Source organism: Streptomyces sp. NPDC048192 (genome assembly GCF_043202415.1).
Taxonomy (GTDB): Bacteria; Actinomycetota; Actinomycetes; order Streptomycetales; family Streptomycetaceae; genus Streptomyces.
In genome coordinates this window covers 1-55,536 of the sequence record NZ_JBIDAL010000031.1, presented here as the reverse complement: position 1 = coordinate 55,536, position 55,536 = coordinate 1, and the positions used below count along the sequence as shown (strand labels likewise).

General features: G+C 72.1%; 61 protein-coding genes. 41 read left to right on the top strand and 20 right to left on the bottom strand.

Annotation, left to right across the window (positions count from 1 at the left end):
- Positions 1–455 precede the first annotated feature (455 nt).
- The 6 genes from ACGFZN_RS39145 to ACGFZN_RS39120 form a co-directional block, all read right to left on the bottom strand.
- Positions 456–740: a hypothetical protein gene (locus ACGFZN_RS39145; protein WP_393863262.1), complete on the bottom strand. Its 285-nt coding sequence runs from the start codon at positions 738–740 to the stop codon at positions 456–458.
- Positions 740–2,356 carry an exonuclease domain-containing protein gene (locus ACGFZN_RS39140; protein WP_393863261.1) on the bottom strand — a complete coding sequence of 539 codons (1,617 nt, stop codon included), beginning with the start codon at positions 2,354–2,356 and terminating at the stop codon, positions 740–742. The genes ACGFZN_RS39145 and ACGFZN_RS39140 overlap by 1 nt, the downstream gene beginning before the upstream one ends.
- A 174-nt stretch (positions 2,357–2,530) precedes the next feature.
- Positions 2,531–3,163 (bottom strand): hypothetical protein, encoded by a 633-nt coding sequence (locus tag ACGFZN_RS39135; protein ID WP_393863260.1) that lies wholly within the window; start codon positions 3,161–3,163, stop codon positions 2,531–2,533.
- Between the two features lie 121 nt (positions 3,164–3,284).
- Entirely contained in the window at positions 3,285–4,202 is a 918-nt protein-coding gene (locus ACGFZN_RS39130; protein WP_393863259.1) for a hypothetical protein, read from the bottom strand.
- Between the two features lie 115 nt (positions 4,203–4,317).
- Positions 4,318–5,409, bottom strand: a complete 1,092-nt coding sequence (locus ACGFZN_RS39125) for a tyrosine-type recombinase/integrase (protein ID WP_393863258.1) — start codon at positions 5,407–5,409, stop codon at positions 4,318–4,320.
- Complete coding sequence (locus ACGFZN_RS39120) at positions 5,406–5,735, bottom strand: hypothetical protein (protein ID WP_393863257.1); 330 nt, start codon at positions 5,733–5,735, stop codon at positions 5,406–5,408. Before ACGFZN_RS39120 ends, ACGFZN_RS39125 begins: the two co-directional genes overlap by 4 nt.
- A 158-nt stretch (positions 5,736–5,893) precedes the next feature.
- Between ACGFZN_RS39120 and ACGFZN_RS39115 the strand changes: the two genes are divergently transcribed.
- From ACGFZN_RS39115 to ACGFZN_RS39105, 3 genes are read left to right on the top strand one after another with little or no spacing between them, the layout of a single operon-like run.
- Positions 5,894–7,219: a hypothetical protein gene (locus tag ACGFZN_RS39115; protein ID WP_393863256.1), complete on the top strand. Its 1,326-nt coding sequence runs from the start codon at positions 5,894–5,896 to the stop codon at positions 7,217–7,219.
- Complete coding sequence (locus ACGFZN_RS39110) at positions 7,216–7,812, top strand: hypothetical protein (RefSeq protein ID WP_393863255.1); 597 nt, start codon at positions 7,216–7,218, stop codon at positions 7,810–7,812. The genes ACGFZN_RS39115 and ACGFZN_RS39110 overlap by 4 nt, the downstream gene beginning before the upstream one ends.
- 5 nt (positions 7,813–7,817) lie before the next feature.
- Positions 7,818–8,180, top strand: a complete 363-nt coding sequence (locus ACGFZN_RS39105; RefSeq protein ID WP_393863254.1) for a hypothetical protein — start codon at positions 7,818–7,820, stop codon at positions 8,178–8,180.
- 114 nt (positions 8,181–8,294) lie between these two features.
- On the opposite strand, the gene ACGFZN_RS39100 is transcribed toward ACGFZN_RS39105, so the two are convergent.
- Complete coding sequence (locus tag ACGFZN_RS39100; protein WP_393863253.1) at positions 8,295–8,960, bottom strand: restriction endonuclease; 666 nt, start codon at positions 8,958–8,960, stop codon at positions 8,295–8,297.
- Between the two features lie 324 nt (positions 8,961–9,284).
- Between ACGFZN_RS39100 and ACGFZN_RS39095 the strand changes: the two genes are divergently transcribed.
- The gene (locus ACGFZN_RS39095) at positions 9,285–9,653 is read left to right on the top strand and encodes a hypothetical protein (protein WP_393863252.1); all 369 of its coding nucleotides are present in this window, start codon (positions 9,285–9,287) and stop codon (positions 9,651–9,653) included.
- 82 nt (positions 9,654–9,735) lie between these two features.
- Positions 9,736–10,041 carry a hypothetical protein gene (locus ACGFZN_RS39090; RefSeq protein ID WP_393863251.1) on the top strand — a complete coding sequence of 102 codons (306 nt, stop codon included), beginning with the start codon at positions 9,736–9,738 and terminating at the stop codon, positions 10,039–10,041.
- A 69-nt stretch (positions 10,042–10,110) separates the two neighbouring features.
- Here the strand turns inward: ACGFZN_RS39090 and ACGFZN_RS39085 are convergent, their stop codons facing one another.
- Positions 10,111–10,392: a hypothetical protein gene (locus ACGFZN_RS39085; RefSeq protein WP_393863250.1), complete on the bottom strand. Its 282-nt coding sequence runs from the start codon at positions 10,390–10,392 to the stop codon at positions 10,111–10,113.
- A 636-nt stretch (positions 10,393–11,028) separates the two neighbouring features.
- Between ACGFZN_RS39085 and ACGFZN_RS39080 the strand changes: the two genes are divergently transcribed.
- The 3 genes from ACGFZN_RS39080 to ACGFZN_RS39070 all read left to right on the top strand — a co-directional run bounded on the left by ACGFZN_RS39080 (position 11,029) and on the right by ACGFZN_RS39070 (position 13,965).
- Positions 11,029–11,682, top strand: a complete 654-nt coding sequence (locus ACGFZN_RS39080) for a hypothetical protein (RefSeq protein ID WP_393863249.1) — start codon at positions 11,029–11,031, stop codon at positions 11,680–11,682.
- A 488-nt stretch (positions 11,683–12,170) separates the two neighbouring features.
- Complete coding sequence (locus ACGFZN_RS39075; protein WP_393863248.1) at positions 12,171–12,746, top strand: hypothetical protein; 576 nt, start codon at positions 12,171–12,173, stop codon at positions 12,744–12,746.
- A 259-nt stretch (positions 12,747–13,005) separates the two neighbouring features.
- A complete protein-coding gene (locus ACGFZN_RS39070) occupies positions 13,006–13,965 on the top strand; it encodes a plasmid pRiA4b ORF-3 family protein (protein ID WP_393863247.1) in 960 nt (319 codons plus the stop codon).
- A 210-nt stretch (positions 13,966–14,175) separates the two neighbouring features.
- Here ACGFZN_RS39070 and ACGFZN_RS39065 read toward each other — a convergent pair whose 3' ends face one another.
- The 5 genes from ACGFZN_RS39065 to ACGFZN_RS39045 all read right to left on the bottom strand — a co-directional run bounded on the left by ACGFZN_RS39065 (position 14,176) and on the right by ACGFZN_RS39045 (position 18,213).
- A complete protein-coding gene (locus tag ACGFZN_RS39065) occupies positions 14,176–15,309 on the bottom strand; it encodes a hypothetical protein (protein WP_393863246.1) in 1,134 nt (377 codons plus the stop codon).
- A 29-nt stretch (positions 15,310–15,338) separates the two neighbouring features.
- The gene (locus tag ACGFZN_RS39060) at positions 15,339–16,235 is read right to left on the bottom strand and encodes an NAD(P)-binding domain-containing protein (protein ID WP_393863245.1); all 897 of its coding nucleotides are present in this window, start codon (positions 16,233–16,235) and stop codon (positions 15,339–15,341) included.
- Positions 16,232–17,452, bottom strand: coding sequence for a phosphotransferase (locus tag ACGFZN_RS39055; RefSeq protein WP_393863244.1), 1,221 nt, complete (start codon positions 17,450–17,452; stop codon positions 16,232–16,234). Before ACGFZN_RS39055 ends, ACGFZN_RS39060 begins: the two co-directional genes overlap by 4 nt.
- Before the next feature lie 396 nt (positions 17,453–17,848).
- Positions 17,849–18,007, bottom strand: coding sequence for a hypothetical protein (locus ACGFZN_RS39050; RefSeq protein WP_393863243.1), 159 nt, complete (start codon positions 18,005–18,007; stop codon positions 17,849–17,851).
- On the bottom strand, positions 18,004–18,213 hold the full coding sequence (locus ACGFZN_RS39045) for a hypothetical protein (protein ID WP_393863242.1): 210 nt from the start codon (positions 18,211–18,213) through the stop codon (positions 18,004–18,006). The genes ACGFZN_RS39050 and ACGFZN_RS39045 overlap by 4 nt, the downstream gene beginning before the upstream one ends.
- Before the next feature lie 233 nt (positions 18,214–18,446).
- Between ACGFZN_RS39045 and ACGFZN_RS39040 the strand changes: the two genes are divergently transcribed.
- The 12 genes from ACGFZN_RS39040 (at position 18,447) to ACGFZN_RS38985 (ending at position 29,777) form a co-directional block, all read left to right on the top strand.
- On the top strand, positions 18,447–19,700 hold the full coding sequence (locus ACGFZN_RS39040) for a helix-turn-helix domain-containing protein (protein ID WP_393863241.1): 1,254 nt from the start codon (positions 18,447–18,449) through the stop codon (positions 19,698–19,700).
- Positions 19,701–19,716: 16 nt separating this feature from the next.
- Positions 19,717–20,190, top strand: coding sequence for a hypothetical protein (locus tag ACGFZN_RS39035; RefSeq protein WP_393863240.1), 474 nt, complete (start codon positions 19,717–19,719; stop codon positions 20,188–20,190).
- A gap of 482 nt (positions 20,191–20,672) precedes the next feature.
- Positions 20,673–20,963 carry a hypothetical protein gene (locus tag ACGFZN_RS39030; protein ID WP_393863239.1) on the top strand — a complete coding sequence of 97 codons (291 nt, stop codon included), beginning with the start codon at positions 20,673–20,675 and terminating at the stop codon, positions 20,961–20,963.
- Between the two features lie 516 nt (positions 20,964–21,479).
- On the top strand, positions 21,480–23,552 hold the full coding sequence (locus ACGFZN_RS39025; RefSeq protein ID WP_393863238.1) for a hypothetical protein: 2,073 nt from the start codon (positions 21,480–21,482) through the stop codon (positions 23,550–23,552).
- 156 nt (positions 23,553–23,708) lie between these two features.
- The gene (locus ACGFZN_RS39020) at positions 23,709–24,905 is read left to right on the top strand and encodes a hypothetical protein (protein WP_393863237.1); all 1,197 of its coding nucleotides are present in this window, start codon (positions 23,709–23,711) and stop codon (positions 24,903–24,905) included.
- Positions 24,906–24,979: 74 nt separating this feature from the next.
- Positions 24,980–25,339, top strand: a complete 360-nt coding sequence (locus tag ACGFZN_RS39015; RefSeq protein WP_393863236.1) for a hypothetical protein — start codon at positions 24,980–24,982, stop codon at positions 25,337–25,339.
- Positions 25,332–26,069: a hypothetical protein gene (locus tag ACGFZN_RS39010; protein ID WP_393863235.1), complete on the top strand. Its 738-nt coding sequence runs from the start codon at positions 25,332–25,334 to the stop codon at positions 26,067–26,069. The genes ACGFZN_RS39015 and ACGFZN_RS39010 overlap by 8 nt, the downstream gene beginning before the upstream one ends.
- A gap of 516 nt (positions 26,070–26,585) precedes the next feature.
- Entirely contained in the window at positions 26,586–27,320 is a 735-nt protein-coding gene (locus ACGFZN_RS39005; RefSeq protein WP_393863234.1) for a hypothetical protein, read from the top strand.
- Between the two features lie 2 nt (positions 27,321–27,322).
- Complete coding sequence (locus ACGFZN_RS39000) at positions 27,323–27,706, top strand: hypothetical protein (protein ID WP_393863233.1); 384 nt, start codon at positions 27,323–27,325, stop codon at positions 27,704–27,706.
- Positions 27,703–28,149, top strand: coding sequence for a hypothetical protein (locus ACGFZN_RS38995; protein WP_393863232.1), 447 nt, complete (start codon positions 27,703–27,705; stop codon positions 28,147–28,149). Before ACGFZN_RS39000 ends, ACGFZN_RS38995 begins: the two co-directional genes overlap by 4 nt.
- A gap of 46 nt (positions 28,150–28,195) precedes the next feature.
- Complete coding sequence (locus tag ACGFZN_RS38990; protein ID WP_393863231.1) at positions 28,196–28,924, top strand: hypothetical protein; 729 nt, start codon at positions 28,196–28,198, stop codon at positions 28,922–28,924.
- A 109-nt stretch (positions 28,925–29,033) separates the two neighbouring features.
- On the top strand, positions 29,034–29,777 hold the full coding sequence (locus ACGFZN_RS38985) for a nuclease-related domain-containing protein (RefSeq protein ID WP_393863230.1): 744 nt from the start codon (positions 29,034–29,036) through the stop codon (positions 29,775–29,777).
- A 64-nt stretch (positions 29,778–29,841) separates the two neighbouring features.
- On the opposite strand, the gene ACGFZN_RS38980 is transcribed toward ACGFZN_RS38985, so the two are convergent.
- Positions 29,842–30,576 (bottom strand): hypothetical protein, encoded by a 735-nt coding sequence (locus ACGFZN_RS38980; protein ID WP_393863229.1) that lies wholly within the window; start codon positions 30,574–30,576, stop codon positions 29,842–29,844.
- Between the two features lie 229 nt (positions 30,577–30,805).
- Here ACGFZN_RS38980 and ACGFZN_RS38975 point away from each other — a divergent pair, with 229 nt between their 5' ends.
- The 6 genes from ACGFZN_RS38975 to ACGFZN_RS38950 all read left to right on the top strand — a co-directional run bounded on the left by ACGFZN_RS38975 (position 30,806) and on the right by ACGFZN_RS38950 (position 39,915).
- Positions 30,806–31,405 (top strand): hypothetical protein, encoded by a 600-nt coding sequence (locus ACGFZN_RS38975; protein ID WP_393863228.1) that lies wholly within the window; start codon positions 30,806–30,808, stop codon positions 31,403–31,405.
- Between the two features lie 4 nt (positions 31,406–31,409).
- Positions 31,410–32,123, top strand: coding sequence for a hypothetical protein (locus ACGFZN_RS38970; protein ID WP_393863227.1), 714 nt, complete (start codon positions 31,410–31,412; stop codon positions 32,121–32,123).
- On the top strand, positions 32,120–32,698 hold the full coding sequence (locus ACGFZN_RS38965; RefSeq protein WP_393863226.1) for a hypothetical protein: 579 nt from the start codon (positions 32,120–32,122) through the stop codon (positions 32,696–32,698). The genes ACGFZN_RS38970 and ACGFZN_RS38965 overlap by 4 nt, the downstream gene beginning before the upstream one ends.
- A 128-nt stretch (positions 32,699–32,826) precedes the next feature.
- Entirely contained in the window at positions 32,827–33,345 is a 519-nt protein-coding gene (locus ACGFZN_RS38960; protein ID WP_393863225.1) for an HNH endonuclease, read from the top strand.
- Between the two features lie 996 nt (positions 33,346–34,341).
- On the top strand, positions 34,342–39,396 hold the full coding sequence (mobF, locus tag ACGFZN_RS38955) for a MobF family relaxase (protein ID WP_393863224.1): 5,055 nt from the start codon (positions 34,342–34,344) through the stop codon (positions 39,394–39,396).
- Positions 39,397–39,471: 75 nt separating this feature from the next.
- A complete protein-coding gene (locus ACGFZN_RS38950) occupies positions 39,472–39,915 on the top strand; it encodes a hypothetical protein (RefSeq protein ID WP_393863223.1) in 444 nt (147 codons plus the stop codon).
- A 63-nt stretch (positions 39,916–39,978) separates the two neighbouring features.
- On the opposite strand, the gene ACGFZN_RS38945 is transcribed toward ACGFZN_RS38950, so the two are convergent.
- The 6 genes from ACGFZN_RS38945 to ACGFZN_RS38920 form a co-directional block, all read right to left on the bottom strand.
- Complete coding sequence (locus ACGFZN_RS38945) at positions 39,979–41,022, bottom strand: hypothetical protein (RefSeq protein ID WP_393863222.1); 1,044 nt, start codon at positions 41,020–41,022, stop codon at positions 39,979–39,981.
- A 4-nt stretch (positions 41,023–41,026) separates the two neighbouring features.
- On the bottom strand, positions 41,027–41,962 hold the full coding sequence (locus ACGFZN_RS38940; RefSeq protein ID WP_393863221.1) for a ParA family protein: 936 nt from the start codon (positions 41,960–41,962) through the stop codon (positions 41,027–41,029).
- Positions 41,963–42,051: 89 nt separating this feature from the next.
- The gene (locus ACGFZN_RS38935; protein ID WP_393863220.1) at positions 42,052–42,774 is read right to left on the bottom strand and encodes a hypothetical protein; all 723 of its coding nucleotides are present in this window, start codon (positions 42,772–42,774) and stop codon (positions 42,052–42,054) included.
- Positions 42,775–45,126 carry a TraM recognition domain-containing protein gene (locus tag ACGFZN_RS38930; RefSeq protein WP_393863219.1) on the bottom strand — a complete coding sequence of 784 codons (2,352 nt, stop codon included), beginning with the start codon at positions 45,124–45,126 and terminating at the stop codon, positions 42,775–42,777. It abuts the gene before it with no gap.
- A gap of 324 nt (positions 45,127–45,450) precedes the next feature.
- Complete coding sequence (locus tag ACGFZN_RS38925; RefSeq protein WP_393863218.1) at positions 45,451–46,977, bottom strand: DUF2637 domain-containing protein; 1,527 nt, start codon at positions 46,975–46,977, stop codon at positions 45,451–45,453.
- Complete coding sequence (locus ACGFZN_RS38920; RefSeq protein ID WP_393863217.1) at positions 46,974–47,291, bottom strand: chromosome segregation ATPase; 318 nt, start codon at positions 47,289–47,291, stop codon at positions 46,974–46,976. The genes ACGFZN_RS38925 and ACGFZN_RS38920 overlap by 4 nt, the downstream gene beginning before the upstream one ends.
- 329 nt (positions 47,292–47,620) lie before the next feature.
- On the opposite strand from ACGFZN_RS38920, the gene ACGFZN_RS38915 reads away from it, so the two are divergent.
- From ACGFZN_RS38915 to ACGFZN_RS38845, 15 genes are all read left to right on the top strand, one after another.
- Positions 47,621–47,950 (top strand): hypothetical protein, encoded by a 330-nt coding sequence (locus ACGFZN_RS38915; protein WP_393863216.1) that lies wholly within the window; start codon positions 47,621–47,623, stop codon positions 47,948–47,950.
- A 5-nt stretch (positions 47,951–47,955) separates the two neighbouring features.
- Entirely contained in the window at positions 47,956–48,099 is a 144-nt protein-coding gene (locus tag ACGFZN_RS38910) for a hypothetical protein (protein ID WP_393863215.1), read from the top strand.
- A gap of 96 nt (positions 48,100–48,195) precedes the next feature.
- Positions 48,196–48,480 carry a hypothetical protein gene (locus ACGFZN_RS38905; RefSeq protein ID WP_393863214.1) on the top strand — a complete coding sequence of 95 codons (285 nt, stop codon included), beginning with the start codon at positions 48,196–48,198 and terminating at the stop codon, positions 48,478–48,480.
- Positions 48,477–48,761 carry a hypothetical protein gene (locus ACGFZN_RS38900; RefSeq protein ID WP_393863213.1) on the top strand — a complete coding sequence of 95 codons (285 nt, stop codon included), beginning with the start codon at positions 48,477–48,479 and terminating at the stop codon, positions 48,759–48,761. The genes ACGFZN_RS38905 and ACGFZN_RS38900 overlap by 4 nt, the downstream gene beginning before the upstream one ends.
- Positions 48,761–49,072: a hypothetical protein gene (locus ACGFZN_RS38895; protein ID WP_393863212.1), complete on the top strand. Its 312-nt coding sequence runs from the start codon at positions 48,761–48,763 to the stop codon at positions 49,070–49,072. Before ACGFZN_RS38900 ends, ACGFZN_RS38895 begins: the two co-directional genes overlap by 1 nt.
- Entirely contained in the window at positions 49,069–49,485 is a 417-nt protein-coding gene (locus tag ACGFZN_RS38890; protein WP_393863211.1) for a DUF4326 domain-containing protein, read from the top strand. The genes ACGFZN_RS38895 and ACGFZN_RS38890 overlap by 4 nt, the downstream gene beginning before the upstream one ends.
- Positions 49,482–50,036, top strand: a complete 555-nt coding sequence (locus ACGFZN_RS38885; RefSeq protein WP_393863210.1) for a DUF1643 domain-containing protein — start codon at positions 49,482–49,484, stop codon at positions 50,034–50,036. The genes ACGFZN_RS38890 and ACGFZN_RS38885 overlap by 4 nt, the downstream gene beginning before the upstream one ends.
- On the top strand, positions 50,033–51,121 hold the full coding sequence (locus ACGFZN_RS38880; RefSeq protein ID WP_393863209.1) for a DnaB-like helicase N-terminal domain-containing protein: 1,089 nt from the start codon (positions 50,033–50,035) through the stop codon (positions 51,119–51,121). Before ACGFZN_RS38885 ends, ACGFZN_RS38880 begins: the two co-directional genes overlap by 4 nt.
- On the top strand, positions 51,118–51,879 hold the full coding sequence (locus tag ACGFZN_RS38875; RefSeq protein ID WP_393863208.1) for a hypothetical protein: 762 nt from the start codon (positions 51,118–51,120) through the stop codon (positions 51,877–51,879). Before ACGFZN_RS38880 ends, ACGFZN_RS38875 begins: the two co-directional genes overlap by 4 nt.
- The gene (locus ACGFZN_RS38870) at positions 51,876–52,223 is read left to right on the top strand and encodes a hypothetical protein (protein WP_393863207.1); all 348 of its coding nucleotides are present in this window, start codon (positions 51,876–51,878) and stop codon (positions 52,221–52,223) included. The genes ACGFZN_RS38875 and ACGFZN_RS38870 overlap by 4 nt, the downstream gene beginning before the upstream one ends.
- A gap of 32 nt (positions 52,224–52,255) precedes the next feature.
- Positions 52,256–52,636: a hypothetical protein gene (locus tag ACGFZN_RS38865; protein WP_393863206.1), complete on the top strand. Its 381-nt coding sequence runs from the start codon at positions 52,256–52,258 to the stop codon at positions 52,634–52,636.
- On the top strand, positions 52,633–53,199 hold the full coding sequence (locus ACGFZN_RS38860) for a hypothetical protein (RefSeq protein WP_393863205.1): 567 nt from the start codon (positions 52,633–52,635) through the stop codon (positions 53,197–53,199). Before ACGFZN_RS38865 ends, ACGFZN_RS38860 begins: the two co-directional genes overlap by 4 nt.
- 70 nt (positions 53,200–53,269) lie before the next feature.
- Positions 53,270–54,904 (top strand): hypothetical protein, encoded by a 1,635-nt coding sequence (locus tag ACGFZN_RS38855; protein ID WP_393863204.1) that lies wholly within the window; start codon positions 53,270–53,272, stop codon positions 54,902–54,904.
- A 5-nt stretch (positions 54,905–54,909) separates the two neighbouring features.
- Complete coding sequence (locus ACGFZN_RS38850; protein ID WP_393863203.1) at positions 54,910–55,227, top strand: hypothetical protein; 318 nt, start codon at positions 54,910–54,912, stop codon at positions 55,225–55,227.
- Between the two features lie 26 nt (positions 55,228–55,253).
- Positions 55,254–55,536: hypothetical protein (locus ACGFZN_RS38845; protein ID WP_393863202.1), on the top strand; the 283-nt coding region annotated here is incomplete at its 3' end.

Genomic DNA, 55,536 nt, shown 5'->3' with positions numbered 1-55,536 from the left:
GCTGCGCGACACCTTCAGCGCCGAACAGGGCAAGGGCCTCATCATCGCGGGCCTGACCGGGGTGTTCATCATCGGCTCGCTCGGCACGGTGTTCACCATCGTCTACGGGATGGCCGTCTGACCTGCGACTTCGGCGACCTCTTATAGAAACGGGCCCTCGAACGAGGGCCCTTTCTGTTCAACTCGCCCGGCACCGGCCGCGCTCCGTACGATCAGCGGCCATGAGCACCGCACGCCGGCCACTGGGGCACGGCCCGCAGCACCAGGCCCCCGCCGTCCCGCAGCCGGGCACCAGCACCTCCCGGCGCCGCCGAGGCCGACGTCGAGACGACGCCGCTGTACCGCACCGGCCGCCTGCAGGACCTCGCCCAACTCCGCGAGCGCGGCGTGTTGGGCTCCCCCGGTCGAACCTTGGACCCGCACGGGTTTCAGAAATCCGACCAGGACTGAGGCGCTCAGCGCCCCAGCTGCGCGCGGCCCGAGGGCAGCGCCCGCCGTCGCGCCGGCCGCTGCTCGGGCTGCGCCTGGTCGTCCCGCTCGACAGTCACCTCGACGCCGTCGGTGGCGACGTCCGCCAGGACCTCGATGTAGATCCGGCAGCCGGACCCGCGCCGGTTCGGCACCGGGCTCGAGACGTCACCGACCCGGGTCTCCGGCCACGCCCGCAGCGCGCGGACGACCGCGTCGGCCGTGCGCTGCACGGCGGCCGAATCCGAGCCCATGAGTCGAATCTGCGGCATCAGGCGCTCACCTTCTCCCGCTCCTTCGGCAGCGCCCAGGAGGGAGCGCTGGCCAGCTGACGGAGGACGTCCAGCGCGGCCAGGGCATCGCCGAGGGCCCGGTGCCCGCCGCCCAGCGGCAGCCACTCGCGCACGCCTTCCCAGGTCGAGCGGGCTTCCATGACACAGTCCCAGTTCGCGCTCCTGCCCAGGTGCCCCGGGGCCAGCTCCAGCCGCCGGCAGTCGTCCTTGACCACCTCGCGGTCGTACTCCTCGTTGTACGCGAGGACCTTGCGGCCGGCCGTGACCCTCAGCAGGTCCGGCAGCACCTGGTCGAAGGTGGGCGCGTCCGCGACCATCGCGTCACTGATGCCGTGCACCGCGAACGCGCCGTCGGTCACGGGAACCTCCGGGTTCACCAGAGTGTTCAGCAGCGTCTCGCCGGTCGCGCAGTCCACCACGGCGACGTCCATGACGCTGCCCCACAGCGCGTGCGTCTCCGTGTCGATCAGCACGGCGGCACCGGGCTGCAGCATCTGCCGCGCCCAGTGCACGACGCGGCCCACCTCGCCGAGCAGCTGCACGGTGCCGGCGTACGGCGCCAGCCCGGCATCCGCAGCGACCAGCGCCCGCACGTCCTCGACCGTCGGAGTTCCGTCCTCGCGCGGCTCCCAGTCCACGATCCACCGGTTGGCCAGGTTGGCGTACCGGCACCAGGCGACCAGACCGTGCTCGGTGCGCAGCCGCTCGACGAACGCGCGCACCGCCTCCGCCCGCTTCGGCGCCTGGGAGGCGAACCGCCGCAGCGGGGAGACCTGCCGCGGCTTGAGCGTGCGGACCTTCTCCCAGTCGACATCCTCGATCCGCAGCACCGCGTCCAGGTCCGCCGCCCGGTACAGCGGCACCGTCACCGTCTTGGAGTAGTAGCGGCTCTGCCCCTGCCAGACCGTGCGCTTGATCTGCGAGACGGGCGTCAGCCACCCGGCCTCGACGCAGTAGTCGAACTCCCGGCGCCTGATGCCCATGTGCTCCGCCGCCTCATCCGGGCCGAACAACCGCGCGCCGGCGACGTCCGGCTCCTCGACCCCGGCCAGGCGCTCGACGCCCTCCAGCGCCCAGCGGCCGAACTGCCCCGGCTCCATCCCCGCCTCGCGGGCCCGCTCCTCGAACTCCAGCTCCGTCCACCCGCAGCGGCCGGCCGCCGCCTCCCGCGTAACGCTCGACTCGTACCAGGCCACCCGCTGCTCGACGATCTCGCGCAGCGCCGCGACGACCTCCGCCGACGGCTCCGCCGCCACCCGAGGGTCGTAGAGGGCGTACCCCTTCCACTCACCCGTCTCCTCGATGAGCCCGCGCTCCGCCAGCGTCTCGACGTCGCACGACCACAGCTCCACTCCCGTGGCCTCCTGCAGGAGTTCGGCCGTGCGCTTCGCCCCGTACCCCTGCCGGTCGCCGAGCACCTCGCGGATCTCCCCGGACCGCGCGGCGACGTCGTCCGCCTGCTCATCCGACCACCGGCCCGACGGCAGCGCCGGCCGGGGAACCAGCCCCTTCACCAGACCCCGGTCCACCTGCCAGCGGTACAGCCCGGCATGGTCGGCCAGCTGCACCGGCCCGAATCCCTTCTGCTTCCCCACTGCCTGCCCTCCAGTGTCGAATCCCGTGCCGCACGAATACCCGCAACACGGAAAAGCCTAAACCACAATCAAGGGTTTTCGTACCCGAATTCAGAAACCCAAAAGGACCGTTAAATACGCGCGCGCGATTGTGCTTATATATAAACGACGTCGTTTTAAAAGACGCCGAGGTGATCAGCCCGAAGGCTGCGCCACCAGGGGGATCGGCCAGTGCTCCTCGATCGCCTCACGGGCGATCCGGCTGGACGGGTAGAGCTTGGCCGCGAGCCGTTCACGTTCGGCCCGCTCCTCTTCGCTCAAGGCGCTCTGCAGTCCGGTCAGCCCCTTCTCCTCCAGCTCATTCAGCACCGGCTCGGAGATTCGCCAAGCCGCCGTACGCAGCCGCAGCACCAGGTCCTCGTCCAGCGTGAACGCCCTTTCGTCCGTGCCGTGTTCGCACCCCGACACGCAGGCCGGCCACCGCCCCGACAGCGACAGCCGGGTCTGCTCGGCCCTGCTCAGCGGCGCCCACGGGCCCACCAAATCCGGCTGCTGCAGCCGCTCCTCCAGGGCCTGCCCCATGAGGACGTCGAGCGCGGGCCACCGCTCCGGCCGCACCTCCGCGGCCTCGATGCGCGCCTGCCGGCGCAGCCGCTTGACCGCCTGCTCCCACTGCGGGGAGCCGACCGGCTCCGTCAGCGCCTCCGCCCGCTGCTCCACCAGTTCCTCAACGAAATTTGTCTCGGCTTTCCGGTGCTTCCTTATCAAGGCCCTCAGCCGCCCCGCCTGCTGGACGGAGAGGGTCAGCGTGATTCGCTTCCTTGCCATGGAGTCAGTAAACGACGTCGCTTAGACCCCCCACAAGCCCGCGCAGGCTAATAACAAGCCCTGCGGAGCGCCGCGCGCCCCGAAACCCAGCTCAAAGCGCCAGTAGGCGGCAGAAGAGGACTCAGGCCGGTTCAGCCGTTTCGACGGCGACGGGCGGCGCCTCGCTGATGACGGCCCGGCGCAGCTGCTCGATCTTCGGGGGCAGCAGGCCGGCGAGCCCGTACCGGGTCCGGCCCCGGCGGTAGGAGGTGATCAGCCCGTTCTCCTCCAACGGCATCCCGGGCGGGCGGTGGAGCGTCGCGCCTTCCTCGCCCGCGTGGCCGTCGTGGTTGTGCCACAACGAGACCCACAACCGCGAGGTGCCGTGGGCGCGTTGGGCCAGCTCCGCGCGCACCGGCAGCCAGCGGCCGAGCGCGGCCCTGGTCAGCGGCGACAGCTCGAAGTGCTCGCCCTCGCCCTCCAGGTCGCCGCCGCCGCGCTGGGGGCGCCGCTCGACGTACACCGCGGTGTTGCCCGGGGTGAAGTCGCTCAGGCGCAGGGCGACGAGTTCCCCGGAGCGCGGGGCCGCGTCGAGGACCAGGCCGAGCATGGCGGTCAGCCGGATCTGGCCGGGCGGCATGTACCCGGCCAGATCCCGGTCGAGCTGACGGCGCAGCGCCGCGAGGTCGCCGAAGGCCGGGGTCGGCTGCAGCGGCAGCGCCCCGCCACCGAGCAGCAGCGCGGGCAGGCCGAGCGCGTCGCGCAGCACGTCCACGCACTGCCGGCGAATCTCGTTCGTCGCCTCCGACGTCGGCGGGCGCTTCCCGTCGACCAGCCGAGTCCGCAACGCGCCGGACTCCGCGAGCCGGAGGTACGGGGCGAGGGCCTCTTCCTCGAGGAGACGCCGCAGGCTGCGCCGCGCGGCAACGGGCAGCGCGCCCCGGCCCAGGGCCCGCAGCAGCTCCCCGCGGACCATCCCGAGCTGACGGCGCCGCGCCTCGCCGACGACCAGGTCGTCCAGGAGGCGGTCCAGCGCGGTGATCGAGGCGTACTCCGGCACGCGCCGATTCTCGCGTACGGCCACCCGTGCCGCGCCGGCCGCGGCCGGGTTTCTGGACTTTCTGGACCCCTCTTATGCGCGCACGCGTACGCGCGAGCGTCCCGCCGGCCCGGCTCTAACCCTCCCCGCCTTGCAGGGCACCGGCGAGGTCCGCGCCGACGCTGTAGCCGGGGCTGTCGTCGAGCAGTTCCTTGCGCCGGTTGTAGCGCTGCGTGGTGCGGGAGTCCTTGTGGTCGGCCCAGCGCTGGATCTTGTCGGGGCGTGCGTCCTTCTTCGCCAGGGCGTGGGTGATGGCGTCGCCCTTGGTGCCGTGCGGGCCGCGCGGGGGCAGCCCGGCACGCTTGGCCAGGGCCTGCAGCAGCCGCCACACCGCCGGTTCGTCGAGCTGGCCGCCGGTCGCCGTCTGGAACAGCCACCCCTCGGTCCGGCCGCCGAGGTAGTCCTGCAGCGCGTCCCAGGCCACCGGCGGGATCGGCTTCTTCTTCCGGCCGCCGCCCTTCATCTTCTCCAGCAGCAGCACACGGTGCCCCTTGTCGTACCCGAGGTCCTCGACCCGGGCGTTGAGCAGGGAGTCGATGCGCAGACAGCAGGTGTACAGGAGAAGGAGCAGCGCGTACGCGCGCTTGCGGTACGCGGCGACCCGGTGGTGGTCCCGCGCGGTGACGACGAGGGTCACCCACTCTTCCTCTGTGTAGCCCACGGTCGGTGAGTAGTCCGGATCGAGGTACGGCCGGGCGACCGCGTCGAAGGGGTTCTTCAGCGGTTCGTCGCTGACCACGTCCAGGTACGAGAAGAACGAGGAGGCCGCCGACAGGGCGTTCGCGCGTGACGCGTCGCTGTACGGCTTCCCGGCCCGGACCATCTCGCCGCGCCGGCCGCCCTTGACCCGCACCCACGTGGGGGTGGTCTCCAGGTACAGCCGGAAGGTGTCGGCGAGTGGGAACTTCACCGCCATCGGGTGCGTGCAGTGCTCCCGGGCGAACTCCTCGAAGATGCGGAAGCCGCGGGCGTACGCGCGCTGCGTGTTCACGCTGCGCTGGTGGGCGATCCAGGAGGCCGCGAGGGTCGGCAGCACGTCGTCCTCGCCGTACAGGCCGACGAGGAAGTCGTACAGCTTGCGCGCGTGCTCCGGCCACAGGTCACGCGGGTCACGACGCAGCGTGGCGAGCGTCGCTCGGGGCGAACGCTCGACGGCCCCCGCCGTCACGGCCGGACAGGAGTGGGCACGCCGCCCAGCTCGTGGATGTTCAGCTCGAACTCGTCCAGGTAGTCGGGGTGGTCCCGCCACTCGTACGCCATGGTGCTCAGGCAGTCCCAGCGCGCGTCCGCCGTGGCCTCCCGGTCCTCGGCGCCGGATTCCACGGTGAGCAGGTCGCGGCCGAGGACGTAGTTCGACTCAACGGCCCGGAACAGCGCGCTCAGCGCCGTGACGAGGTCGCTGTTGCCCTGCTCCCGCGCGTGGGCGAGCAGCGGGTCGATGCGGTTGCGCAGGAACGCGTTGATGCGGTCGAAGTGATCGGCCGTCAGCGGCACGGTGCCTCCCCAGAATTCGAACCCCCGAGCGGGATTCGGTGAGCGACAGGATAACTGTAATTATCCTGTGCGTTCTTTCGTGCCACCCGTCCGGGCTAATCCGGCCGAAGCGTCAAGGAACCCCTGACGCAGCCTCCTGTCAGGGGTAGCCTGACAGTATGGAAGAGGACACCGAACCCGCCGAGCGCGAGCAGCCACCGGCCCTCGCCCCGGCCGACGAGGCGATGCTCGCCCGCGCGCACACCCTGTACGAGATCACCGAGGCCGCCCTGCGTGACGTCGCCCAGACCTACCCGGCCGACGACCACGGCAGCGTGCTGCGCGACGCCCTGTTCATCCAGGGCCTCGCCGAGCAGCTGGTCGACCAGGCCGTCGTCGCCGAGCGCGAACGCGGCGCCAGTTGGGCCGACATCGGGGAGGCCGCCAGCAGCTCTCGGCAGTCCGCCCACGAGAGGTGGGCGAGCGACGTCGCCGCGTGGGTCCTGATGGGCCGCAAGCGCACCGGCATCGGCCGCGGCCCGGCCGACCCAGAAGCCCATGCCCGCGACCTGGACGCGTGGTACTCCGGCCTGCTCGGCGGCGCGGACCGGCCGATCAGCCGCACCCTGCCCTCCCTGCGCGACGAGGACGCCCGCCGCCAGGCCGACGCCCGCCGCGCCGAGGTGCCCCGGCTCAACCGGCGGCTGGACGAACTGCGCCGCGAGACCCTCGACGCCTACGAGGCCGCCTTCGCCGCCACCGGCACCGACCAGCACGAGGCCAAGGGCGCGGCGTGGGCCGCCAAGCACCTCGCCCAGGCCGAGGTCTACGACCGGCTCGCCGACATCGAGGAGCCCGTCGCCGCCGAGCACCGCCGCAGCGCCGCCGCTCAGCGCTCTATCGCCCAGCAGATCCTCGGGGGCCGCGCCCCGCAGGACTTCCCGACCGCCGGCGGGATCCGCGAGCAGGTGTACGCCGCGTACGCCGACCTCACCCCCCGGGAGCGCAGCGGCTCCAAGCGCGCCGTCGCCGCCCTGCTCGCCGAACGGCTCGACGGCATCGGCGTCGACAGCGTCCGCAGCCGCCTCGACGCCGTGGTCGAGGCATACCGAGAGAAGGAACGGATGACCTACCTGCTTGACCTCGCCGCCTGCTCGGACCCGCAGCAGGCCGTTGAGACGGCCGCCGGCCTGCTGGAACGCTGGGCGCAGCCCACCAACAACGACTTCTGGCACAGCCAGAGCCGCAGGCTGCTGTCCGGCTACCTCATGGCCGCCGCGCTCAGCGACGCCGACATCGACACGGTCTACGACTGGATCGCCCACCCCGACGACCGCCGCCCCGTGGAACTGCTGCGCACCGGGCCCGTGCCGGAGTGGGCCGACGACTGCGAACAGATCCTGACCTCCCCTCCGAAGACCCGCGTCAACGTCCTGCTCGCCGTTCGGGCCGCGCTGGAGTGGAACCTGCCCGGCAGCGCCGGCCGGAAGGGAGAAGGCAGGTGACGAGCCCGGCCGACGAAGAACTGCTCGCCGAGTCCGAGGCCGTGCTGCGGCGCCTGCACAATCGTGTCGGAGATGAGCGCTTCCGCCGGTGGCCGGCCACCCACCGCGAGGCGTTCGGCGCCGCCATGGCCGACATGGTCACCCATGCGGACGGCACCCGGTCCTTCGGCCCCAACAGCCCCGTCCCTGCGTGGGTGCGCCGGGAGTTCGACGGGCGGATGGGTCCCTCGGAGTGCCCGAGCCTGGCACTGGCCACCACCGGCGAGCCCCGCGACTGGTCCCGGCTGCTGGCCGATCACCCCGAGATGCGGCTCACCAACCACTACTACGCCGAGCCGGAACCCGGCGCGATCCTGGCCGCGCACGAGCTGCTGCGCGACTGCGGACTTGAGCCGTGGCTGGACGTCGAGCTGGAGCTGAACCTGGTCGGGAAACAGATCGTGCCGGACGCCGGCGCCGGAGCCCTGTACACCCCGCACCCGCTCCCCGACGACGTCCGAACCGAGGTCACCGCACTGCTCGGCCCCAACGCCCGGCTGCTCCTCGACACCCCGACCGGGCGGGGCGACATGAACGGCTGGGAGTGGTGGTGACACCGATGGCCTACCAGACCCTCGACGTCGGCGCCTGCACCGATCCGCACAGGGCACTGGAGGAAGCTGGCTTCCTGCTGTGGCCCGTCAGCAGGCCCGAAGAGGCGTTCCACTCGTACTGGCATCAGTTGGCCCGCGAGCTGCTCGCCTGCTACCTGATGGCCGCCGCCATCGACGGCGGATCCCTCGACACCGTCCGCGGTTGGGCCGAGCACCCCTCCGATACCCGCCCCGTGGAGCTGCTCCGCTCTGGCCCGCAGCCCGCACTGGCCGAGCGGTGCCAGTCGGTCCTGGACTGTCAGTACGCGCCCGTGTCGGACATGATCAGCTCCGCCCTGCAGCGCGCCCGCGAGGACCCTGACAGCTGACCCCGTCCCCCGGGCAGCCGACGACCCCAGGAGCGAGCGGGTGAACCGGGAGGCCCGGGGCGACATGGCGGTGGGCGGGACCAACTGGTCCCGCCCACCGCGGCGTTGTGAGACTCAGCGGAGCTGTGGAGGCTTCCGGGGCGGGGGAACAGCCGGAAGGATCTCCCAGAGCGGTCGCCCGCCCCGGGCCCAATGCTCCAGCACCCGCCGGTCGACCAGGTGCAGGCGCTGCTGCCGGGCGAAGTCGCGGGCGGGCCCGGAGATCCTGCCGTTGGTCACCATCACGACGACGTCGCCGCCGTGCACCGGCCTGCCGGTCCCGTTGAGCGTCTGCAGCTCCGGGGTCCCGACGGCCGCGCCGTCCAGCCCCTTCCTGCGGTGCTTGCACTGGATCACCCACAGCCGGCCGAACGGATCGTGCCCCTTCACGTCGGCGCCGAGGTCGCCCCGGCCGCCGCAGCGCAGCGCGTCGCGGGAGCCGTCCCGGGCCAGTAGGTCGCGTACGGCGTTCTCGAAGGCGCTGTGGTGCATGGCGTCCAGCTGGCCGAGCGAGTAGGTCAGGCCCTCAACCCGCAGCTGCGCCGACCGCATCTGGTCAACCTTCCGGTAGGTCCAGCCCGCGCCGGCGAGCAGCGCCAGCAGGCCGAGCACGACGAGGACCCACCAGTGCGCCCACACCCACTGTCCGAGCTTGACCAGCACCAATCCGACGACCACGAGCCCGCCCAGCGCGACGAGCAGATCGTCGTCGCTCTTGCGTCGTCGCCGACGCGGGCTCACCGCAAGCCCCCCGCCGCCATGGCGCACAGGCTCCCGCGGCCCTCCCGGCCGGTGTGATCGACGCCTTCGTATCCCCTGTTCCCGGGCACTGTCCCCCCTCGTGTGCGGCTCCCCGCCACATTCATGACAGCACCCGGTACCGACAGTCGGTCCGCCATCAGGATCACCCGTCCGAAAATCGCTGGCAGACGCCCAACGGGTGCCCACAGTCGAGGAGTTGGCCGCTCTGGATTGTCAGTGCCCCTCGTTACCGTCGAATGCTGCGCCGAGGAACACCCGGCCCCGCCTGGGGGCATCGCCCCCTTTCACCGTCGAGGACCGCCCGTGACCTACGTACGCCCCCATGTCCGCCGCGACGGCACATACGTCAAAGGCCACTACCGCCGCACCCGGCCGCGCACCGCACAGCCCCGTACGGCACCCCGACGCGCTACCCCGCGGCCCCGCCCGGTCCCCGCCGGACCGACGACCTACGTCCGCCCCTACTACCGCGCCGACGGCACCCGTGTACGCGGGCACCACCGGTCCATCAGCCCGCGCACCGTCGCCGTGGCCGCGGGCACCGGCGGGGGATTCCTCCTGCTGCTCCTGATACTGCTGGCCCTGGCCGGCGAACCGGGATCCAGCAGCAAGACACCGGCCGGCACCAAGGCGTCGCCTTCGGCGTCGGCCCCGGCCGCTCACCACCGGTAGGTCTCACCCGCACGAGGATGCGGGCCGGGCCCGCCATGATGAGACCGACCGAGCAGCAGCGACCGCGAGGAAGGAAGGGACCGTGGCAGACGTCTGGGTGCTCTACGAGTCCGCCGGCGGCATGGCGAGCGAGCTGTTCCGCGCCGACGCCATCGACTACCTGCACTCCAACGATCAGCAGGTGGACGTCCGCATCGGCACGGAGAGGACGACGCTCCTGCACGTCAGCGGCAGGCCGAAGCTCCCTGCCGGGTTCGGCCTCGACCTGCTCAAGACGATCGCCCGGACCAGGGCGGAGCAGCAGGGCAAGGCGGTGGACACCCTCATCGTGCCCACGCTGGACGGCGAGACCTGGACGTGGGAGCCCCACCCTCTCCTGGACTACTAGGGACGTCCGTCGACGCGAGCAGGGCCCCGGAGATCCGGGGCCCTGCTCCATGTTCCGGAACGCTACCGCTCAGCGGCGGTCGAAGCGGATCGGGTACGAGACCGTCGGCGTCGGCTTCGGCAGCGGCTTGTCCCAGCCGGGGAACTTCACCGGGTACACGGCCGTCGACTTCGGCCGCGGCGCCTGCTCGCCGGCACTGCCACCGCTGCCCGTCCCGGCGCCGCCGTACCCGAGGACCACCAGGGAGATCACCGCGAAGATGGTCATCTCCCGCCGGGCCCCGGGCGCCCACCGCGAGTGGGACCGGACCTTCGTGCCGTCCGCGCGTTCGTACTCCCTCACGTGCACCATGGCGCTGCTCCCCCTCCACCAGCCCGGCACGCCACGGCGCGCACCGGACGCACCAGGAAAGCAGCCACCACTGACAACACGTCAGGCTACGATCACCGCGCAGGCGGGATTCGGTCAGCCCTTCGCGCAGCTGTAGAGCATGACGCCGACGACGAACACACCGGCGATCTTCAACGTGCCTTTGAGGCCGAACAGCCTGATCAGCATGGACAGGTCCCCCTGAGTGGGCGGCGATCTACACGACAGCGGCCCCATTCTCCGGGCCACGGCCCCGGTCCGTCAGCCCGACGTCCGAAACCGGCCTGATCAAGCGCCCTCGCCCCGCAGCCCCCGCCCGCGGGGCGGTCCGGTGCCACCATGGAGGCATGAGCACGGCTGGGCCGTAACACTGTCTCGGGCCGCACCTACCGGCGCACCCGCCCACGCGGGTTCGCGCCCTGGTCACCCCGGCCGGAGAAGCTGCTGCTGGTCGAGCAGACCCGGCAGGTCCTCGACGAGTACCGCGCCTACCTGCCGCTCACTGCGCGACAGGTCTTCTACCGCCTGGTCGGCCACTTCGGATACCCCAAGGACGAGCAGGCGTACGACCGGCTGCAGGAGACCCTCAACCGAGCCCGCCGCGCCCGGCTGATCCCCATGGGCGACATCCGCGACGACCGCGCCGAGGTCATGGGCCTGCCCGGCGGCTACGACAGCCCCCAGGAGTGGCTGCAGGCGGTGAAGGCGTCCGCCCGCTCCTACGCCCGGCCGCTGGACCAGGACCAGCCCCGAGCGATCGAGGTATGGGTCGAGGCCCAGGGCATGATGCCGATGCTCGCCCGCGTCACCGAGCCGCTCGGCGTCGCGGTGTACGGGTCCGGCGGGTTCGAGTCGGTGTGCGCCAAGCACGGCGCGGCACTGCGCATCGCCCACCGCGAGGTCCCCACCTGGGTACTCAGCGTTGGTGACTACGACCCGAGTGGCTTGAGCATTCTGGACGCCGCCGCCGAGGACGTAGCCGTGTTCGTCGAGGAGCTGGGCGGCACCCCGCCCACCGTGCGGCGGATCGCCGTCACCGAGCAGCAGATCGCCGAGTACAGGCTGATCACCGCGCCGCAGAAACGGACCGACCGCCGCGGCGAGCACATGCCGGCCACCGTTCAGGCCGAGGCCCTCGGTCCCGACCAGCTGGTCGACCTGGTGCGAGCCAGGGTGGAGGAGCTGGTCGACCTGCAGGCCCTGGAACGGGTCAAGGCGACGTCCGAGCGCGAGCGGCAGAAGCTGGTGACGAAGGTCGAGCGGCTGCGCTGACCGTACGGGGCCGGGGCACAGACCGATGGCCGAGCCGCGTGGTACCCGGGGCCTTCGCCGGCCCCGGGACCCCGCTGCCCCCGTCACTCCCCGGCGCGAATCCGCATCGTCGTGGTGCAGATCCGTGCGCGCCAGGGAGCAACGGGGTTGTGGTCAACGGCTGATCTCCGGTGGCCGCTTCCCCACAAGCGCCGGTGCGGCCGGCAGCCGTCTGCGGGAGCGACCCGGGCGATTCAGCGCCTCTGCCACGCCCCGCACTTGCACGGCTTGTCCTTGTCCTGCGGCTGGATCGGGGCACCGCAGTTCCCGCAGCCACCTTTCACCGGCATGGCCTGTACCTCCCGTCTCTCGTAGGGCAGTTGGGAGGCTTCCAGGCGCGGGAGCGGATCTCAAGCAGCAGCAGGAGCAGCGATCCCGGCTGTTCGGTGGCCGTGCGATTCGGGGTGCGGCGAGAATGCCAGCTTCACCACGAGAGCAGGGGCGGGCACGTGAGCACGAGCACGGCCTGGTCGGACGAGTCCTTCCAGGAGCACGACGACACCGGGTTCTACATCATCGCCGCGGCAGTCATCCCGGACGACGCCCGCGACCAGGTCCGCGAGGAGATGCTCCGCCTGCAGGCTCGGCACGCCTCCACCAAGGTGCACTGGACCAAGGCCGACACCGCCCAGCGCGACCAGCTGGCGCGTGCCGTGGCCGCCCTCGACGGGCTGCACGTCGTCGCCGTAGGCGCCCCGGTCCGGCCCCGTCGGCAGGAGCGGGCCCGCGCGCACTGCCTGAACCTGCTGGTCTGTGAGCTGCACGGGTTCGGGGTGGAGCACCTGTTCATGGAGGCCCGCGACCCGGTCCTCAACGCCCGCGACGTCGCCACCGTCCAGCAGGCCCGGTACGCGCTGCCCAAGGACGCCGTCTTCCGCCTGGACCACCTGCCGGGGACGGCCGAGCCGCTGCTGTGGGTCGCCGACATCGTGGCCGGCGCGGTCCGCGCGGAGAAGCTGGGCGAGCCCCGGTACCGGGAGATCCTCGGGGAGCGCGTCATCGACTTCCCCGTCGAGGTGCGCTGAACCGGCCCCAGACATGCGCCAGGCCAGGCTCCCGGTAATGCCCCAGGTCACCTGGCCCCACGACTTCCAGGGGCCCACGACCCCTGACGTCCCTACCAGGCTACCGCGCCCGGCGCGGCCACCGGAAGCGCAACAGGTCCGTCCGGGCCGGCGGCATCCGTGCGACTTCCCTGCAAGGCGCTGACCTGCGGAAAGGAACATCCGTGGAACCTATGAGACCGTTCTACGCGCACGCGCGCGGGCCGCTACGGTGACCGGCGTGGACAGCGTGCACCAGATCAGAGTGTGGATGCCGGAGATCGAGCCCGTGGTGTGGCGGCGCATCCACGTCTACTCGCACACCACGATGTACGGGCTGCACGCCGTCATCCAGGTCGCCATGGGCTGGGATGATTCCCACCTGTGGTCGTTCGGAGCGCGCTGGGACCACTACGGCCACAACGGCGAGGAAGCCTCCGCCTACACCGTGGCGCAGGTCCTGCCCGAGGTGGGCTCCAGCGCCGGATACGTCTACGACTTCGGAGATCACTGGGTCCACCACCTCGAAGTCGAGAAGATCCACCGCCCCGCACCGAAGACCCAGTACCCGCGCTGCAGCGCCGGCCGCCGCGCCTGCCCGCCGGAGGACTGCGGAGGCCCGCTCGGCTACGAGCGCACCCTGCGGGCGATCCGGTCCCGCAAGGGACCCCGCTACCGCGACCTGCGCGAGTGGGGCCTGCACAAGTACAACCCGGCGCACTTCGACCGCGACGAGGTCAACCGCCAGCTCTCCGACGACCCCAAGCAGTGCCGGTACCAGATGCCCGCCCCCTGGCAGGAGGATGTCCTCGACCTCTCCAGCCGCCGGTACCCGGGCCAGCCAGACCCACCAACCGGTCAAGGCGTTGACCACCCCGAGGACGAGCCGGAGGAGGAACCCGCCGAGCCCGAGCCGGCCGACGAGGTGGTCAACGCCTTGACCACTGAGCCGCCGCCCAGCGTCACCGACGCGGTCGACGCCGTCCTGGACGCCCTCGACAAGGTCGACCAGGCCCGCGCCCGGCTCGGCGCAGCCCTCCGGGCCGAGCAGCAGAAGACCGGAGCCAGCGCCAACGAACTCGCCGCCCGCGTCCGCGGCGCGATGTCCCGCCCCCTGGTCCTGCGCGCCCTCCGGCACAAGGACGACGTCCCGGCCGACGAGCAGCAGCCCGCCGGCACTCCGCACCCCCGGGCGGAGTGAGCGCCGCGTCCGCTGGGCAAACGGGGCGTATCGCTCGGTTGTTGCGCTACTTGCGCAGGTACACGCGTGGGCGCGCGTACGCAAGGGAGCCCCGGAGGCTGTGGATGCAGCCTCCGGGGCTCCGACGCCGCCCAGGCCCGAAGCACGGGGATGGCGCTGCACGACGTTCCCGGGGAGGTCAGTTGGCCCGGTGGGGGCCATGCGACGTTCTCACTGGAGACCCGCGAGTTTGGCGAGGAAGTCGGCGTTGGCCTTCACGTCGTGGCCGAGGACGACCTGGTGGTGCCGGAGCGCGGCGAGCCGGTCTGTGATGGTGGCACGGGCCACGTCGTCGCCCCCGCCGTTGATGCCGGGCGCGAGGCCGAAGTGGTCGGGGTAGCGGTCCTCCGTGGCGCCGCTCATGAAGTCGTCCTCGCCGAGGCTCCGGTCGCCCTCGACCACGGCCGGGACGGCGGAGGAGTCGATGCGGGGGAACAGCAGCGTCGCCGCGCGCCCGCCGGTTGCCAGTTCCATGCCGAACCAGCTGGAGAACTGGTCGGGGAACACCTGCACCTTCTTCTCCCGCTTTCCGCCCGGCTCCCACAGCGGCTCGCGTCGGCCGGCCAGCAGCGCGTCGGTGACGTCTTGGTGCTGCGTGGGGTGGAGCTGCTCGCCCGCCTGGAGCCGCTCGCGCACGACGTCGTACAGGCCGAGGGCATCGAGCAGCCCCAGCCCGACGGCCGCCGCCGACGGCCACGGCAGGACGCGCAGCTCACCGCCCACCACCTTGACGAACACCCGGTCGTTGGCGAGCAGCTGGGCGCCGCGGCTGGCCAGTAGCAGCGCCGTGGTGGTCTTGCCCGCACCCTTGGACCCGAACGCGAGCACGGCCTGGTCGTCGCGGACGACGGCGGAGGCGTGCAGGAGCGTCCACCCGTCCCGCAGCAGGGCCGCCCGGATCATCTCCCGCGCGATCCGGGCCGCAGCCAGCGCGAGCGGCTCGGCGGTACGGCCGGCGATGGTGACGTGGCCGCCGAGCTGCTCGGAGCGGTAGGCCAGCCCCTCGTCCGGGGAGACACCGGTGATGGTGCCCGTGCTGTCCCGGGCGAGCAGCAGCCGGGCCTTGGCGTAGGTGACCTCGTCGTGCGGGCAGCTGGTGACCAGGGTGTGCAGGTGGTCGTACGTCTTGTCGTCGATGTCGGCCGTGACGAGCGGACCGGCACAGACGCCGCTCGCGGGGACCTCGAAGGCGTTCCACCAGGACCCGAAGTAGCGGCGGGCCCAGTTGGTGACGAAGGGCGTGTTGCTCAGCACGGTCACGCTCGCGTCCGCGGCCTGCAGCCGGGTTGCGGTGGGGGTACTCACGTTCATCTCCAGTCGGTCGGGTGGCAGGGTCAGGACGGCCGTAACGCCTGGTAGGCGGCACGGAGCTTGATGGCTGCGGCGGACAGTTGTGCCTGCTCGACCGCATCGAGGCGGGGCAGGCACGCTACGGGCTGGCCGGCGGTGAACCGCAACGGAATTCCGAGCCAGTCGTCGCCGTGCCGGGCGCTGAGTTCCTCGGTGCCGTCGTCCAGGCCGAGGGCCTTGCGCAGGGCGGAGAGCACAGCACCGGCGGGCCCGGAGCGGGTGCGGCCCACGCCGTGGCTGATCCGTCCGGGGCGGGTGCGCAGTTCGGCGCGTACCTCCGCAAGGGGGACGGGGACGGGACGGCCGTTGACCGTGGTCGAGGAGGCGCACACCACGGCGGCCTCGCCGTGCTCGCCGATCACGTGCCCGTGCACGGCAGCCGACGGGACGCCGAGGAGGCAGGCGAGGGTGAGCCGGTAGCGGGCCGAGTCGAGGTTCGAGCCGATGCCGTACACCCGCGGGCAGCCGGAGGTCTCGGCGAACAGCCGGCTCATCAGGTCGACCGGGTTGGTCACCACCAGGACTGTCCCCGCGTAGCCGCGCAAGGAGGTGGCGAGCGCCTGGACGACGGGGGCGTTGGCTGCGGCGCCGCCCATCCGCACGTCGCTGGTGTGGGTGTTGGTGAAGGAGGCCCGCACGGCGACGACGACGGCCGCGCAGTCGGCCAGGTCCGCCACGTCGCAGGCCGCGGGACGCACGGGCGAGTTGGTGGCCTGCCGCATGTCGTCGAGGTCGGCGGCGAGCGCCGCCGCCTGGTCGAGGAGGCGGGAGGCGACGAGCAGACGCTCGGGGAGACGGGAGGCCACCAGCGTCGCGGCCACCGTCTGCCCGACCGCCCCGGCACCGATCACGCCGACCGTGTCCACTGCCGCCGGCGTCACGCGGCGACCGCCTGGGCACGGTCGAGGGCCCCGTCCCACACGGCCCCGGTGTCTCCTGCAGCGGCCAGGTCGATGCTGATCCTGTCGACCATCCGGCACAGGTCGACTGCCCGGCCGACCAGGGCCTCGCCCACGGCGGGAAGCGGGAGTTCGACGGGCGCCGACAGATAGGTGGTGAGGATGTTGACGCTGTCCATCAGCCACAGCGCCAGCACCTCGCGCAGCCAGGAGCGGCGTGCCTTGACCGACAGGCCGCCCATCCGGGCGCCGGCGAAAACGCCGATGCCCTGCACCAGGTGCTTGCCGGTCTGCGGACCGGGGCGGGCCGCCGCCAGCATCAGCACGGTGCGGCTGATCAGCTTCGCGGCGTCGACCGCCGTCCCGGCGAGCAGCAGGCCGGGGTCGATGAACACCGGCGGTTGGTCGGTCCCGCCTGGGTAGAGCACGTGTTCCGGCTTGAGATCCCCGTAGGCCAGCACGTGACGGGACGAGGGCGGCAGCACCCGGGCCCGCAGCCGGCGCAGGCGGACGACGACCTGCTGCAGCACGGCGACGACCTCTTCCCGGTCGCCGGCCGGGCACCGGTCGACCCCCAGCTGCTGCATGTAGACGGGCCCGGAGAGCCCGTTGAACTTGCGCTGGAAGGTGCCCGCGATGCTGCGCTCGCCGATGATGCCCGCCGGACCGAGTCGCTGCACGGCGGGCGGTCGGTGAAGGTCGCGCAGCTGCTCGAAGGCCCCGGCCAGCAGTTCAGCGCTTTGCTCAGGCCGGTGTAGCAGGAGCTGGGCCAGGCTCGCCCCGGTGACAGGTTCGGTGAACAGCACGCCCCGGCCCACGGCGGCCACCGGGCAGACCCGCAGCTGCCCGGCCTCCAGCAGGAGCCGCAGCTGGGCAGCCTCCCGTGCGATCAGCGCGTCCGGGCGCAGTACGTACTCCTGCTGCGCCGCGCGGACCTGGTGCCAGGGGCCGCAGGCGCCGCGCAGCAGCGACACCAGGGACACCCCGAGCAGCGAATACTTCGCATACAGCGGGCGGCCGTCTACGGTGATCCGGCGCACGTACCCGGTGACGCTCGGGACGTGTTCGCCGAGGTCGAGGTCGGCGTGCGGCCACTGCTCGGCGGCAGCCGCACCGATCTCCAGGTCCGCGAAGGCGAACACCTCTTCGGCGGTGGGAGTCGGGCTGTTGGGCGAGGTGCTCACGGCTGTGGTGCTCACGTACGCCTCCAACGGTGGTGGATTGACCATCTCCCGGGCACGCCGCGGCGTGCCCGGGCAACGGGTGACGCTGGCCGGCGGGACCGGGGGATGTGACGTCCCAGCCCGGCCCCGCCGGGGTCTACAGGGGGTTGCTACGGCGAGCGCCAGGACCAGGACCCCGCCGCCGCGACGGGGCGCGTGTGTGCTCCGTTCACCGGTCGCCCCAGGTGCCGCGGCGGGCAACCAGTTCGATGGCCGCCCAGGTTGTCGGCCACGGCTCGGTGACTCCGGCCCCATGCCTGGGGCGCAGGTAGGGAACGCCCTCCCGGACATCGGTCAGGACCGCCTGACAGCCTCGGGCCGTGTCCCGGACCAGGTCACCCACCCCCGCTGTTCGGGGAACGGTTTCGCCGGTCACCGGGCCATCTCCGCTTCGAGGCTCCGGCGTCGCGTGATCGCGTCCATGACCCTCACGCTGCCCTCGCCGTCCTCGACGCGGCGCCGGTACTCCTGCCAGTCCTCGGCAGTCCACCCGTCCAGGGCCGACGGGAACGTCTCCTCGCCGCCGGTCACTGGCCAGCCTCCACCGCCGGGACGCCGTACATGCCGGCGCAGCACTCGCACGCACGCAGGCCGCCCACGGGGTACCGGGGCGATGCCGTCCCCGCGCACCACACGCACGACGTACCCGCACGCTGCCGGTCGGTCAGGGCATCCAGATTGATCGTCGGGGCGTCCACCAGCCCCGGCAGGTGGGGCGTCATGCTGCGCGTCGTCATGATCAGTCGCCTCGCGCTCGCGGTCGATGTGGCGTGGTCGTCCCCGACGGGGGTGGCGAGGACGACCACCGGGCCACAACCTGCCCCGGTGCGGGGGTGGTTGGGCTGACACCCAGTCAACGATCACCGTGCGCTGTGGGACCATCACAGATGCGGCATGTGCATACGGATATGCGCCCAGCGGGTACGGACAGGCGCCGTATGCCGCAGGCACTCGTAGCGTGGGGGACGTCGTGGACTTCCAGACAGGCCCGATCCGGGACGCCTCCCGGGCCGGGGACTACGGGCGCGTCATCGAACTGGCCCGCAAGTGGCGCCAGATGACGCAGGCGGCACTGGGGCAGGCCCTGGGCATGTCGCAGTCGGCCGTTTCCCGTCTGGAGAAGCGCGGCTCAGCCTCCTACAGCACCGACGTCCTGGCCGCGGCGGCTGCGCACCTGCAGATCCCGCCGGCGCTGGTGGGTCTGTCAGACGGGCGCACGGCGCAGGTCCAGGTGAGAGACGACGATCCCATGCACCGACGCACCGTCCTCGGTGGCGCGGTCGCCGCGATGGCAGCCCCCATCCTGGCCACCGTGCCGGACTCCCGCGACACGACCGGCGGGCAGGCCGCCGCCCTGCGGCTGACCACGAGCGCCTACCGCAGACTCGACGGCACCACCCCCTCCCGGGACCTCGCCGACGCCGTGGACGGCCATATCCGGCTCATCCAGACCATCACCCGCGCCGCGGCAAGCGACGCGGACCGGGTGCGGCTGGCCGCCGTGGGCAGCGAGGCCGCCTCCTTCGCGGGCTGGCTCGCCTGGGACAAGGGAGATCACGGGTCGGCCCGATCCTGGTACGGCGGCGCCGTCAAAGCCGCCCGAACGTCCGGCAACGCACTCCTGACCGCCTACCAGATAGGCACGCTCGCCCAGTTCGAGGCGCACGCCGGCAACGGCGTGGAGGCCCTGAACCTGGCCCGGAGAGCCCGACGTGTGCTCGGCGACCAGCGCCCGGCCGTCGCCGACGCATGGCTGTCGAGCGTCGAGGCCCTCGGACACGCGGCGGCCGGCGACCAGCGCCGAGCTGACCGGGCCCTCACCGAATCCCGCACAGCGGCCGAGGCGCTGACCGGTGAGCAGGAACCGCCACCGTGGCCGTGGGTGTTCTCCTTCACCCCGGACAAGGTGGCCGCCTGCCGGGTCACCTGCGGCGCACGCCTCCAGATCCCCGAGTGGGTGCTCGCTGAAGACGTGGAGGCCCTGACCACCGGCCACGCGAAACAACGCGCCCTGCTCGTGCTCGACATCGCCGCCGGACACCTCGCCGGCGGACGAGTGGAGGCCGCGTTCGCCCTCGCCTCCAACGCGCTCGACACCGGCCTGCAGTACCGGTCCGGGCGGATCGTGGAACGCGCCCGCGCCGTGCGCCGTAGCCTGAACACCGCCTCACCGCCCAAGGTGGTACGGGACTTCGACGAGCGCCTGCACGGCGTCTACCTGTAGGAGGGGTGAGCACGGTATGAGGGTGGGGATCACCGGACACCGCGGACTGAGCACGCAAGTCGAGGAACAGGTGCGGGCCCTTCTGACCGACCGGGTCAAGGAGTACGACCCGGCCGAACTCGTCGGCGTCTCCTGCATCGCCGACGGTCCCGACTCCTGGTTCGCCCAAACCGTCCTGCAGCACGGCGGCAGGCTCGAGGTCGTCGTCCCGGCCGCCGAGTACCGCCAGGGCCTGCCCGACTGGCACCACCCCGTCTACGACCGGCTCATCAGCCGCGCGGCCGACGTGCACCACACCGGCATGACCGAGTCGACCTCCGAAGCCCATCAGGCAGGCTCGGAGATCCTCGTCGGCCTGGTCGAGGAGCTGATTGCCGTCTGGGACGGGAAGCCGGCGCGGGGCTACGGGGGCACGGCGGACGTGGTGGCGTACGCCGAACGCAACGGCGTCCCGGTACGGGTGGTGTGGCCCGAGGGCGCCAGCCGATGACGGCGGCAACAGACTGAGGCTTCTGGGGTGTCACAAAATCCGGCGGTTGCCGTTTCTCTCTCTGTGACAACACGACCGACGCCCCAAGGCCCGGACAACCGTCTGCACGGGAGACTCCTCGCCTCCCGCCGGGCGGGACACGGCCCCGGACAGCCGTGCCAGCCCAGGGGACACCACCTGACGTGCGAAAACTCGTGTCCCCAAAGCTGTAACGATTCCGGAGGCTGGTCCGTCTAGGGCTAGTGAGAGGCCATGTCACGCATAGGGAGGGGAAGCTCATGCCCGGATCGGGTGATGCTGCCGTACGGCCGCTGACCGCCTTTCTGCCCTGGAGGGAACCGCACCGAGCAACCCCGAACGTCCCGATGCGCCCTAATCGCCCGTCAGTCGTTCACCCAGGGACGGCAGATGAAACCACCCGTCCCAGAAAAAACACGAGACGCGCCCGCGTTTTGGGTACGTACATGAACTGTTCTCGTGGCATGATCACCTGCATGTCTAGGCCCTATGGAAGTCGGGATGTGCGCGAGCGGGAGTACGTGCCGCCCGTCGCGGACTCGAAGTCCAAGAACAAGCTGGTGCGTCTGTCGCCGCTTGTACCGCCCGAAGCTCACGCCAAGGCGTTCGCCAACGCCAGAGCCGCAGGCGTCTCGATGGGCAAGTACATCGCGGAACTCATCATGCGCGACCAGCTCGACGAGAGCGGTCGCCCGGTGTGGGCCCGCGAAGCCTTCGGTGAGCCGGACCAGGGGGAACTCCCCATGACTGGCTGATCATCTGAAAAAGCGTCGAAGGGCGCCAAAAAGCCCCGGTCCACTTCCAACCGGGGCGGCGCCCTACGACGTACCGGGTCCAGCGTCTCTTCCCAGGCCGCTGAAACCCATCGCATCACTGCACTGCTGCTCAACCCGTCCAGAGGCGTCTTCCAAACGCCGCAGTCCCAGAGGTTCCCGGCTTCCAACCGGGGGCCTCGCCCTCGCCGAGGGAGGTGAGTCAAGCCCCACAGACGCTTTCCACGGCGACTGTCGGGCGGTGGTGTCCTAACCAGCCCATATGAAGTTCGGAGCCCAGTTACGCGCCTGGTTGGTCGCGTTGGAGCCCTCCGCCGCTAGGCGGAAGGGGGGCTTCGGCGTGCATATGGAGTTAGGAGCGCCACCATCGTAGCGGACAGCTACGGTGCCGGACAGCTCATGGCCGCCCCCGGAGTGTCCCCGGAGGCGGGCGTGCACAGCCCGTCATCTGCCCCGATTCACAACCCTCATACCGGTGTCCTTCCCGCCCCGCGGGCCGTGAGCGTGGACCTGCAGGACCTGTTCCTGCGGCTGTCCCCGCGGCTTTCGCTGCGCGTCGACACCAAGAACTCTTCGGGCCAGTGGCAGCACAAGTACGTCGAGCGCTCCATGCACTCCCTGCACGGCGCCCCGCGCGGCCCGTACGCCATCTACCTGTCGAGCTTCTTCCGCGCGTTCCGGTGGATCTGCTTCGACCTCGACACCAAGCGTGGCGACGTCCTCCCGGACCTCGCAACTCTGCTGCGCTGGCTGGAGGAGGCCGGGCTGACCTATGTGGTCGCCGCCTCCGGTTCCGCCGGCGGGCGGCACGTATGGGTGGCCGCCGAGACGCTACTGGACCGCCATCTGGTCGAGGCCATCGCCGTGGCCGCCGCGAAGCGTCTGCCCACGCTCGACTACGGCCTGCTGAAGTCCCGCACGGGCGCGGTCCGTCCGATCGGTGCCCCGCACCGCAACGGTGGCCGCAGCGAGCTGCTGATCCCACTGAGCCCGCGCCAGGCCGCCAAGCTGCTCACCCCGGACACCTGTGGCAACCCGTCGGACGCGTTCGTACGGTTGCTGCTCATCATCGACGCGGTCCCGGCCGCCGAGGACGTCCGCCCCAAGGTCGTGGGCCAGTACGAGTTCGCCGAGGTCATCGATGACGACGGCCCCCGGCTGGCCGGCACGCCGCGGACCGCGCTCGACCGCGAGACGATGGCGCTGCTGACCCGACGCCCGCCCGCCGACCGCGTCAGCGAGGTCTGCGGCACGATCCTGACCCGGCTGGCCCGGCGCTGCTGGTCGCAGGGCATGGTGGCCCGCCTGCTGGAGGACCGCCGTTACCGCGAGGGCGGGCTGCTGCACCTGTGCACCTCACCGGGCGTGGGCCCGCTGCGCGTCATGCTCGACGAAGCCGAGGTTGAGGAGAAGTTCGAGCGCCAGTGGGAGCGGTGCGTGGCGTTCGCGGCCAAGCAGCCGATCTGCCAGGAGACGCTGGAGTGGACCGAGAACCTCGCCGAGGTCGTCGCCCTGGTCGAGGAGCTGCAGAAGGCCGCTGACGCCTGCCCGGAACGCTGGGCCACCGAGTCCGGGCCCGCCGACCGCGCCGCGCTGGATCTGTTCTGCCTGCTCGCCCTGCGCTCCGGCAGCACCGTGCTGAGCCTGGACGTCCGCCGGGCCGCCCTCGCCACCGGCTACGGCCGCTCGACCATGCACCGGGCGTTCGGCCGCCTCCGCCTCGACAGCTGGCTGGGCAACGCCGAGGACACCGGTCCAGCCGGCACCTACGAACTGCTCCCCGTCACCGCTTCGCACCCTGCTTTCACCCCTGTTGCCCGGGGTGGGACACAAGGGAACCCGCCCCCCGAAGGGGGAAACCGGCCCACCCTGACCTCCCACCTGGAAAAGCGTCTTGCCGCAGGTCAGGCCGACCTCTTCTCCCACGGCCGCGCCACCGAGCAGCACGCCGGCGGGCTGGGCCACCACGCCGGACGCGTCTACCAGCAGCTGGCCCTGCACGCCGACCGTGCTCTGAGCCTCGCCGAGCTGTGTGAGCGCACCGGATATGCCGCCCGTACGGTCGCCAAGCACCTGGGCAGGATGCGAGACCTGCTGGTCGCCACGCGCGCGGTGATGACGGTCCACCACGAGTGCCCCACCTGCCAGGCCGTGCCCGGAGAACGTTGCCGTACGGCCACAGGAGCCGTTCTCCGCAGCCGTGGAGCCGACCAGCACACTGCCCGACAGTCCCTCGCCGCCGAGCGCTCCAGCACCCCGTATTACCGCCCCCGGTGCGGTTCTCTGGTCGCCGCGGCGAAGGCCCTGGGCACTCACGGCCGCCTCGCCACCCGCGCCCGGCGGTACGCCGTTGAGATCGAGCTGTACCGCTGGTGGAAGCAGGAGGAGGAGTGGATGCACGCCCCCAAGGCAGGCATCCGTACCGGTGTCCAGACCCACCAGGAGCAGACCGCTCTGGTCCTCACGACGTTGGCCCGCCAGCCCCGCCGACGCTACCCGCGCACCGCCGACGGCCGTGGAGATCACGCCGCAGCCAGGGCCCGCATCGAGCGGCGCATCGCCACGGCCTGACCGCCTCCGGCGCTGCTGCTGTGTTCGGTCGATCTTGGGTGCGACCCCCACCCCAGGGCTTGTTATTGGTTCCGGCCAATCCCTGTCAACTGATTGACGTTTACCTGAGAGACCGTCAACCTATTTACGTCAGACCGACTCAGCGAGGAGAACCGCGTGAGCGAACAGACCGTGTCCGTGCCCAAGGTCGAGGTGGCGACCTACCAGGCGCCCCGCGTCACCATCACGGCCGTGCAGAGCGTCATCCCGTCGGAGCCCGTCGCTGGGGCCCACGCGCCCGGGGGCTACCAGAGCGTGCTGCTCAACACCCGCACCGGCGAGCTGAGCTTCCACGAGAGCACCGAGCACCGGGAGTCGTGGAACCCGCGCTGGAAGGCCATCAACGACGTCCCTAAGGAGACCTGGAGGCGCTGGCACCCGGGCAAGCCCTTCCTGCCCGGGTCGGGGCCGCACATGTGGTTCGAGCCCGTCCCGGAGCTGCTCAGCTGGCACGTGGACTCCGGCTTCACCGGCCACCCGTACCTCGACGTCGACGCCGCCAACGCGCTGTTGGACCTGGTCGCGCCGTACGCCCAGCAGCTGCTCGACGGCCTCTTCGAGGCCGGGGGCGAGCTGGACTGGTCGGCCGCCTCCGCGCGCGCCGGCCGCCAGCTGTGCCGCCTGACCTCCCGTCACCGGGAGGCCGCCCAGCCCGAGGTGGACGCCGACTTGGTCGACTTCGCCGACGTCGTCCGGCGCTTCCCCCAGGTCTACCGCCCCGAGTTCCTCGGGCTGTCCCTCGACAAGCTGGCCGAGGAGTGCGAGTACCAGACCCGGTTCCTCGGATCGAACGAGCACTGGCACCCGGAGATCAAGAACGTCTATGGCGCCCCGTACCGCGACGGCAGCGGCGTGGGCCTGGAGGTGCTGGGGGTGCGGTCCTGGTACCGGACCGTGCTGCTGGACGGGGACCCCCGGCCGGCGCGCGACTTCCGCGACTGGGACGCCGAGCACCGCCGCCTCGACGCCAGCGACATCACCTCCGAGACCACCGACACCGCCCTGGACGCCTGGATCAGCAGCGAGGAGACGCACGCCGCGCAGCAGGGGGTGCGCCTGTTCGGCACCAAGGAGGCCGCCTACAGCCACCGCGCCAGGCTGCGCGAGCAGGACTGGGACCGCCTCGCCGTCGTGGGCGCCGAGGTCGCCCGGCTGAAGAAGTACGAGACCGAGCGCACGCGGCTGGTCGCCCGGGTGGTCCACTGGGGCCACAGCGACTCCGACGTCGCCGGACGGGCCCGCATGTCACGGCAGGCCGTGCACAAGCTGCGCACCGGCGACAAGACCAGCGGCGACGCCCCCGAGCAGGCGTGACCCACCAAGACCCGGCGACGGCCGGAGCCATTGGAGCTGGCTCCGGCCGTCCGGCCCATCACCGAGAGGACCAGATGAGCAGCACCACCGAGTTCGCCCTGCTGCGCGCGACCGCCGGCGTCGAGCGCCTGGACGTCGAGCGCGCCGTCCACCCCGGCGACCAGCAGCGCGAGCGGACCTACCTGGTGCACCGCGCCGCCCTCGCCGACCGCGCCGTGCCCGCCCTCGCCGAGGTCGAGGACCCCGCGACCAGCGAGCAGGACGCCGAGGACACCGCCCGTCGCCTGCTGCAGCACGACCGCGCCCACGGCACCGGCCGCGGCCCCGTGCCGGCCGCCGACGCCCGATGGGACACCGACCCGCGCGGCTACGCCCGCCAGGAGCACGCCGCCGCCGTCCGCGACGAGCACGGCCAGGAGCACGCCCGTGACTGAGCTGCACATGAGCCCGGAGGTGCGGGCCCTGCTCGGTCCCGAGGGCCTCGCCCGCGCCGCCGAGGTCTCCCTGACCGACGGCCGGTGCGTCACCTGCCGCCAGCCGCTGGACGGCACCGTGAACATGGTGGTCCGTACGAACGGCGCCTTCACCCACGTCTCCTACGCCCACGACCGGTGCAGCCGCTCCGAAGTCATCCAGATGGGACCCGACTTCGCCCCGGCCACGCCCGCCGACGGCTACGACATGACGATGACCGCCGCCGTCCTCGACCACGGTGGCGCCGACCTGCCCGTCCTGGTCGCCGAGACTGTCGGCAAGGCGTACGTCGTCACCGACAACCCCACCGGCGAGCTGACCAACATCGTCGCCAGCGACCTGCTCGCCCGGGGCTTCCACCTGGTCTCCCGCATCCGCCAGGCCCCGGCCCAAGTACCCGAGTGGATCGGCGTGCTGCTGCTCGACCACGGCCCCGCCGGCGAGGACGGGCTGCTCATCCTCGACCCCGAGGGCGAGAAGTTTTTCGTTGGCACCGTCGAGCTGCCGGACGGCTGGCTGCAGCTGGCCGCCCGCTACGGCTGGGCCGTGCTCTACGTCGGCAACGTCGGGCTCGCCGAGCTGCGCCACGACGACAAGGCCGCCACCAAGGCGCTGCGCGCCGCCGCCCAGGCCGGGCAGCTGGTCGGCGCCCGCATCGCCGTCGGCAGCCCGCCCCCGCCCGGGGCGTAGCCGGGACGCGGCCACAGGGATGGGGCTGGACCAATTGGTCCAGCCCCATCGCGCGTGTGGGGCCAGGGTTTCCAGCGCCCCCTACGCGCGAGGCGGGCGGGAACTGGAGAGGCAGGGGGCGGGCCGTCTCGCAGTAGGCCGGCCGCCGTCCCGGCCTTCACCGCCGCGCGCGGCGGTACCCAAGGGGCTCTGCCCCCTGGACCCCCGGCCATCCTGCGGAGGGGGCAGCAGGACGCGCAGGTGGGTGGGGAGTTGGGGTGGGTCGCGGCGCTCCCTCGCTGGCCGTCCCTCCGCACCATGCCCTACGACCGCCCGGGGGCAGCTCCGCAGGCTCCGCCACCCCCGAACGCCCGCAGGGCCCACCGTGAGTGCCGTCCAACGAGGGAACACCGCTCAGGCCCGACCCACGGCGCGCGTCGCGCCGGACAACCGTCCCCCGGGAGACGTCCCGGAGTCTCCCCTCCCAGTTCTCGCAAGCGCGTACCTTTGGTACACGTAGCGCGGTACCATTGGTACATGAGCGCAGTTGAGTACGAGCACCCGATCCGCAGGGTCCGCGACGAGATCGCCGCCGTCGTGGACCGCGCCAAGGACGGCGGGGCCATCACCTACGTCACCCGCAACGGCGAGCGCGTCGCCGCCGTCGTCCCCCTCCCCGTCGCCGAACGCGGCACCCGCCCCGCCGGCCGCACGGCCGTCGACTCCCGCGGCGAGCCGCTCCGGCCGGCACCGTCAGCGGCGGGCGGGCGCTTCACCTGGGATGCCGGCGGACCCTCACAGCAGGAGGTCGATTGGACCCGGGCCGGGCTGGAGGCCCTGCACGCGCAGCTGACCACGGTGACCGCCGAGACCGCCGCCCTGCTCGGCATCGTCGGCCAGGCCCTCGCCGCCGTCAGCGACCGGCACCTGGGCACCGTCCAGGAGCTGCTCGACTCCATCGGGCCGCGCCTCGCCCTGCCGGAGGGCGCGCTGTCCGACGCCGTCGAGATCTACGACGAGCTGACCCGCCCGGACGACGCCCTGTGCGTCACCTGCCGCGAGCCCATCGGCACCTTCTACGGCCACGAGGGCTGGCAGCACTACCGCATGGCCCTCAACAAGCACGGCATCAACGCCACCGAGCTCTACCAGGCCGAGGACGGCCACACCCCCGAGCCCACCTACGTCCCGCGCACCCGCCGCGCGTTCGCCGACGGCCGCGTCGTCGCCCCGTACGACGACCCCGCCGCCCCGGCCGCCGAGGAGAAGTAGCCGTGCTCTGGTTCGTCGGTACCGTCCTCTTACTCGCCCTGCTCGCCGCACTGCTGACCCCGTTCCTGCTCCGGCTGGAGCAGGAACGCCGACAGCGACGGGGCGATGAGCACTACCGCAAGCAGCTGCAGGCCGCCACCGACGACGCCATTACCACCGCCGTGCGCGCCCGGCTCGCCGAACCCGTCGTCGACCTGCACATCACCATCCCGATGCGCATCACCGTCGGCGACGTCATCGCCCGCGCCCACGAGGACTTCGCCCTGGACGTCCCCCGGGACCACGCCGCGGCGATGCTGCGCCACCGCCTCGAATTCCGCGGCCACGCCCGCTGGCCCGACCTGATCACCGACGCATTCGACGACGAGGAGGACCACACCCCATGAACATCCGCCAGCTGCTGCGCCGCCGTACGTCCGCGCCCGCCGCCCGGCCCGTTCACTACGCCGACACCATCACCTTGACCATCACCGACGGCCTGGAGGTGCTGCGTACCGACGGCAGCACCTGGGACCTGTGCGCGGGGCACGACCACGAGTGCCGGACCGTGGCGCAGGTGCTGGATTGCCTGGTGTGGGAGAGCCTCGCCTCGATCCCGCCCGCCCCGCAGTTCGACCTCCACATCGAGCCGACTCGCATCGTCCTGCCGGGCGTCGAGCCCTTCGTGGCCGTCTTCTACGGCCCGGACGAAGACTTCCCCACAGGGCGCACCCTCGACGAGACCGGCGTGCCCGTGTGCTGGCGAGCGGTCGCCGAGGCAGCCGGCGCGTCCGCCGCCGACGCGGCCGAGTCCATCGGCTGCCCCTCCTGCCAGCACCCGCAGAGCTGACCGAGCCGTTCCTCAACCCGCCCGCCACCACCCAGGAGCGACCCTCATGACCGACACCGCGCCGACGCTGCTGCCCGCCCACGAGTCCTTCCTCGCCGACTTCTTCGACCTGGAGGAACCGCTGCTCATCTGGCTCGACCAGACCACCCGCGACGCCCGCGCCGGAGCGGACGACCTCTACACCCTGCCCGCCGGCCTCGACGGCGAGGCCGTGCACGCCGCATGGGGCCGGATCTTCGAGGCCCTGCCCGAGGGGCTGCGCGACGAGCGGCGCACGCTCCTCACCGGCGAGGAGCACGCCACCGGCAACACGGTGCTCGGCGCCGACGGCTACGAGTACACCCCGCTGTACGCCGCGCCCGTCGACCAGGCCGACGTCGAGGTCCTGGTCACGCTGCTCGACCACTGCCGCAAGGCCCTCGCCCGCGAGACCGGCTACGCCGACCTGCGCAGCCTGCTCGACCAGGCGGGCGAGCAGTACGGCACGGACCGCACCCCGGAGACCGCCGAGCAGGTCGTGGCCCGGCTCGCCCGCGCCGTCGCTGTGCTCCAGATGCAGGACGACGACACCGCGGCGCTGCTCGCGGCCGTCACCGCGGCCGTCACCGCGGCCGGCCCCGACCGCCGCATCGAACTGACCGCCGACCAGGAGCAGGCCGCGACCCGCTACTTCGACCGGCTGATCACCGCCACCACCGAAGGCAAGCCCGCCGTGGAGCGGGCGCTGGCCCGGTTCGTCGAGTTCGGCGACACCGGCCGCCCCTCCGGAGCCTGAGCGCCCAGCACGCCTTTCGGGGCCGGGCGCAGGCGCACTGACGCCGTGTCGGTGCGCAGCGCTACGGTCCCGGTACAGGCAGCAGCAGCGAAGCAGGAGGGGGACGTTCATGACGATGGCACCGGGACGACGCGGAGGCGCAGGCGCCAGCGCCCGCCAGGTCGCCGAGGCGGCCCGCGCCGCCGAGCGCGCCGCGCAGCACCGTCGGGCCAAGGTCGCGCTGCCCGTCACCGCGGCGTGCGCTGTGGTGTTCGGCATCGCCGCGGCCGTCGCCACGGTGTGGCAGGCCGGCCTGGTCGTGGCCGTCGCCGTCGCGGCGTACGGAGTCCGGCAGACCTACCGCCGCGCGGACAACTCCTGGGCCAAGGGCGCGGCCGGCGAGGTGGCGACCGCCCGGTTACTGGCCCCGCTCGCCCGCCGCGGCTACGCGGTCCTGCACGACCGGGCCATCCCCGGGAGCCGGGCGAACCTGGATCACCTGGTAATCGGGACCGCCGGGGTCGCGTACGTAGATTCGAAGGCGTGGCGCTCGAAGAAGTCGAAGCTCAGGGTGGAGGGCAGCACCCTGCGGTACGGCCGCTACGACCAGAGCGAGGACCTGCGCAAGGTCGTGTGGGAGGCCGAGCAGGCGGCGCGCGTGCTGGGGTGCGAGGTTCGGCCGTTCGTCGCCGTCCATGGCGCGAAGGTCCCCGGGCCGCGGGGACGCCTCGAGGTCCAGGGCGTCACGATCGTCTCCGCGAAGAAGCTCCCGCGCCTGCTGCAGAACCTGATGCCCCAGCCGGGCTGGACCGCCGACCGCATCACCGCCGTCGAGCAGCTGGCCGAGCAGCGCCTGCCCCCGCACGGCAGCTGACCGCACATCAGCAACGACGAAGGGCCCGGCAGCGCCGGGCCCTTCCGCATGTCCCGTGCAGTTGTCAGTCCGCGCGGTCCAGGTCGAGCAGCACCCGCAGACTCTCCCCCGCCGCCCACCGCTGCAGCTGGCCCCGGTCGACCAGGCGCACGTTGTTCTTCGCCGCCCACACCACCCGCTGCCGGGCGAAGGAGCCGGAGGACACGATCAGCAGCAGCGGCGCGGGCCCCCCGGTCTCCTCCGGACCGTCGTCGTCCGGGGCCGCGCTCACCGGGCGCAGCGTGGCCGCCGAGCGCGGCCCGTCCTGCCCGGCCGCCGTGAGCCCGCGCTCGAAGGCGCAGCCCATGCGCCGCCCGCTGGGGTCGTTGCCGACCAGGTGCACCGTGCCCCGGTCGTTGACCAGCACCCCCTTGGCCGTCCACCCGTCACGCCGCAGCAGCCGACCGACGATCCGGCGGAACTCCCGGTCGTCGGCCGCGTCGATCTGGTCGAGGGTGAAGCGCACCGCCCGGCGCCGGTTGCGGGCCGCGACCTCTCGCCGGCGCAGCACCACCGCCCGGACCCCGTACGCGAAGACGCCCGTGGCGAGCAGCGCCGCCCACCAGCCCAGCCGCGCCCACAGCCAGCCGATGACGGACAGCGGTAACCCGATGGCGACCGCGACCGCGGCGAACGCCGGCGCGACCTCCCACCAGCGCGGCCCGTACTCGCCGCGCAGGATCACCTGCAGTTCCTCACGCTGACGCCACGCGCGTCGGGTCCCCTCCGGAGACCGGCGCAGCGGCCACACGGTGCTCACCCCCACCACCCCCAGTCGTGCACGGACGCCCATGTCATATCTGCCCGCCCGGGTCCGCGTACAGCGGCGCCGCCGCAGATCAGCCTCGCTCATCAGTCCGCGCCCACCTTGGCGGCTAATAACAAGCCCTGGGGGGCGCCGAGCCGCCCCAGCGAAGCCGATCCGCCCCTATCCGAGAGTTTGACAAGTTCGCTTGTCGTCAATGGGTCACGACAACTACACTTGTCTCATGACCGATGGCAGCCCTTACTGGAACGACCTGCTCAAGCTCCGCGACCCCGCGTGGAGCGAGCCCACCAAGGCGCAGCAGGACAAGCTCACCGCCGACGTGCAGCGCCTCGCCTACCGCCTCGGAGGCGAGATCTGGAGCCGCGCCGACGAGATCGCCGACGTTCCGCCCAGGACCCGCGACGCGGTGATCGGCTACGCCCCCGACCGCTACCTGGCCACGCTGCGGGCGCTGCGCGCCGTCAAGGACGCCGCCGACGCCGCCGCCACCCTCATCGCCTCCGAGGCCGGGCACCGTGGCGCGGGCTACCCGCAGCTGGGCAAGGCGTGGGACATCACCCGGCAGGCCGCGCGGCTGCGCTGGCCCGGCGCGGTGAGCGTCATCAACGAGGCGAACAACCGCGAGCCCATCCACTTCGAGATGTACGGCGGCGAGGCCCGCGTCTCCTTCCACCCGGAGGAGGGCGGGTGGTGGTGGATCGCCACCGCAGCCAACCGCAAGGTGCAGGAGGCGCCCGCCGACCTCACGTACGACACGAGCGAGGAGGCCGCTGCCGCCGCCGGCGCCTTCCTTGCCGCCAACACGACAGACGGAGAGTGACCCCATGCCCCTGCTCGACGGCCCCGCACTGGTCGCCCGCACCTTCCGCCTGCACGAGGTCTCGCTGACCTTCCACGAGGCTCTCGCCATCTGCGATGTGGTGGGGATGACCTACCTGTGCGCCGACCCGACCCCCGACCTCGACGACGTCGCCGCCGGACTGCACGCCACCTTCGTCGAAGTCGGCAACCCTCTGCTCGACTCGAAGGCCGAGCCGTGGTTCGACCTCGACGTCGAGGCGCTGCTGAGGAAGCTGGACCAGTGGACTCCGGAGCAGACCCGGGCCGTCGTCGAAGCCGCCGCCCAGTACGGGACGCTCCCCGCGCTCACGCCCGAGGGGCAGAGGCTCGCCGTCGTCGGGCTGTACCGCGACGAGGAGGAGGACTACGAGGACGACGTGGTGGTCAACGGCACCCACGTTCTGGCCGGCGCCCTGCAGCAGCTGGTCGCGGAGTACCCGACCGACGCGGACACCGCACCCCTCAGCCGGGTCAGCCTCACCGATCCGGCCGGGAACGCGGCAGCCGACGTGAACCTGCAGCCCGGTCACCTGCCGTGGCTCACCCGCCTGATCTCCGACGAGATGGCCACCTGCCGCAACGCCCACAGCGACGGCACCGGGCGCTGCGGGCACTGCCGGGGCACCGGCCTCGCGGGCCGGCCCGGCACCGCCGCACCGCTCGACGAGCCGCCCGCCGACGACGGGAGCCGCCCGTGACGTCCGTCACACCGCCGTCGTGCCCGGACTGCTCGACCGTGACCGAGCGGATCGAGGTCGAGGGCGAGGAGGTCTGGCGCTGTACCGCGCCCGACTGCACCCGCGGCACCTACGGCACCGGCGACGAGAACGACGACCAGGACCTCCCCGGCTACACCGAGACCGACGAGCACGGCGCCATCGTGTGCTTCCACGGCACCGGCGACGTCGACATCGAGGCGACCGCCGAGCTGGCCGCCCAGGACGGACCCGACGACGAGGACCAGGACGACGACGCGGGCACCGCGCCGGCCATCGCGGTGTGGGAGCCCGAGGCGCGCGAGATCCGCGTGAAGGATCTCGCCCACGTCCTCGCCGGCGGATGGGTACGGATCTACGGCGACCCGCCGGAGGGGTGGCGGCACTTCACCGAGGCCGCCTACGACCCCGACCACCACACCACCGTCGCCATCACGTACAGCGACGGGGAAGTGGTGCGCGAGTGGCCGTGGCCCCAGGCCCTGCTCGTGCACGCGGACCCCGACACCATCCCCACCACGACCCGGCCGGGCCCCGCCCGGCTGGTGCAGCGGTGAACTTCCCCAGCGGGCAGCGGCCCGCACTTCCCCACGGCGAGCTTCCCCGCCCGGCCCGTGGGGAAGAGGCCGACGCCGCTTTCCCCAGCGGGGAACCGCCCGGCGCCGGGGAAGGTGGGGAAGTCGACATGTCTTCCCCACCGGGGAACGGCGTGCCGTGGGGAAGGCTGCTCGCCGATGGGGAAACCGTCGCGCGGTACTGGAGCCACGTCCTGCGCAGGGGCCCGGACGACTGCTGGTGGTGGACCGGCGGGCTGAGCGACACCGCGCACGGAACCTTCCGCGCGCTCTCCCTCCCGGGCAAGACCCGGCGCGGCACCGTCCCCGCCCACCTCTTCGGCTACCGCCTCGCTCACGGCGTCGATGCCATCCCGGCCGGCATGGTGGTGCGGCACCGGTGCGACGAGCCGCCGTGCCAGAACCCCGCCCACTGGCTGCTCGGCACCCGGGGCGACAACAACCGCGACGCCGCGAGTCGCCGCAGGTTGGCGGGCCACGCGCTCGCCGACGTGCGCGGCGCGATCGGCCGGGCACGGGCGGTCCAGGCCGCCATCGCCGCCGCCGACCCCGACCACCTCGACGCGGCGATTGCCGCCGCGCTCGCCGCCGGCAACCCGACGGGGGCGCACCAGGACTCTCTCTTCTGACCGACCGGCAGTACCCCGGGGCGGGACCAATTGGTCCCGCCCCGACGCGTGCGCGGAGCGGTGGGGCAGGGTGCGGGGAAGGCGGGGTGGGGAACCCGGGGGGGAACCCGGGCGGGGATGTTCGTCTGCGACTCGCGGCAGCATTCCCCGCCGTTGCTTCCCCACCGAGTGGGGAAGACGTACGCCGTCCGGCGGGGTGGGGAAGCAGCCGCCCGTGGGGAACTTCCCCAGCGGCCGGGGGTGGGGAAGACCGTGCGGATGGGGAAGTTCCCCGGCTCGCCGGACTTCCCCGGCGCGGCCGAGTTCCCCACCTTCCCCACGCTCGACGCGACTTCCCCGGTCCCGGGGAACGGGTGCGGCCGGAGCTTCCCCAGCCGCCGCCGAGGGTGCGCCGCCGTTCCCCACGCGCAGCACGGCGGGCGGGGAACTTCCCCGGCGCCGGTCACGCACTGTGGCCGCCCGGCCCGGTCCGGCGGGGAAGCCGGCCGCCGCGCCAGGCGCGCGCGGCCGGGGTGGGTGGGGAAGGCCGCCGACGTTCGCCGACCGCCCTTCGGTAACAGTCGACCCCCGCCGGGAAGCCCGGCGGGGGTCGCTGTCGTCGGTGCCGACCGTAGCGCATGCGCCCGCACGGTGGCCACCACGGCTTCCCGGTTCCGGCGACGGCCGGCCGTCTCGGGGTTCCGCAGCGCGCGCCCGGAGTTGGGCGCGGCCCCGTGGCCGCCGACCGGAGCATTCCGGTACAAACCGCGCGCGTCTCAAGGCCCGTGGGCCCAAGCCCCGCCGCCCGGCGAACCCGTGAAGGCCCCTCAAGAGGCAGACTTAAATGGGACATTCTGACCCTCTGCAGCCCTAGGCCATCGGACCTCATCTCTCATCTTGATCATCCGGACCACCTACAGACCGTAAGACTCATGCTCACTACAACAAACCAGCACACCTATGCATCACGATCCGATGGCTGTTGTTGATCTTGAAAAACAGCTACGCTGCGTTGCAATGCTTTCGATCTCCGCTGGTAGCGACCCTCGGTACCTGACCAAGGAAGTTGGTCAGGGCGCCGAGCACTACTACCTGCGCAGCATCGGCGAGGCGGGCGAGCCGCCCGGCTACTGGCTCGGCGACGGGCTGGAGGAGCTGGGCCTGTCCGGCGAGGTCCAGAACGACGTCTTCGAGGACCTGTTCACGCACTGGATCGACCCGCGCAAGCGGGACGAGATGTACGCCAAGCTCGAAGCGATCCCGCACGAGGAGGGCACCGAGGAGTACGCCAAGGCGGAGAAGAAGATCCGCAAGGAGGCGACCCTCGGCAACGCCCCGAAGAACTACGAGAAGGCGTTCGAGAAGCGCCTGGACGCGGCGATGGAGAAGGCCCGCGCGCAGGCCCCGGGCGGTGAGCTGAGCCCGGAGCAGATCAAGAGCATCGAGTTCTCCGTCCGCAAGGAAGCCCCCTCCGCGACGCTGTACTACGACCTCACGTTCTCCGCGCCGAAGTCCTGGTCGGTCTACCACGCCTCGCTGCAGGTCAAGGCGATGGAGGCGCGCGAGGCGGGCGACCTGGAGACGGCAGCGGAGTACACCCGCCAGGCCGAGGAGGTCTGGGACTGCTGGAAGGAAGGCGTCCAGGCCGGCATCCAGTACATGCAGGAGGAGGCGGGCTACTCCCGCGCCGGACACCACGGCAAGGCCGTCGAGGGCCGCGCGGCCGGCCGGTACGTGGACGCCCACGAGTTCATCGTCGCCGGATTCGCCCAGCACACCAGCCGGAACGACGACCCCCAGCTGCACGTCCACGCGACCGTGCTGGCGAAGGTCAAGACGGTCGACGTCGACCCGGTCACCGGTCAGGAGAAGACCGTGTGGCGCTCCCTGGACGGCCGGGGCCTGTTCAAGCACAAGCAGGCCGCCGGGCACATCGCGGAGTTCGTCAGCAACGAGGCGCTGGAGCGCGTCAGGGGCGTCCGCGTCGAGATGCGCCCCGACGGCAAGGCCCGCGAGATCGTGGGGATCTCCCAGGAGCGGCGCGACCTGCACAGCAGCCGCCGCAGGGGCATCGTCGAGGGCGTCGCCGAGCTGGAGAAGGCGTACGAGGAGAAGATGGGCGTCAAGCCCAACGCCTACGTGCTGGCCCGCATGTCGGAGTACGTCACGCTCGACCAGCGCAACGCCAAGAAGCACGACGCCACCACCCGTGAGCAGCTGCTTCAGCGCTGGGAGAAGGCCACCCAGGAGCGCTTCCGCGAGAGCCTCGCGGACGTCCCGGACCTGGTCGCCGAGCGTTCCGCCGTGCACCAGCTGCACCGGCCGGCCAAGCCCTTCGACCCCGAGGTCATCCAGCGCCGGGCGATCGAGGCCGTGCAGGAGCAAAAGCCCACCTGGACCAGGCCCGACCTGATCGTGGAGCTGACCAAGCAGCTGCCCGACACGCTCGGCGGGCTGGAGGCCCACCAGGTCACCGACCTGCTCAACCAGCTGGCCGACGACGCCCTGTCCCCCACCGCCGACAACGGCGTGGTCTGCACGAAGGCCCCGGCCCTGGTCGACATCCCGGCCGAGCTGCAGCGCCGCGACGGCACGTTCATCTACGAGCCCAACCCCTCGACCTGGGACCGCTACGCCACCGAGGAGCACCTGCGCGTCGAGGACCGGCTGCGGAAGTTCGCGGGCGAGCGCGGCGCCCCCACCGTGCCCATCGAGCTGGTCGAGGAAGTCATCGAGCGTCGCGGCCTCAAGGGTGCCCAGGCCGACTTCGTCCGCGCCGCGGCCACCTCCGGCCGCAAGGTCGACCTGCTGGTCGGCCCGGCCGGCGCGGGCAAGAGCTACACCATGGCCGCCCTCACCGAGGTCTGGGAGTCCTACGAGAACCGGCAGGTCATCGGTCTGGCCAGCGGCCAGCGCGCCGCCGAGGTCCTCAAGGAAGAGGGCATCGAGAACGTCGCCAACATCAGCAAGCTGCTGGACGTCCACAAGGAGATCGCCGATGGGCGTCCTCCCCGGGACGCCGACAAGTACCGAATTCCGCGGGGTGCGCTGGTCATCCTCGACGAGAACGGGATGACCGACACCACCGACATCGACGAGATCCGCAAGCTGGTCGAGGCCGCGGGCGCCAAGTGCATTCCCGCCGGCGACCCGGCGCAGCTGCCCGCCGTCGGCGCGGGTGGCATGTTCGCGCAGTGGGTCGAGGAGGCACCGGGAGTGCACTTCCTCGACGAGGTCCGCCGCTTCCGGGACGTCGACCCCGTCACCGGGGAGAAGGTCACGCGGCAGTGGGAGGCCGACGCCTCGCTCAAGCTGCGCACCGGCGACGCCGCCGCGCTGGAGCAGTACGAGCTGCACGGCCGGTTCCGTGGCGGCTCCGCCGAGGAGATGACCGAGCGCGCCTACCGGGCGTGGCTGACCGACTTCCGCGACAACAAGAACCCGCTGCTCATCGCCTCCGACAACGCCCAGGTCGCGGAGCTGTCGGCCCGGGTGCGCGCCGACCTGGTCCGTCTCGGCGAGGTCTCCGAGCACGGTGTGGTGCTGCGCACCGGCCGCGAGGAGCACGGCATCGAGACCAAGGCGGGCGTGGGCGACCTCATCCAGCTGCGCCGCAACGACCGGAAGATCACGGCCGAGAACGGCGACTTCGCGGTCAACCGCACGGTCGCCAAGGTCACCGGCATCAGCGACAACGGGGCGCTGACGGTGAGGCTGGAGGACGGCGCCCTCATGCACCTGCCGGCCGCGTACGTGCAGGAGCACGTCGAGCTGGCCTACGCGGCGACCGTGCACGGCGCCCAGGGCCGCACGGTCGGGGTGTGCCACTCCCTGGTCGACCCGGCGATGACCAGCCGGGAGGCGCTGTACGTCATGCTCACCCGTGGCGAGGGCGGGAACTTCGGCTACGTCATCACCTACCGGGACGGCGACGGCATCAAGCCGGAGGAGGTCCCCCACCACCTCGCCGCGCTCAACTCGACGCTGCAGCGCAGCAGCCTGGAGAAGACCGCGACGAAGGTGATCGAGGCCGAGCTGGAGCGCCGGGAGAACCTTGCGGTCCTCCAGCCGGCCTGGTCGGGGGTCAAGGACCAGAAGGCCGACGAGAAGTACAGCCGGGCCCTGTACCAGGCGCTGGGCCCCGAGGAGTACGAGCGTCTGCGCTCGGAGGAGTCCTACGGCAGCCTGATGCGGCTGGCCCGGCACGTCGAGGAGCAGGGCTACGACGCCGAGGACCTGCTGGTGCGCACCGCCCGCTCCCGCGAGCTGGACACCGCCAAGGATCACGCCGCGTCCCTGCACTGGCGTCTTGAGCGGGCCTTCGAGTACGCCGAGCGTGCCAAGGTCCTCGCCGAGGAGGCCGAGCAGCGCGCCGCGCTGGCCGAGCAGCGGCAGAAGGTCGACGCCGCGATCGAGGCCGCGCACCAGCCGGTCGACCCGGCCGAGCTGCAGCAGCTGGCCGAGGCCGAGGCTCCGCACGCCGAGCTGCTCAAGCAGGCGCTCTCGGAGCAGCTGCACGTGGAGACCCTCCAGTTCAGCGACGACGAGGAGGACCAGGAGAAGCAGCAGGAGCAGCTGGCGGACGCCCGCGAGGCCGCCGGCGAGCTGGACGCCGCCGACGTCGAGGACCTGGTCCTCGACGAGCCCGCCGTCGAGGAGGTGAACCCCCACTTCGAGGAGCTGATGAAGCAGAACGAAGCCTTCACGATGAACGTGGAGGTCCTCCACGCGGGCCAGGACAACGAGGTCGCCCAGCGGCAGGCCGCCGAGCGCGAGGCACAGTGGGAGGCCATGGACTCCTACACCGCCCGCACCCCGGAGCTTGAGGGCGAGCTGGGCCGCGTCATGCAGGAGTGGGCGGCCGAGATGGACCAGCGCACCGAGCGGCTTGGTCAGCGCGTCGCCGAGGAACAGCCGGCGTGGGCGATCGAGCGCCTGGGCCCGGTGCCCGAGGACCCGATCGCGCGGGCCGACTGGGAGCTGCGGGCCGGCCGGGTCGAGCGCTACCGCGAGGCCCACGGCCACGACGACGAGCGCAACGCCATCGGCCCGCAGCCGCCCCGCGGCTCGGTCGAGGCCCGCGCCGACTGGGAGCGGGCACGCCGGGCCCTGGGGGTCGACGAGCGCGAGGCCGACATCGCCCGCGCGTCCGACGAGACGCTGCGCAAGATGGTCGAGCGCGCCGAGCGGGAGGAGAGCTGGGCCCCGCCGTACGTGGCCGACGACATGCAGAAGGCCTTCACCGCACAGCGGGACTTCGCCGACCAGGCCACGCAGATGGAGCTGCGCGCCCAGGAGATGGCGGAGAAGGAGGCCGCCGAGCACGAGCAGCGGATCACCGAGACCATGGACGCTGTGTCGCGGGCGGGCGGCTACACCTACCCGCAGATGTGGCAGAACCAGGTGATGGAGCTGCAGCAGGCGACCACCCTGCAGGCGGACATCGACCCCAGCGAGCTGGTCAAGGACACCCTCGACCGGGCGGAGACCAGCCGCAGCATCGCCGAGACGATGGGCGAGCGCGCGCTGAGGCTCCAGGAGATCCAGGAGACCCGCGAGCAGTGGGTCGAGGAGACCCAGACCGTCCGCGACGAAGCCGACCTCGCCAAGCGCGAGCTGGAGCGCCGGGCCCCCGCGCCGGAGCCCGAGCTCGACGCCCCGGAGGCCCCCGACGCCCCGGCCGCGCCGACCGCGCCGGCGCCCCAGATGTCGGCGGAGGAAGAACTCATGCAGGCCATGGAGCAGGCCCGCCTCGCTCAGGAGATCCTCCAGCAGCGCGCCCAGGAGCGGGAGCAGGCCGCCGAGCAGCAGCGGGAGGCGGAGCGCCAGCAGCCGCAGGCTGAGGAGATCGAGCGCGAGCGCCGCAACACCGGCATGGACTTCGAGGCCGAGTACGCACGGCTGGGCCGGGAACTGGCCGAGCACGACCGCGACATGGAGCCGACCCCGGGCTCCCCGGCCGCCACGCCCGAGCCGGAGGTCGCCGCGCCGGAGCCCGAGCCCGTTGCGGCCCCGGCCCCGGAGCCCCCAGCGCCGCCGATGCCGGACTTCGACAACGACATCGACATGTAGCCGAAGGGCCAGCGGAGCACCCGCTGGCCCTTCGAGCTTCTGCCCCGTGTCCGCGCGGCCCGCTACGGTGCCCCTATGGCTGAGAACCCGATGTGGAACAGGCCGGGCGCTGTGCCGCCGGCCGGGGCGCCCGCGACCTCCCAGCAGCCGGTCCCTCCCCCTCCGGACACGGCGCCCGCCGCAGTCATGGTCGGGAAGCGCACCGTCGCCGAGGTCGCCGCCATCGTCGACAACATGGAGTACGCGGTGCGAGCCAAGGGCTACGAGCTGGAGGAGTGGCACCAGGGCATCCTCGCCGCGTACACCTGGGTGCTCGGTGTCGCGGCGACTGCTCCCCTCACCGGCCGTACCTCCCATGGCATCCCCGACGCCGCGCAGCTGCGAGCCGAGGATGACGCGGCCGAGGAAGCGCTGCGCTCGGGACCGCGCCGCAAGTACGCCAACGGCGTGCAGCACGCGGTGATGTGGGTGCGCGGCCTGACTGACGACCAGCCCTGGCTGATGTGGCAGAAGGACTGATGCCGACCCTCTGAACACGACGAAGCCCGCCCCAAGCCCGGGGCGGGCTTCGTCGTTGCCGGGTCAGACCGAGGCACCCTCCGGCTGCTCGGCTTCTTCGTGCTCGGCCTGCGCTGGCACGGACACGACCATCGGGCCCGGGGCCCGGTCGGTCACGCCCTGCAGCTCACGGGTGATGGTGCGCAGATCCTTGATGAGCGTGCTGTAGCGCTCCGGGTCGTGCTCGGCGACCGCCTCCTTGAAGGTGGGCGCCTTGATGGTCTTGCGGACCGTCTTGAGGGCCCGGAGCGCTTCGTCGAGCGCGTCGAGGTTCGGAGTGTCGACGATCTCCGCGTCGATGATGCCGTCCTCCGCCTCCCCGGCGCCCTCCGTCTCTCCGTCCGAGGATTCGGGACCAATTGGTCCAGCGAGCGCTTCGAGCGCCAGCTCCTGCAGGACCGCCTTCCGCTGCTCGGTCTCCTCCGGCAGCTCCGTCTTCTCGACCCTCGTGCGGACGTCGGCCATCACCTTCGCGGTCGCTTTCGCCCCGGTCTCGGCCGCCGTCGTGGTCGTGACGATGTAGATGTCTTCGGCGACGTCCTGGGGCAGGGTCTTTTTGTCCTTGCCCTTGGCCTTGACCAGTTCGCGGATCTGTCCCTCGATGGGGGCCGTGCCGGTGCGGGCGGTGATGGCCAGGGCGAGCGTGGAGCCGGTCACCCAGCGGCGGGCCTGACGGGGCACCACGTCCGGCACCAGGTCGGCCATGTACGCCTCGATGGTGGGGTGGGTCCCCCGGAACCACTGGCCCTTCTTGGCCGCGGCGAAGCCCTGCCCCATCACCCAGATCGCGGCCTTGCCGACCTTGCTGGCTGCGAGGATGACCGTCTCGGTCTCCTCCTTCTGCTGCTTCTCCGTGTCCGACAGCGGGGAGACGTCGCCCTCTTCGACTTCCGCGACGTCGTCGAGGCGGGGCAGGGAGCCGGCCAGGGCCACCACGGAGTCGAAGACGACCTTGGGGTCCTGCTTCGGGACGTCGAGGAGCTTGCCGGTCTGCGTGTCGACGTCGCTGCCGCTGTCTCCGCCGAGGCCGGCGAACTCGTCGTCGTCGACGTCCTGGTTGCGTGCCACGTCGTCAGCTCACCTTCTGCTTGGGGGCGATGAGGAGATCAGCCGCCCGGTCGTAGTCGAGGGTCGGTTTCTCGTTCGGAGTATGCATCCGCAGCGGGCGCTTCCCCAGCGACGCCCACCCGGCCTGGGTCGACTCGCGGCACGGGACGATCAGGGCGTCGGGGAACGCCTTGTTCATCTCCCGCCCGATCCGGCGGTGCAGGGAGTCCTTCTTAAAGTCGGTGAAGAACACCGCGCGGACCTGCAGCGAGGGGTTCATGCGCTGGCGGACGGTCTTGATGGTGGTGACCACCGAGCCCGTGCCGACGACCTCCAGGCCGCCGTCCTGGACGGCGATGGCGACGTCGTCGGAGGCGACCAGGGCCGCCACGGTGAGCTTGCCGAGGTTGGGGCCCGAGTCGATGAGCGTGACGTCCCAGTCGTCGGTGTCGGCCCGCAGCGCGTCGCGCAGCAGCGACTCAGGGCTGAACACCTGCTGGGGCGTGGCGTTCTCGACGTCGCCGAGGCTCGGGTCGGAGGGCACCAGGTACAGGCCCTTGTAGACGGTGGGGTAGGTGACCTCGCGCAGCGTCGCCTCGCCGAAGAAGACGTCGCGCAGCGTGCGCCGGTCCTTCGCATCGGCCGGGTAGCAGGTCTCCTTGAGCCAGACCGAGAGCGCCGCCTTCTGGGGGTCGGCGTCGATCAGCCGCACGCGCAGACCGCGGGCCGCGTACGCCATCGCCAGCTCCAGGGCGGTGATGGTCTTGCCCACGCCGCCCTTCTGGTTGGCCAGGGCGATGACCCGGGGCGAGATGGCCGGCTGGAAGGTGGGCGGCACGACGATGCCTGGCCGCCACGCGTGAAACGTGGTGTCCACGTCCCATTCGGTGACGATGTCGAGGAATTCGAGATCCACATCGAGCACCGGCACAGGTACTGTCTGGGGTTGCAGTGCAGTCATAGCCCGGACCGTACCGGGTGCACACGCAGCAACGGCCCGCTCCGTCGTTTGACGGGCGGGCCGTTTGTTGACTGCTGCAGGATGGGGCGTCAGTCGCCCGATTCCTTCTCGCCGTCGTCCTTCTTCTCCGGCTTACGGCGCTTGGCGATGTTGCGCTCGACGTACTCGAAGAAGCCGGGGTCCACGAAGTCCTTGATGGTGAACGCCGGCGGCGCCGGGTTGGGCACCTCGTCCGTGGGCTGCTTGGGCATCGGCACCTTGTGCTTGGGGTTCGGCAGCCCGTCGCGCGGGAGGCCGCAGTTCTTCAGCTCCTCCTTGAGCAGCTGCTCGGTCTGCGGCCACCAGCGGTACTCCCACTCCAGCGCCCGGGTCGGCGGGACCTTCGTAGTCTCGTACGACCACTGGTGGGCGCCGCGCAGCGCGGTCAGCACGATCCGCAGCCGGGGGTGTCGGTACCAGCACGGCTTCCATACGTCCTGGGCGTAGACGGGCCACAAGAAGTTCTGGCACCACTCGGTCATCCAGTCCCACAGCTGGCGGGCCTGGTCCTGGTCGATGTCGTCGGTCCAGTTCGGGGAGACGCCCGGCCAGTCCGGCTCGGGCTCCGGCTCCGGCTCGGCCTGCATCGCCGCGAGTGCCTCGGTGATCGCGGCGAGCTGCTCCTTGTGCTCGCCCAGCTTGAGGAGGATGTCCTCCTGGCCCTGCTTGAGCTTCTGGTTTTCCAGCTCCGCGAGGCGCTTGCGGGCGTCGGAGACGTTGCCCGTCAGGGTCAGCAGCATGTCGCTGACGCTGACCTTCATGTCGTCTGCCACTTAGAACCCCGTCTCGTCGTCGTCGCCCCAGCCGTCGTCCGCCGCCGGCGCGTCGTCGGTGCCGGTCTTGCGCAGCGGGATGGGCGCGGCCGTGGTCTGCTCGGCGGGCTTGTCCGCGACGGGCGCGGGCTGCGGCGGCACCTGCTCGAGGTGGCCGGTCGGCTCGAAGTCCGGCTCCGGCGGGATGACCGGGGGCTGCGCGGGCCGGGGCGGCACGACCTCGCCGCGCAGCACCTGGGCGTCGCGCGGGCCGGGCAGCCGCGTGGTCGACCAGGCGCTGGCCGCCGGGTCGGCCGTCCACGGGCTGGTGTCCGGGCCGGTCGGCGCCCAGGGGTCCTGGGGCTGCGCCGGGCCCCACAGGTCCGCCGGCGCTTCCTGCACGGGCGGGGCGAGGGGCGGCGCGGGCGTCCAGGCCGGCGGGGCGAGCTTGGCCTTGCGCTTGCGGGCCTTGAGTTCCGCCCGCGCGGCCTTCTTGTCCGCCTTCTCCGCGTTCTTGATGTCCTTGCGGTCCCACACCGCGGTGAAGTGCGCGACGACCGGGCCGCCGAGGTGCTTGCGCAGGATGAGGATCTCGCCGGGCTCCAGGTTCATGATGTCCGCGGGCGTCATGGTGTCGACCTCGACCTTGGTCCAGGACACCGACTCCTTCATGGTGCCGTCCGGGCCGGGGGTCTTGGAGTGGCTGTCCTTCTTCTCCTTGTGCTTGCCGCACAGTTCGGACAGGTCCTGCAGGTGCTCCTTGTTGGACAGGCCGCCCAGGACCAGCTTCACGCAGTTGTCCCAGATGGTCTGGTAGCCGTACTTCCCCCACCGCTCGTAGATCTGCGCCGGGCTCTGGAAGCACGCGTGGATGTTGATGCCCAGGCCGCGGCTGTCGGCGGTCCACAGCTGCAGCGGCACGCTGCAGATCAGCGCCGCTTCGTCCAGGACCATCGTCCAGGGCGGGTCCAGGCGCCCGCCCTTGTTCATCGGGGCCAGCTGCCGGGCGGTCTCGTAGATCTCACCGGTGAGGCAGGTGAACAGCGGGCCGATGCTGCCCATGCCGTCCTCGCGGCCGAGCAGGTACAGCGTGTCGCGCGAGGCGAGGTACGCGGCGATGTCGAACTGCGGCGTGCCCGGGGCGTGGGCCGCCTCGACGATCTTCTGGACGCGCGGCGCGTCGAGGAACATGAACGTCTTGGACAGCGTTCCGAACACGTTCTCCGAGGTCGTGGGCTTGCCCTCGACCTTCTGCACCTGCTCCAGGTCCTCCTTCCAGCCGCGCGGGGCGACCGGACGGGAGGGGTTGAACGGGTCGGGGTGCTCGTACTTCTCGAAGATGGCGATGGCTTCGGTGTTGCGCACGCTCTTGGTCCAGCGCGCCACGTCCAGCAGGCTCAGCCCGTCGGCGTCCGCCGCCCACAGGAACGCCTTGAGCACGCTGTAGCTGGCGGTCTGCCAGAAGGTGCGGTTCTCCACGCCCTTGGTCGCGTCCGAGCCTTCGAGCAGGTACTGGGCCCGGCGCATGGAGCGCTCGACACCGAGTTCGGGGTCGGCGCAGCCGATGACCGGGTCCCAGGCGATGTTGGAGTCCCGGCCGGCGATGCCCTGCGGATTCCAGATCAGGATGCGGCCGACCCGGGCGCGCATCCGCTCGGTCCACTCGACGATGTCGAACTTCGTGGAGGTCGCCAGCACGGCACCTTCGGCGTCGATGATCCAGTTGGCGATCTTGGCCGTCTTGCCCGCGCCCATCGGCGCCAGCATCAGGGAGCTTTCCTCGATCGACATGTACAGGTGCAGCTTGGTCTTGCGGTCCTGCCCCAGGTAGACGCCCACGGCGTTGGTGGGCACCTTGCGCGCCGGCACGTCGGCCAGCGAGGGGCGCAGCGTCTTGCGCTTCTTGACGAGCTGGGCGCGGCCGAGGTGCTTGCGCAGCTTCCGCTTGGACGCGAACCCGTCGGTGGTGCCCGCGAAGTCGAAGTCGCCGCGGACCTTCATGTATCCGGCGCCGGCCAGCCCCACGACCATCGCCACGGTGAGCAGCGGCTGGTTCTCGAACAGTGTCGCCCCGCCTTCGGCCAGGCCGCCGAAGATGGTGCTCAGGATGTGGGCCGGGCTGTCGTTGGTGGTGGTCTCCGCCGCGAGGAACGTGGCGGGCACGGTCAGCGCGGTGAGCCGGACGCCGGGGCGCCCCAGGGGGTTCGGGGTGGACAGCAGCACGCTGTTGAGGGTGTCGCCCTCGGTGGGCTCCCACGTCCCGGGCTGCTCGGTGCTCTCCACGGCCGTCGAACTGGCCGTTTCCATAGGGGTGGTGTCGGCGTGAAGGGTGGTCGAGTGGGTCAGGGTTCCGGCCTTACTGTTGTCGTTCACGAAGGTCTCCTTCGTCGGGGCCCCGGTGGTGCAGCAGCCGCCAAGCTCTCTATGCGCCACCGGGGCCACTCCTGTCTGTATACGTCCCTGCACTGACAAACGCGGCATCGTTTTCGCCGATCGTTACGGACCTACTGCGCGCGGTCACGCAGCCTCCCGCGGTGCGGGATGAGCTGCGAAGACTGCCCGTCAGACCGGACACCGGCGGATGCTGTGCCCGTCCTGCGGGCGCCCGCCGATCACCCCGCCGCCGGGGGTGGTGGTCGCCACTGACGATCACTGTGGCCGAGCGGCCCTGTGGACAGAGTCGGCGAATTGCGGCGGTCACCGGACGTCCTCCGAGACCGCTTCCTCACGGGGGCCGGGAACCTGCGGAGCGCTCTGCAGGTACTTCGCCAGCAGCTCCTCGGAGATGTGCGACCGCTTCACGGTGTCGAACTTCAACTCGCCGTTGCTGGCATCGGAGATCACCCGGGCCAGCGGACGTCCGCGCAGCGCACGCTCCTCCTCTGGCAGGTTCCGGTAGATCTCGGCGACCCGGGCACGGGTGTTGGCCCCGCGGCCCCCACGCGCCGGCGCCTCGCCCTCGCTGTCGTCCTCGACCCGGGCCTCCACCCGCTTCGGCGCAGTGCTGCGGGCCGGTGCAGCAGGAGCGGGCTCCGGCTGCGCGGGGACCTCAGCCACCGGCTCCGCGACGGGCTGCGGCTCGGGCTCGGGCTGCGCGTACGGCTCCGGCGCGGCGACCGGCTCCGGCTGCTCGTAGGAAATGGGCTCCGTGGGGTCGGCCGTGAACGGCTGCCCGTAGGACACCGCCGACTCCTCGACGCGGTGCTCGCGCTCGTAGGTCTCGGGCTGCGGCTCGGGCTCCGCGTACGGCGCGTACGAGGCGTGCGCCACTTCCTGCTGCCAGTCCGCCACAGGCGCCTCCGGCTGCTGGACCGGCTCGGGCTCCGGCTCCGGCTCGACCGCCGGGTGAGGGGCTTCCACCGCCAGGTGCTCGGTCTCGGGTTCCGGCTCCGGCTCCCGCTCGATCTCGGCTGTCTCCGGCTCCGTGTCCAGCACCTCGCCGGGCGGCAGTTCACGCGGCTGGAACAGCGCGGGCACCTCGTAGCCGGTGGCGGTGAGCACCGCCGGCACCGTCTCCGCCAGCGGCTTGCCGTAGCGGGCCAGCCGCAGCGGCATCAGCAGCTCGACCGGCGAACCACCCTTCCGCCCTTCCTTGGCCGCCTTGCGCCAGTTCTTGCCGAACTGCGACTGCAGCCACGTCTGGTACACGTACCGGTCCTGTTCGAGCTTGATGACCTGCTCGTAGGAGCGCAGCTCCCACAGCTTCATGCGGCGCCAGAGCAGGAACGTCGGGACCGGGGAGAGCAGCCAGCGGCTCAGCCGCACGCCCTCCATGTGCTTGTCGGCCGTGACGTCCGCGATCCGTCCGATCGCGTGGCGGGCCGCCTCGACGGAGACGACGAACAGCACCGGGATGACCGCGTGCATACCGACGCCGAGCGGGTCGGGCCAGGCCGCCGCGCCGTTGAAGGCGATGGTGGCCGCCGTCAGCAGCCAGGCGGTCTGGCGCAGCAGCGGGAACGGAATCCGAATCCACGTCAGCAGCAGGTCCAGGGCGAGCAGTACGACGATCCCGGCGTCGATGCCGACCGGGAAGACCAGGGCGAAGTCGCCGAAGCCCTTCTTCACCGCGAGGTCGTGCACCGCGGCGTACGACCCGGCGAAGCCGATGGAGGCGATGATGACGGCGCCCACGACCACCACACCGATCAGGATCTTGTGCGTCCTGGTCAGCTCCGGGATGCCCTTCGCCGTGGCGGGCTGCTCGGTCGTCTTGCCGGTCATTCGTCCCTCCCTTCGTCTTCCTCCGGCTGCGGCGGCGCCTGCAGCTGCGCGATGTGCGCGAGCGCGTTGTTCCGCAGCTCCTCCTCCGTGTCGCCGTTGAGGAGTTCGGGGTGCGCGAGCAGCAGGTCGATGCCCACGCGGATCAGCGTGTTCTCCGTGATGCGCTCGGTCTTGCGGGTCCGTGCGTCCATCAGATCCCGGGCCAGGGCGGTCAGGCCGCTGTACTGGTCATCTCGCATCGGCACCCACTTGGGTCGGCCCTCGCTCTTGGGTTGGGCCGAGCCACGCTTCGCCGGCGGGATGTTGTCGGCCATCTGTCCCCCTTGGGGTCTTGGGATTGGTGACCCCAAGAGGTTATGGGTCCGGGCCTGTGGATACGGGCCGGCCGGACGTTCGCGGACCATGGGGCCGCTCCCCATCGCCACCTCCCTGTTGTCGAGTACAGGGAAGAATCTAACCCACTAACCCTTGAACCTCAAGGGTTAGTGGGTTAGTGTTTGGGATGTAAGGCGAGAGGGGCCCCAAGGGCTTGCAGGCCCCGAGACCCCTCTCAGCCGGGGTTTGCAGACCCCGGCTTCAGAAGCCCGGACAGGCGCGTAGGACCGCCTTCCGGATCGGGACACCCCTACGTGGAGGGATCTCCGTGCGTAATTCTCTCAGCCTCATCCCCGGCGCCGACATCACGGTCGACGACGTCCCCGCCCTACGCCTGTCCCCCGAGGGCATCCGCGCCCTGCCGGTCCTCGCCGGCCCGCGCCTCGCGGTCGTCGGGCGGATCGGCCCGAAGTGCCGCGACTGCAGGGACTTCGAGCGCGTCGTCACCCGCACCGGTGTCGTCACCTGCGACAACCCCGTGCACGCCGAGGACAGGCCGCAGCTTCCGATGCGCCCGACCCCGCACGAGCGGGACGGTCGGCAGGACTCCCCGCAGCCCGCGCGCCCGCACAGCCGCGCCGCGCTGCTGGTCGGCTGACCGCCGTGACCGCCGTGATCGCCGCGATCGGCGTCACCGCCGTCATCCAGGACCCCGCCGCCAGCGAGGCGCTGCGCCGCGCGCAGGAGGCCCAGGAGGCCGCCGCCCGCGCCGCCGCCGAGCGCGCCGCCCTGCAGAGCAAGGGCTGACCACTCCCCACCTCGACCCCGGGCGGATGAGCAACCCGCCCCGCCCGGGGCCGAGCCGGACCCCCCGTCTCTTCTTCTCCTTCGCCGGAGGCTGCTGTGCCCACCTCGCGCGTCACTACGACGCTCGCCAACTTCCTCTTCGTCTCCCAGGCCCCCGTCGCCGAGTTCGCCACGAACCCGGCGCGCACCCGTGAGCTGATCCACCAGACCTCCGACCGGCTGGGCCCCAACGGCGCCGCCGCCGCGGTCGCCGAGGTCGCCTACGAGTACGGCGAGCACCCCGAGACCGCCGCCGCCCGCATCCGGGCCTGCCTGCAGGCGGTCGAGGCCGCCGGCTTCCAGAACTTCGTCCCCGGCCCCCGGCTGGCGGTGGCCCGATGAGGAAGGCCAAGCCCACCTTCACCGAGCGCGCCATCGGTCTGACCGCAGCGCTGTTCGGCGTCCTGATCGGGTTCGGCGCGCTGCGCGTCGGTGCCGGACTCCCCGACGCCGCCGGCGGAGCCTTCCTCGGCTACGTCGCAGCCGTCGTGCTCCTCCCGATGAAGATCCAGGCCGACCGCATCACGGTCGTCCTGTCCACCACCAGGACCGTCCTGATCGCGGCCGTCATCACGGGCATCGTGTTCATCGGCTTCGCCAGGGCCTTCAAGGGGCTGGTGTGATGCTGCACCTGACCGTCGACCGCGACCTCGCCAAGAAGGTCACCGCGCTCGCCACCGACGCCGACGACGCCCGCGGCCTGCTGCTCGCCCTGGGCTTCGTCGCCGAGACCGAGGACCAGGAGCCGCATCAGGACGCGAAGGTCGGCAGCGACTACGTGCCGCCCGCCAAGCGCCGGGCGGAGTGGACCCGGATGGCGGGCGAGATGAACGCCGCCGGCCGCAGCACCGCCGAGATCGCCGCCGCGCTCGCGGTCGACGAGGACCTCGCCGCCGAGCTGGTCGGCGACTGGTGGGCGGGAGTCGGCCGATGAGCACCGCCAAGCCCTTCGCCCCTGTGATGAACGGCGGGCTGCAGCTGGGCCTGTTCGGCAACGAGGACCAGGAGCAGCCCGCGGCCACCGGCCCCACGACCGTGGTGTGCCTCAAGGGCCGCCAGGGCGATCCGGAGATCGAGGGTGTCGTCTACGTCGGCCGCCCGATGTACCAGGGCGGGTGGCGCCTCGCCGGCCACCTGCTCGCCAACCCCTACCGGGTGGGCAAGCACGGTACCGCCGAGGAGGTCGTCGCCCGCTACGAGAAGTGGCTGGACGCCCACCCGGAGCTGGTCGCGCGGGAACTGCCCAAGCTCAGGGGCCAGCGGCTGGGCTGCTGGTGCCCCGAGGGCGAGCCGTGCCACGCGCGCGTGCTCGCCGCGCGGGCCGACGCGGCGGAGGTGACGCCGTGACACTGCCCGAGCAGATCAAGGCATGGGCCACCGACCAGGGCCTGACCCATCAGCAGGGGAGCGCCGGCACCGCCGTGTTCAGCTCCGACCTGGTCCACCGCTACGCCCTGACCCGCACCTGGGCACCCGGCACGCACCGCGTATACGTCCTGCTCAACCCGTCGATGGCCACCGCCGACCAGGACGACCCCACGGTCCGGCGACTGGTCGGCTTCGCCCAGCGCGACGGCCACGGCGGGCTGCTGCTGGCCAACCTGTTCGCCATCCGGTCCACCGACCCCAGCATCCTCACCACCGGGCGGCTGGACACCGTCGGCACGCACAACGACGCGCTGCTGCGGCTGCTCGCCGAGGCCGCCCACGACGTCACCGTCGGCTGGGGAGCCTGGGGCAGGCTGCAGCGGGCCGCCACCGTCGAGAAGGCCCTCACCGCCCACGGGGCGCGGCTGTGGGCCCTGGGCACCACCAGGGCCGGGCACCCGCGCCATCCGCTGTACCTCCGGGCGAACGCGCCCCTGCAGCCGTACGAGCCGGGCGGGGTGGCCCGGTGAAGAGGCTGACCCGCAGGGCGGAGGAGGCGCTGCTTGGGGCGATGCTGCACCGCCCCGAGGCGCTGCCCTCGATGCGCTGGATACCGCCGGGCACTTTCTCCCGCCCGGACTACGCCGCCCTGTGGGGAGTCCTGCACTCCATCGACTTCACCAAGGTCGCCCCGAACGACGTCCCGGCCGCCGTCACCGCGGCCGTGGCGAAGATCGAGGAGCCGGGCATCCGGCAGACCCTCACCCCGTCCCGGATCTCCCACCTGGCCAACTTAAGCGTCTGCCCCAACCCGCGCACCGCCCCGCTGTACGGCGGGATGGTGCTGGAGGCCGCGATCCACCGGGCCGTCGAGCACGCCGGCGAGCAGCTGCGCGACACCGCCCGTCAGGCCGAGGTCGACCAGGCGCTCAAGGCGCTGGAGCAGGCGGACAAGACCGGGCAGCGCCTCGCCCAGCTGGACGCCGCCTGGAAGGCCGCGCCGGAGACCGTGCGCAACCTGCTCGACACCCAGCCCGAGCAGCCGGTCACCCCGGTGCCCCGCACCGAGCGGGCCCGGGTCGATATCCAGGCCGAGGGCGAGACCGTCGCCTCCCTGCTCTACGAGCCCCGCCAGCTGCGCGAGGTCACCGGCTGGCTGCAGGAAGGCGACTTCTCCCACCCGCAGCTGGCCGCGGTCTACAAGGCGATGCGCACGCTCGACGAGCGGCACGCCCCCATCGACCCGCTGACCGTCGCCTGGGAAGCCCAGCGCCACCCCGGGCCCCAGCCCAGCGAACAGGTCCTCGCCGAGCTGGAGGAGGCCGGGATGGGCGGCACCGCCGCCTACACCGGCGAGCAGGTCCTGCACACCGCCGCCCTCGACCGGCTCGACGCGGCCGGCCACGACATCCGCAACTACAGCCGCCACCCGGGCCTCGCCCCGGGCGCCCTGGTTGACCACGCCGAGCAGGCCCTGCAGCCGGTCCACGCCGACCACGAGCGCATCCAGCACGCCGCGCGCGAGCCGGAGCTGACCAGCGACAAGGAGCCCGCCCCAGGCGCTCCCGCCCCCTCCCCCGAACTCCCCGCCCACGAGATGGAGATGGATCTGTGAACGAGCCGGTCCCGTTCAACCCGACCGAGTACCTGATCGAGCGCGAGCACCAGATCACCGCCCCGTACGTGCCGGGCGTCGAGCCGCTGCCGCCCGTGCGCAGCCTGGCCCGGGTCATCTGGGAGCACTTCGGCCGCATCGCGCCGGGCCTGGTCACCACCGCGGCGACGCTGCTGGCGTGGGGCTGGCACGAGCAGCTGCCCGAGGGCTCCACCCAGCCGCTGTGGATCAGCGGACTGCTCACCGCGCTCGCCGCCGCAGCGGGCACCGTGTCGGCAGCCAAGCAGCACGGCGACAGCGACACCACCCGCCTCGCGTTCGCGGCCGGCGGAACCCTCGCCCTGCTCGGCATCGCCGCCTGGACGCCGATCTGGTCGCTGCGCGCCCTGCTCTGGCTGGTCGGCACCGCCGCCGTCTACGCGGTGTGCGCCCCGCTGTGGCGCGGCGACCGCCGCCTGGAGCGCGAGCAGCGCCACGAGCGCGTCATGGCCCAGACCGAGGGCCGCACCCAGATCGCGCTGGCCATGGTCGAGGGACAGACCCGCGTCGCCGAGAAGGTCTGGGAGCACCGCACCGAGGTCGCCCGGGTCGAGGGCATCAGCAGGACCGTCGAGGCCCTGGTCGCCGCGAGCGAGGCGCGCGAGACCCGGGCCGTGGCGCCGGGCGACGAACTCAACGTCGCCGCACTGCTGCTGGCCGCCGGGCACGAGGCGCCGGTCGAGCTGACCGCAGCCGAGCGCGAGGAGACCGGCCGGTGAAGCCGACCGCGCCCCAGGGTCGGCTCGTCAGGCAGTGGCGCGGTCACACGGTCGAGGTCGGCGAGAAGGGGCTGCTCATCGACGGCCGCACCGTCGACCGGACCCCGCTCACCGAGAAGGACGCCGTCCGCCCGCAGGACGACGTCCGCACCCACCCGGCGCTGCAGTTCCTGCCCGGCGGCGCCCTGGTCTACCGCGGCCACGTCCAGGCCGAGGTCCACCCGCACGAGGTCACCGTGCACGGCCCCGAGGGCACCGACTGGCCGCCCGAGCCGGCCAGAGGCGATCCGGGACCAATTGGTCCCGAACCCGACCGCGACGACGACCTCGACATCGACTTCTAAGACCCCGTCACCGTACCGAGAGGAGCACCACCGTGAGCAGTACGGACACCGAGCAGGACCCCAAGGCCCTCGCCCACCAGGAGGAGGTCGCCGCCTTACTCCCGGCGCTCGCCCAGCTCGACCGGGCCGCCAGCGAGCTGGAGCAGAAGACGGCCGCCGGCGAACAGGTCACCGCCGCCGACGTCCATGCCTACGAGCAGCAGGCCGCTCACGCCCGCCACCTGGTCCACGCGGCCGGAGCCACCAGCAGGGAGGTCACCGACGCGGAGAAGGAACACCGCGGCGACGGCGACAGGGGCTTCGCCGCCCGGGGCCTGGACCACGCCACCCACACCCGCAGCTACGAGCCGACCCCGGCCGACAGCGACAGCAAGGACCGCGACCGCGACGACGACGAGGAGATCGACCTGTGAACGGCGAGAAGCACAACGGCGAGCAGCCGCAGCAGGCAGCGGACGACATCTGGGCCCCGGTCACCGTGACCGCTGAGCCCACCGGGTACGAGGGCCAGGTCGCCGCCTACGAGCGGGACCTGGACGCCGCCGGATACGGCGACACCCAGCGCCAGCGCTACATCGAGGGCTCCGGCGAGGACGCCGAGTACGCGGCCTGCCAGTGGGACGAGATGATCGTGCCCGCCGCCGAGGCCGCCGGCATCATCCCCGCCCGGCCCCTTCCGCCTGTCAGCCCCGCCGAGCAGGCCCGCGACGCCGCCCGCTCCCACGCCACCGATGAGTACTACAAGCAGCACCCGGACGACGCCTGGGAGCCCTGGGACAACGACCCGGCCAAGGAAGCCGAGTACAGGGCGTTCGTCGAAGCCCGCACGACGGCGATCCTGCAGGAGGTCGGCCCCGATCTGGCCGAGCGGATCGAGCGCGCCGGCGACTGGGAGAGGGACACCGTCGCCGCCCTGTACGCCGAGCGCGACGCCGCCGAGCCGGAGCCCGACGACGGACCCGACATCGACATGTGACGAAGCGGCAGCAAGGGACCCCGGCGGAAAGCCCCGCCGGGGTTTTTTGCGTGTGAGTACGGTGCTGTCCATGCAGATCAACGGGGCGGAACCACAACAGCGCGGGCACGTACTGCTGCTCGCGGGCGACATCGCAGCCCGACGGCGGAACGTACAGGTGGTGCCGTCCGCCAACCTCGCGGCCCTGTCGGTCGTCCCCGTGCCCGTGCTGCTCGGCAGCGACGTGCCCAGCGACACCACGTACCTCGACGGCATCCACGACCAGAACGCCCTGCAGGTCCGGCTCCGGGCCGCCGCAGCGACCCCGGGCCCGCTGCTGGTCTACCTCTCCGGCCGCCTCACCACCGACCGCCGGGGGCAGAGTCTCTACCTCGCCCTGCCGGGCACCACCGCGGCGACCGCCCGCTACGCGGCCCTGCCCTGGGAGTGGCTCGGGATCGAACTGCGCACCCGGCCGCCGGGCCTGACCACCGTGCTGTTCGACCTTGCCGCCGACAAGACCGCGTGGCCCCTGCTGCAGGAGTACGGCACGCTGCCGGCCGCCACCAACGCCGAGGTGTTCGGCGTCATCGCACCGCCCGGGTTCCCCGGCACCGAGACGGGCGTGAGCGCCTACACCCGCGCCTGGGTCGAGCAACTGCGCCGCAACCCCGACCGGCCCACCAACTCCCGGCTGCACGCCCTCACCGTGGGCACCGCCGCCCTGCCGCCGGGCTCCCTGGTCATCCCCTTCGCCCCGCAGATCAACGCCGCCCCGTCGCACGAGCCCGCGGCCCGGCCGCCGAAGTCGAACCTGCAGCGGCTGCTCGCAGGGGACACCTCCGTGCTGCCCGGCCGCCGCCGCGCCGAGGAGCCGGCCGAGGTCGCGCCGGGCCTGGACCGGATGCCGACCCCGCCCGCGCCGCAGTACGAATACCCCTCGCCCGCGCCGGTGCCGACGCCGCAGTACCAGGCCCCGGCCCCACAGCCGCAGCACTACGCCACGCCCGGACCGGTGCCCGGCGCCCCGCAACGGCAGCAGCCCGCACCCGAGTTCCCCGCGCCCGCCCCACGGCCGCCAGCGCCCGCCCAGGGCCCGTCCGCACCCGGGTACGCCGAGCCCGGCCTCGGCCCCGTCCCGGCCCACCAGCAGCGACCGGAGCCGGTCCAGCAGCCGGTCCGCGCACCCCACCCGACCCCGGCTCCGCCCGCGCCGGCGCCCCAGACCTACGTGCCGCAGCAGGCCCAGGCGCCCGCTCCACAGCCTGCTCCCGTGCAGCAGCCGGTCCCCGCGCAGCAGGACCCCCGCCCGTACATCCACGCACTCTCCGAGGCCGGGCAGCACCGCGAGGCCGCCCGCCTCGCCCAGGCGTGGGAGCAGCACACGCTGCAGACGCACGGCATCGACTCACCGCAGGCCACCCAGTGGGTCGAGATCCGGGCCGACCTCGCCAAGCGCGAGGGCAACTACCAGCTGGCGACGCAGCTGTGGATCGCCGCCGGGCGGACCCGCCTCGCCCACCAGTCGCCGGACGCGCCGGAGGTGCTCGCCGCGGCGACCAGCGCCCACCACTGCTGGACGCAGATGCCCGACCCGGGCCAGGCCCGCGAGTGCGGTCCCGAGCTGATCAGCCTGCTGCGCGCGCTGCCCGCGCTCGACCGCCGGCACCTGTCGATGGCGCAGCAGCGCCTGGAGTTCCTGCACAACACGCCCACCGGACGCTGAAGCCCGTGCACACGACGAAGGGGGAGGTCATGGACGAGGAGGAGTGGGAGGGCGAGCCGCTGTGGGCGGGGGCGTGGGAGGAGATGACCGTGCCCGTGCCGCTGGCCGCGTCTCTGCTGTGCCTGAGCCCGCACACCGTCGGGCAGCTCATCGAGGGCGGTCACCTGGTCGCCGAGCAGCGCGGCAACTTCCGCTTCGTCACGCTGGTCAGCCTGTTCGCCTACCGGCGCCGTCACTGGTCACCGGAGCTGGCCGCGCGCTACAACGCCGCGCTCGACGACGCCACGGCCCTCGACCAGGCCGCCGACCGGCTCGCCGGATAACCACCCACCACGAGGAGGAACGCAAGATGTTGATGGCAGCCGACAAGGGCGACATCAATACGATCATCGGCGGCATCGCCCCGAACTGGGGCCCCTTCGGTGCGCTCGGCACCGAGGCGAAGACGATGGTCCAGGTCGTCATGGCCGTGGCCATCCTGCTCTGTCTGGCCATCGCGATCTGGGGTGCCGCCAAGCAGCGCATCGGCGCCACCGCGCTGCGCGACACCTTCAGCGCCGAACAGGGCAAGGGCCTCATCATCGCGGGCCTGACCGGGGTGTTCATCATCGGCTCGCTCGGCACGGTGTTCA

What these genes read in the sequence shown, in the direction of transcription:
- ACGFZN_RS39145 (WP_393863262.1), bottom strand. Translation starts at nt 740, where the DNA reads ATGCCGCAGATTCGACTCATGGGCTCGGATTCGGCCGCCGTGCAGCGC.
- ACGFZN_RS39135 (WP_393863260.1), bottom strand. Translation starts at nt 3,163, where the DNA reads ATGGCAAGGAAGCGAATCACGCTGACCCTCTCCGTCCAGCAGGCGGGG.
- ACGFZN_RS39115 (WP_393863256.1), top strand. Translation starts at nt 5,894, where the DNA reads ATGGAAGAGGACACCGAACCCGCCGAGCGCGAGCAGCCACCGGCCCTC.
- ACGFZN_RS39105 (WP_393863254.1), top strand. Translation starts at nt 7,818, where the DNA reads ATGGCCTACCAGACCCTCGACGTCGGCGCCTGCACCGATCCGCACAGG.
- ACGFZN_RS39085 (WP_393863250.1), bottom strand. Translation starts at nt 10,392, where the DNA reads ATGGTGCACGTGAGGGAGTACGAACGCGCGGACGGCACGAAGGTCCGG.
- ACGFZN_RS39080 (WP_393863249.1), top strand. Translation starts at nt 11,029, where the DNA reads ATGGGCGACATCCGCGACGACCGCGCCGAGGTCATGGGCCTGCCCGGC.
- ACGFZN_RS39045 (WP_393863242.1), bottom strand. Translation starts at nt 18,213, where the DNA reads ATGACGACGCGCAGCATGACGCCCCACCTGCCGGGGCTGGTGGACGCC.
- ACGFZN_RS39035 (WP_393863240.1), top strand. Translation starts at nt 19,717, where the DNA reads ATGAGGGTGGGGATCACCGGACACCGCGGACTGAGCACGCAAGTCGAG.
- ACGFZN_RS39030 (WP_393863239.1), top strand. Translation starts at nt 20,673, where the DNA reads ATGATCACCTGCATGTCTAGGCCCTATGGAAGTCGGGATGTGCGCGAG.
- ACGFZN_RS39015 (WP_393863236.1), top strand. Translation starts at nt 24,980, where the DNA reads ATGAGCAGCACCACCGAGTTCGCCCTGCTGCGCGCGACCGCCGGCGTC.
- ACGFZN_RS39005 (WP_393863234.1), top strand. Translation starts at nt 26,586, where the DNA reads ATGAGCGCAGTTGAGTACGAGCACCCGATCCGCAGGGTCCGCGACGAG.
- ACGFZN_RS38995 (WP_393863232.1), top strand. Translation starts at nt 27,703, where the DNA reads ATGAACATCCGCCAGCTGCTGCGCCGCCGTACGTCCGCGCCCGCCGCC.
- ACGFZN_RS38990 (WP_393863231.1), top strand. Translation starts at nt 28,196, where the DNA reads ATGACCGACACCGCGCCGACGCTGCTGCCCGCCCACGAGTCCTTCCTC.
- ACGFZN_RS38985 (WP_393863230.1), top strand. Translation starts at nt 29,034, where the DNA reads ATGACGATGGCACCGGGACGACGCGGAGGCGCAGGCGCCAGCGCCCGC.
- ACGFZN_RS38975 (WP_393863228.1), top strand. Translation starts at nt 30,806, where the DNA reads ATGACCGATGGCAGCCCTTACTGGAACGACCTGCTCAAGCTCCGCGAC.
- ACGFZN_RS38970 (WP_393863227.1), top strand. Translation starts at nt 31,410, where the DNA reads ATGCCCCTGCTCGACGGCCCCGCACTGGTCGCCCGCACCTTCCGCCTG.
- ACGFZN_RS38960 (WP_393863225.1), top strand. Translation starts at nt 32,827, where the DNA reads ATGTCTTCCCCACCGGGGAACGGCGTGCCGTGGGGAAGGCTGCTCGCC.
- mobF (WP_393863224.1), top strand. Translation starts at nt 34,342, where the DNA reads ATGCTTTCGATCTCCGCTGGTAGCGACCCTCGGTACCTGACCAAGGAA.
- ACGFZN_RS38950 (WP_393863223.1), top strand. Translation starts at nt 39,472, where the DNA reads ATGGCTGAGAACCCGATGTGGAACAGGCCGGGCGCTGTGCCGCCGGCC.
- ACGFZN_RS38940 (WP_393863221.1), bottom strand. Translation starts at nt 41,962, where the DNA reads ATGACTGCACTGCAACCCCAGACAGTACCTGTGCCGGTGCTCGATGTG.
- ACGFZN_RS38925 (WP_393863218.1), bottom strand. Translation starts at nt 46,977, where the DNA reads ATGACCGGCAAGACGACCGAGCAGCCCGCCACGGCGAAGGGCATCCCG.
- ACGFZN_RS38920 (WP_393863217.1), bottom strand. Translation starts at nt 47,291, where the DNA reads ATGGCCGACAACATCCCGCCGGCGAAGCGTGGCTCGGCCCAACCCAAG.
- ACGFZN_RS38900 (WP_393863213.1), top strand. Translation starts at nt 48,477, where the DNA reads ATGAGGAAGGCCAAGCCCACCTTCACCGAGCGCGCCATCGGTCTGACC.
- ACGFZN_RS38895 (WP_393863212.1), top strand. Translation starts at nt 48,761, where the DNA reads ATGCTGCACCTGACCGTCGACCGCGACCTCGCCAAGAAGGTCACCGCG.
- ACGFZN_RS38890 (WP_393863211.1), top strand. Translation starts at nt 49,069, where the DNA reads ATGAGCACCGCCAAGCCCTTCGCCCCTGTGATGAACGGCGGGCTGCAG.
- ACGFZN_RS38855 (WP_393863204.1), top strand. Translation starts at nt 53,270, where the DNA reads ATGCAGATCAACGGGGCGGAACCACAACAGCGCGGGCACGTACTGCTG.